This is a genomic window from Alphaproteobacteria bacterium, from assembly GCA_040220875.1.
GTDB lineage: Bacteria > Pseudomonadota > Alphaproteobacteria > JAVJVX01 > JAVJVX01 > JAVJVX01.
This window is the reverse complement of the sequence record JAVJVX010000003.1, coordinates 57,672-115,342: the sequence shown is the minus strand read 5'-3', so window position 1 is coordinate 115,342 and position 57,671 is coordinate 57,672. Positions and strand designations below refer to the sequence as shown.

Genomic DNA, 57,671 nt, shown 5'->3' with positions numbered 1-57,671 from the left:
GGCGCGTTCTGTCCGAGAAGAGGGTGTCGGTGTAATAACTTCCCGCAGCGCGCTTGATCGCCTCGCCGAGGGTGGGATAAGGCGCGATCATCGAGGCCAGCGCGCCCACCTTGATCTTCTGGCTGACCGCAAGCACCAGCGGCTGGATGAGCTCGCCCGCATGGGGCGCGACAATTCCGGCCCCGACGACGCGACCCCCCGGGCCGGTCACGATCTTGACCAGCCCCTCCGTCTCCCGTTCCGCCCGGGCGCGATCGTTTTCCTCCAGCGACCATGTCAGAGTCCGAACCTTGCCATAACGTTTCCGTGCGGCCGATTCGGAAAGGCCGACATGGGCAAGTTCCGGGGCCGTATAGGTCACCCAGGGAACAGCATCGTCATCCGTCTTGGCCGGCAGGCGGAAGAGTATGTTCCGGATCACGATCCCCGCGTGATAACCGGCAATGTGCGTAAACTGAAATTGCCCCGCCACATCGCCCACAGCGAACACGCGCCTATTGCTGACAGAGCGCAGCCGTCGGTCCACGGTGATACCGCGCCGGTCATAACTGACCCGTCCGGCTTCGAGGTCGAGCGTTTCCGTGTTCGGTTGCCGGCCGGCCGCGACCAGCAGATGACTGCCCTGAACCCGCTCCTGACCCGTTTCTGTCTCGAGCACGACGACGGGGCCGGCATCTCCTTGCTCGACGCGAACGATTTCAGCCCCCTCGACCAGGGAAACACCCTCGGCCATGACCCGGCGGCGCACGACGTCCACCAGCTCCGGATCGTCCTTGGGCATGATCCGGTCGCGCTCGAGCACGGTGACCCGCGCTCCCAGCCGGCGATGGGCCTGGGCCATCTCCATCCCGATGGGGCCACCGCCGACGATCAGCAGGTGATCGGGACGGGATGTCAGGTCGAAAATCGTCTCGTTCGTCAGAAACGGCACCTCGTCGAGGCCCGGAATGGGGGGCACACCGGCCCGCGAACCGGTGGCGACAACGATCCATTTGGCGGACACCCGGATCTTGCCAGCCTCGACCTCGCGCGGTCCCACGAACCGGGCGGCCGCGCGGATCACTTGCACGCCCAGGCCCGTAAACCGCTCTTCCGAGTCCATCGGCGCGATGGCGGCGATCACGCTTTTGACATGGCGGTTCACGCCGGCGAAATCAATTTCCGGTTCCGTGGCTGCGATCCCGAATGCAGCGCTGGCGCGGAACGTTTGAGCGGCCGCGCCGGCTGCGATCAGGGATTTCGAGGGCACGCAGCCCGTATTGAGGCAGTCACCTCCCATATCGCCCTTCTCGATCAGGACAACGCGGGCGCCCATTTGTACGGCGCCCGCTGCAACAGACAGGCCGCCCGACCCCGCCCCGATCACACAAATATCCGTCTGTATATGTTGAGCCATGGTGACGTCGCTCGCTTCATTATCGTTCAAGCTCGTTTTCGCCCAGCAAGCTGACAGCTTGGCACGGCTGAATCCACCGCCGCCTCTTCACACTAGACCGGCGTGATTTCAATTTTGCTTGAGTGCCCGGGGATCCGAGCCGACCCCTAGCGCTGGAGGGGCAGCTGTATGGGGTATTTGTCGGTGTCGTCCGGATCGATCTGGAAGAACGACTCCCGCTTGTCGGGGGAGATGGTGGTGCCGGGCTCTGAATCACGCCAGGTAAAGCGGCAGGTCTCGCAATTATGGACCGTCCAGACGATTGCGCCATCCTCGCGCCCCTCGTACTCGATCCGGGTGGATTCCGATTCGCATCTCGGACAGCGGATCACTGGCCCTCTCCCGCCTGGAGCTGCTGAATCTTCTGTGCCAACCGGTCGATCTCTTCGCCTGTCGGGGGCGAGACGATCCGCGGCGCCTCGGCCCCCACATCGGGCGGAAGCGGCGTGGTCGCATCGATGATCAGGTGGTGCCCCTTGCCCTGAACGCGCGCCGCCGGATCGATCGGCACCATGGCCATGTTGTCCAGCACCATGACATCTTCGGCCCGGGTACGCACGGAAAGGGCCCACATGACCTGGTTCAAATCGAAGGGGTCGATTTCCGCATCCACGAGAATCAGGTTCTTAAGATACATGAGGCCATGCGGCGTACCGAGCGCCCGCAAAGCCACCGATTTTGCAAAACCCGCAAAGCGATTTTTCACTGCGATGATGCCAGTGAGCCCATGCTGGTAGAGGGCATTGACCGCGGCAACTTCCGGAAAATCGCTCTTCAGCTTGGCGTAGATGGGGGCCGAGGTATTGAGGCCGATCAGCGTATCGTGCTCCGTCCACCCGCGCCCGATGTAGATATTCTCGAAAATCGGATCGTCGCGGTGCGAAATTGCCGTGACGCGGAAGGCCGGCACCTTGCGCACACCACTATAGCTGCCGGGAAACTCGCCGAACGGCCCTTCCAGCAGGCGCTCGCCCTGTATCAGCTCGGCTTCGATTACGATCTCGCTGTGCGCCAGGATATCCATCCCGTTGCCCGACTCGGTCAGGCTGATGGGCGCACCCATCATTTCGGAGGCATAAGCGAATTCGGACTCGTCATACCCCACGGGGGTGGCCGCGAACATCGCCATGGCCGGATGATTCCCCAGCATGATCGCGATCCGGAACGGAATGTTATCGCGTTCGGCCGCCATGATTTGCCGGCCCATATCGTGGCTGGGCACCGAAAGAAGGGTGATCAGATCGGGACCGTGAACCTGGATCCGGTAGATGCCGACATTCTGTTTTTCAAAATTCTCGGGCTCGTGCGGGTCGCGGCTGACGACATTGGCCTTGCCGATATAAAAGCCGCCGTCATATTCGTTGACCCGGTACAGCGGCAGGACGTCATAGAGATTGATGTCCTTCTCGATCCGGTTCTGATGAACGGGCGCCTCCCTGGCCGAAAGGCGCCGAAGGTCGGCCTTGGACGTGCCCCAGCGCCCCACGATATCGAAAAACAGCTCGCGAATGGGGGTGCCCTTGGGATGGCCTAGCAGCAGGGCGAGGTTGGAAAAACTGCCATGCACGCCGACCGCCAGGCGCTTGCCCGGATAGCCCCGGATCCTGTCAAACAGGATGGCCGGCCCATACATATTGTCGCGGCCGGCCGCGACAACGACATTGCGGACATCGGGCTCGGGCAGAACCGACTCGGGCCAGGTGATCGCCTGGCCGTGCGCCTTGAGAAGCGCAAGGAAATCCCGCAAGGATTCAATCCTGTCCGGTGACATGGCCGGTTCGATCGCCTGCACGCTCATAAGATCAGTCCTGTCTTGGCGTTGTTTTCCATAGCCGTTTCCGCCGGGCGCGGGTAATTCTGCCTCAGTGCCCGCCTCCCTCGACCGGGAGTTGCACCGTGATCCATTTCCATTCGGTCATGGCCTCGATATCGGTTTCCGTCCCCTCGCGCCCGAGGCCGGACTGGCCCATGCCGCCAAAGGGCACGTGCGGCTCGTCCTGCAGCGAGGCTGCGTTCACATGGACCATACCCGCGTGAATGCCCTGCGCCAGGATGAAGGCATTATTGACGTTGTTGGTAAAGATCGCAGCGCTCAAGCCGTATGACGTATCGTTGGCGATCTTGAGCGCTTCTTCCGGGCCGTCCACGATATAGATCGCGGTCACGGGACCGAAGGTTTCCTCGGCATAAACCACCATGTCGGGCGTAACGCCGGTGAGCACTGTGGGCTCGCACACATTGCCGGCCCAGTTGCCGCCCACGGTCATCCGGGCGCCCTTGGCGACCGCGTCGTCAATGTGGGTCTTGACCCGCTCGCGCTGGCGGTCGGAGATGATCGGGCCCACCGCCGTATCGGGCTGGCGCAGATCGCCGATCTTCATGCCCTTCGCGACCTCGGTGAAACGGGTGATGAATTCGTCAGCGATGGCGCGCTCGACGATCATGCGGCTCGTGCCCATGCAGGCCTGGCCCTGGAAGAAGAAGATGCCGGCGGCCGCCGCAGGAACGGCCACGTCGAGATCGGCGTCCTTGAGGATGATCGCGGGGCTCTTGCCACCCAGTTCCAGCGTCACCGGTTTGAGGTCGCGGCCGCAAATTTCGGCAATATGGCGGCCGACGCGGGTCGAACCGCAGAACAGGACCGATTTGACCAGCGGATGAGACGTAAGGCTGTCGCCAATATCGAAGGGGTTGCCGGTCACAACATTGAAGCTTCCGGCGGGGAACCCGGCGTCGTGGAGGATGCGCGCGAACCAGCTCGCTACCAGCGGCGCTTCCTCGGAGGGCATGAGGACGAAAGTGTTGCCGCAGGCGAGCGCGACCGAGGCCTGCTTGGCCGCCTTCACCAACGGCACATTGAAGGGCGTGATGCCCGCGACCACGCCGACCGGCTCGCGCACCGACATGCTGAAGCAGCCTGGCCGGTCGGAAGGAATCGTCTTACCCGTCAGGCGACGGGGCACGCCGGCAGCGGCACGAAACATGCGCACCGACATATCCACCTCGAACATGCATTTGGTGATCGGCGAACCCACCTCGTCGATGAGGATGTCGATGACCTCCTCCTTGCGCCGCTCCATCAGCTCGGCCGCGCGGAACAGCCAGACCTCTCGGTCCTTGGCCAGGGTCTTGCCGTAGGAGGCAAACGCCTCGTGTGCCGCGCGGACGGCCCGGTCCACATCCTCGATCGTGCCCTCGGCCGCCTCGGAATAGACGCGGTTGTCGATCGGGCTGTGATCCTCGAAATAGCGTCCGCTGGACGGGGGCACGGATTTGCCGCCAATCCATAAATCGGTCCGGGTGATTTTTCCGGCCTTGTCCTTTTCCATCACGCTCATTCGGTATTCCCTCCCTTCGGGTCCGCGCGGGCCGGAGCCGCCTTCCACCGCCGCATGGTCTCACATCAGCCCGCCAGCATACATGGCTTGGTGGCGAAATATTGGGCGCCGGGCCCGGGTCGGCAATTTTTCCGGGGTTATTCGCCGTCCCCAGCGATATGCCGGGCCACCGCAGCCACCTCGGCATCGGTCAGCTCCGTCGGCCGGAACCCCGGCATCCCCTGCAGGCCGTTACGCACGATCTCGACCACATAATCGGCCGGCAGGTCCGTCCGCTCCTGGAGGACCGCGAAATCCTCGCCCCGGGTTACCCCCAGAACAATGGTCGCGGGATGGCCGGGACCCGCGGCATGGCAACTGGCGCAGTGGTCGGCGAAAACCTTTTCTCCCGACGGGGCGTCTTCCGCGTCCGCCGGCAGCGCGGCCAGGCCGAGGGTGAGGCCGAGGGTGAGGCCGAGCGCCATTGCCAGGACGCGCCGGGCGCCACGCCGGTCAAGGAACATCAGTCTGGTCATGCGTCGCTATCTCCGGAGCCGGCCCCTTTGCGCGGGTGTGCGTCCCGCATCCGCTTGGGCCATATCCCCATCTTGCCGGGCGAGAGAATGCCGTTGGGATCAAGCGCATCCTTGATCGTTTCATGGAAGTCCCAGAGCGCCCCGTCGTTCCAGTCGTATGTGGCGGCGATATCGTCCATGAATTCCAGATGCGTGCGATATTCCCCATACCCTTCCGCCGCCGCCTCGCGGACCAGAACGGAGAACAGCTCCCGGGCGCGGGATTTTTCGTCATCATCCATCGTGTCATAGACGATCATGAAGATATGGTGCATCTCGCGCCAGCCGACGGCGAATTCCCCCACATAATCGAAGCCGAATTCCCGCGCCCGGTCCCGGATCATGTGAAACTGCTTCATCGCGTCGTCGCCCGTTGTCGGCGAGACGGGCGAGAAATCCAGATGCGCGCCGCCACCCGTCCAGTTCACGATTCCGAATTCCGTCATATTGGGCACGCCGCGCATCAGCTCGGCCCGGTAGACGAACGCGCCATCCCCCTTGCGATCCTCTTCGAGATACATTTTCGCCCCCGGTATCGACAGGAGCGCGTCCCTGACCACGGAAAGTCCGGCCTCCATGACCGGCGGCGGCCCGTATACGGCGCCGTAGAAGTTCCAGATGCCGATATCGAGATCCTCGATCATGCGCCGCAGGTTGCTTTCGGGCATGGGGCCGTCGCCATCGTAATACTGCGACCGGGTCACCTGGACCGATGCTTCCCAGATAGCGTGTGCCGTCACCGCCCCGTTGGGAATGATGGAATTGACCTTGAGAGGACGAAGCCGCTCGGTGATCGCATGCAGGTCGTCCTCGTTCTGGTAGGTGATCATGAACGGCGTCACACCCGGCGGCTCGGGCATCAGCCAGACGCCCATTTTGGTGACGACACCAAAATTGGACTGCGTGAAAAGGCCGTCCACGAAGGGGCCGAAGCCGTATTTGAATAATTGCCAGGTATTGTTGCCCGGCAGCGCCCCCATGCCGGTCCGCACCACCTCGCCATTTGCCAGCACGACCTCCATGCCGCAACTCATGGTGAAGTGTTCGCCATAGGGTGTGTAGCCCACCCCGTGCTCGAGCGCGTTGCCCACGACACTGCCCCAGCCCGGCGCCGCGCAATCGATCCAGAGCTTGTGGCCCCTGTCCTGCAGATAGCGATACAGCTCGAAATAGGTGACCCCCGGCTCAAGCAGCGCATAGCCGTATTGCTCGTTGACCTCGAGGATCCGGTTCATCCGCTTCAGATCGAGAACCACGTAACCGTTCTCGCGCGGCGCGGCCCCGCCATAGGCGAGGTTGCGCCCGGCCCCCACGGTCCAGAGTGGAATGCCGTAATCGTTGGCCACCTTGAGGATCTGCTGAATCTGCTCGACGCTGTCCGGCGCCACCGCGGCCGAGGCAAGGAAGAAGCTGGCCGGGCGGGGCGAATACTGGTCACGATAGCTGTTGAGCCCCTCTGTGGGCTCCACAATTACCCAGCGCGCGCCCACGATCTTTCGGAATGCGTCGAGTGCCGCCTTGAACTCGCTCGCACTCAGTCCCTGAGGCAGAATATCGCTCACCTGGTTCTCCCTAACTGTTCATCGTCTTGGCCGCAGGCTGAAACAGCCACGACACCAGGTGCACGCGCGATCGGTAAGCCGTGTTCCCGGGCGCGCCGGCAATCTCGCGGCGCACGCTTGGCGCAGGGCCCGTTTCCCCGCTGGCAATGGCACGGATCGCCTCCGCCGCCGCGTGCGGCCAGCTCTCCTCCCTGCCCGAGGACGGGGCCAGGGACGGGGCCAGGGACGCAGCCAGAGCCCGCACGGCGTCGGCCGGACCGGAAATTTCATGGCTCTGCCCGCCCGCGCGGCCCGGTCTATGGCGCGCCTGGAAGACCGGCACGAGCCCCGCGTCGCGGGCGAGATGCCGGAGGAGGACGAAATCGGAGTCCTGCGTCATGCCGAGAAGTGGCGTGTCGCCGCCGCGCAACTGATCGCCAAGCGCGGACCAGAATCGTCCGAGATCGCCCTCGAAGTCATGGCACCTCGCCGCCGCAAGCCCGCAGACCCGACGAGCCGCACGGCCGAATTCAACCGCCGGCGCATAGCGCGTATCGAAAATCATGACGGCATGGGGCACGCGGCCCGGCCGGGCCAGATCCGGCAGCCCGGCCGCGAAGGCGCCGATCGGCAGCGCGGCCACCGCCCCGCCCGCAGCCGCGCTCGCGAGAATCTGGCGCCGGCTGAAAAGGGTTGGCGCCATCGAATTTTTCGGGTCTTGCCTGGTCATGATCTTTTACTCCGCCGCCAGATACGCCGCGATCGCGTCAAGTTCTTCCGCCAACAGATCCGCTTTGCGATAGGGCGGCATCGCGCCCTGCCCCATCCGGACCACCTGGCGGATATAATCTCTCGTCAGATCGTCGCGCCGTGCGAGATCGGCAAACTCCGCCCTGCGGCTGGCAATCAGGGCCACGGTCCCCGGGTAACCCTCGGCCGGACGGTGGCAAGGCAGGCAGGCCGCCTCGAAATGGCTCTGCCCCTTTTCGCGGAGCGCCAGGGCCCCGGATTCCTTGTCTGCCGCCGCGCCTCTGTCCCCTTCAGTGTCTTTCTCGCCGCAGCCCGCGAGGAGCACGAGCAGCGCGGCCACCAGTCCGGCCCGGAATCCGACCATCAGCTCCCCTCACCCGGCGTAACGCCGTATTTCTCGCCATCCCGGTAACGCCTGGGCCACACGCCCTGCTTGCCGGGCGCGAGGATCCCGTTGGGGTCTATCGCGTCCTTGAGACGCTCGTGCAGCTTCCAGAGCGCATGGTCATTGTAGGAATACGTTTTGGCGACTTGGTCCATGAAGGAGATATGCGTGCGGTACTCGCCATATCCCGCCTCGGCCGACTCGTTCACAAGAATGCCGAATAATTCCCGCGCCCGTTCGCGGGTTGCGGGGTCCTCCCGATTGAAAACCAGAGCGAATACGTGACGCAGTTCGCGCCACCCGGCGACGAAGGCGCCCAGGTAGTCGAAGTCGTACTCGTTGGCACGGTCGCGGACCATCGTGTACTGCTTGAGCGCATCCTCGCCATTCAGCGGCGTGATCGGTGAGAAGTCGATATGCCCGCCCGAGGGCTCCCAGTTGACGAAGCCGAATTCCCGCAGATTGGGCACACCCGACATGGTCATGGCCCGATACTCGAACGCCGCGTCGCCTGCCCGGTCTTCCTGTGTCCAGACCTTCGCGCCCTTGATGCCCGAAAAGGCGTCGCGAATGACGGACCAGTTCGCGTCCATGATCGGTGGCGGCCCGTAAAGGGCGGCGTAAAGATTCCATTCGCCTATCTTCTGGTCTTCCTTGATCTGCCGCCTTGCGCTTTGCGGCAGGACGCCCGAGCCATCGTAATATTGCGATTTGGTGGTCTTGATCGCCGCTTCGAGAAACACGCTGGCGAATGTCGCCGCATTGGGCACCACCATGTTGATCCTGAGCGGCCTGAGGACATCGACCGCGGCCGCGATATCCTCTTCCCGCTCGAAGCTGATCATATAGGGCCGGTAGCCCGGCGGTTCCGGCATGAGCCACACGCCAAGCTTGGTCACGATGCCCAGGTTGGACTGGGTGAATACACCATCCACATAAGGTCCGAAGCCGTATTTGAACAACTGCCAGGAATTGTTGCCGGGCAGAGCCCCCATGCCCGTCCGGATCACCTTCGCGTTGGGCAGCACGACCTCCATGCCGCATTGCATCAGGAAATGGTCGGCATAGGGCGTGTATCCGACCCCGCGTTCGAGCGTGTTGCCAACGACACTGCCCCAACCCGGACTCGGCACGTCAAGCCACAGCTTGATGTCGTTTTTGCGCAGATGCTCATAGAGATCGAAATAGCTGACGCCGGGCTCAACCAGCGCGTAGCCGGACTCCTCGTTGACCTCGAGGATCCGGTTCATGCGCTTGAGGTCCAGCGTTACGGTGCCAGGCATGCGCGGCGCGGCAGCGCCATAGGCGAGATTGCGGCCCGTCGAAATCGGCCAGAGGGGTAGACGATAGGTATTGGCGACCTCGAGGATCCGCTGGATCTGCTCAACCCCATCCGGGGCGACCGCGGCGGAGGGCATATGATAATCGGGATCGACCACCGCGTAGGTGTCACGATACCCGTCAAGATCGTATTTCTCGTCGCGGTAGACCCATTTTTCGCCGACGATCGCGGTGATTTCCCTGAGTGCCGCCGCGAAATCCTCGGGACTGACACCGGCAGGTAAGGGTGGCGTGAAACTCTCGTCGGTCACCAGACCTCTCTCCCTCAATGTTGTTGCGCGGCCCTTGTTCGGACTGATCGCCGCGCTTTCGGTCGTTGCGGCCGGAGCCAAGGTAACGCGGCCGGCCGAAAAGAAAACCTACCCGCTGAAAAGCGATTCCACCAGCCCGCACCAAGGCCCGCCGGCTGCGGGTTCCGCCAAACGGTTCCGGCACGGGCTTGTTCCAGGATGTTTACGACCGACCGGGCCCTGGCGGATGCCCCTCGCCGGGTATCTACCCTGCCGTCGTGCCGGCAGGATAGCGAGACCGCCGCGGCAGGGAGCCCCCCGAAACGAGTGGCCGAACCGGCCCGGCACCGGAAGCCTGCGCGCGCGGCGCTGGGCACGCCGGGGGCAGGACTTTACGGAGGATTAATTTTACAGCGGATTTAAGGGTTTCGGGGACAGGCGGTTTTCGTGGTAAAAGTCCCTGAGAAAATCTGGCCCGGCCGGAGCGGCCCGTCCAGCGCTCCCGCGCGGCCGGCGGGCCCGGGAACGGTCCGAAGACTCAGGAGGGGAATGAACGAATGACCGACGTGACCGAAAGCCGCCATCGCTGGGCCGAGAAATTTCCGTTCCTCGGGACCAATCCGATCGATACCAGACAATGCTATTCAGCCGAGCATTTCGAGCTTGAAAAAGAGAAGATATTCAAGAAGGTCTGGTGGCAGGTCGCCCGGGTCGAGGAATTGCCGAAGAAAGGCAGTTACAAGGTTCGCCGGCTGGACTTCGCCGATACATCGGTGGTGCTGATCCGCGGCAAGGACGACAAGATTCGCGCCTTCCATAATGCCTGTTCGCATCGCGGCAACAAGCCGGTCAAGGAAACCTCCGATTGGGACACCTACGGCCGGGCAAGGGGGCTTGCCATCACCTGCCGCTTCCATGGCTGGGTCTATAATGCCAAGGGCGAATTGATGCTGGCGCCGGAACAGGACAAGTTTTTCGGCATCGACCCCGCGACCTGCGGCCTCACGCCGATCGCCTGTGACATCTGGAACGGGTTCATCTTCATCAATCTCGACCCGTCCCCCTCCCAGTCGCTCGGCGATTACCTGGGCGACATGGGCGATCACCTGTCCAATTACGACTACGGCAGCCTGCCTTACGTCTTCAAGTACCGGGCCTTCCTGAACGCCAACTGGAAAATCTGCTGCGACGCCTTTCAGGAAGCCTACCACGCCGCCACCATTCACGCCGGGACGTTCCCCGATATCTTCTATACGGCGGTCGAGAACGTGAATATCGCGGGTCCTCACCGGACGTCCGCCGTCTGCCTTAACCTCGAAACCATGAAACCGACCGCGGTCTCGACCATCACGAGCGAGATTTCGGAAAACTCCATCACCCAGCAGCGCGGCAAGAAGATGCTGCCCGAGCACGTCAACCCGACGAACCGGCCCGATTACGCGTTCGAAATGCCGGTGATTTTCCCGTTCTTCATGGTGGCGATCGGGGAAGGCGTGTACTTCACCCACATTTTCTACCCCATCGACAAGGACACCTGTGTCTGGGAAGGCGCGCAGTACATCCGCCAGCCCGCCAATTATCGCGAACGCTTTGCGGCCGAGCACGGCCAGGTGCTGCAGCGCGATGCCTGGCTCGAGGATACGGAGACCATGGAAGATACCCACGCAGCCGTGCGCTCCGGGGCCAAGCCGATCTTCAACCTCCAGGACGAGGAAGTGCTGGTCCGCCACCAGTATCACGCCGTCAAGCGCTATATCGAGGCCAAGCAGGATTTCTCGGGCCGCTTCTCCTGGGGAGACATGTAATGTCGGGTGCCCTACCGCAAAAATTCTCGGATCTCGAGCCGCTGGTCGATGAGGGGTGGTCACTGGCCACAATGAACCAGCGGATGGAAAAGCGGCGAACCAGCACGAGCGAAGAGCTTCAATCCTTTTACGACCGCATCATGCCGCGGGTCATGGATATCGTCGAATATATGGACCAGTTCGAGTATCCCGAGGCGCCCGAGGATGCCCACCGGCTTTTCTACCTGCTGCTGACCCTGGCCGAGATCGCCCCGCATGTGGAACAGTTCGGCGGGTCCCCCAGGGTTCCCTACTCGTTTGACGAAAAGCGGTTCGTCGTCGCCCATGGCGACGTGCCGGGCCACTGGGGGTAGAGGAGCGCCGGATTTGAACTCGGACGTCAGCCTGGAAGCGCGCATCCGCCGCCTCGAGGATGTCGAGGCGATCAAGCGGCTCATCGCTACCTACGCGATCGGCGCCGACCGCCAGAACGACCCGGCCGTCCTGCGCCAGATCTACGCCGACGACGCGATCTGGGAAGCCGAGGGCATGATGAAGTTCGAAGGGGCGGACGTGCTGTCGCGCGAGCTTCATGAATTCGGCAAGGCGCGCATTCCCTGGTCGCTGCATTACAATACCTCGCCCCTGGTAGAGGTGGCCGAAGACGGGCGGACAGCCACGATGTTCTGGTATGTCTGGGAGGTTGCCAACGTCACCCCCGAAGGCGGCGGGACGCCGGCGCCCAGCGTTGTCGGCGGCTGGTATGAAAGCTGGCTCAGGAAATTCGACGACGGGTGGAAATTCACCCATATCAAGCTGTTTCCTAAGCTCTTCAGCCCGCGCAACGCGCCGGCCTGGAACCTCGATCCGGCCGACTGAACCAGCCTGACGAGGCTTAGCCCCCGATCAGCGTGCGGAAGCGTTCGAGATTGGAGTCCGGCACGTGAGCGGCAGGGCGCGCGTAGCACCGCCCCAGCCAATCCAGGATGCGCGGAAAATCCCTGAAGTCATAGGGAACGAACGCCCCCACCACGCAATTGGCCGCGACATTGAGATCGACCAGCGTAAACCGATCCTCGATCAGGTACTCGCGGTCGGCGAGGCTGTTCTCGAGCACGGCGAGGGAGCGGGCCAGCTCGCCCATGATGGCGTCGAACTTGGTCTGTTCGCCATCGTCGCGCGCATAGAGCGCCACCATGACCGGTGATTCGATCTCGTTCACGGCCCAAAGGGTCCATTGGTAGAGGGCCCCCTCGCCCACGACATCGCGCGGCCAGAGAGAATCCTTGCCGTAGGCGCGGGCGAGATAGAGATTGATTGCCAGAGATTCGAAAATCCGGACTTCGGTGGGTCCGCTCGCATCCACCAGATAGGGCACCTTGCCGTTGGGATTGATCGCGAGAAACGCGGGCTCCCGCGTTTCCCCGGTGCGGTCGCTGATCGGGACCTGCTCGTAAGCGACGCCCAGCTCATTCAGCGCCCACATGCAGCGCGCGGCACGGGACTTGGTGATCCCGTAGAGCCGGATCTTTGGCTCGTCGGCCATGACCTGCCCCGCTAAGCCGCGACCTTGAGGCCGGCCTGGACCTGGGGCCGTGATGCAAGACGCGCGCGCCAGGCCGCGACCCGGGGATAGGCCGACATGTCGAAGCGCTCCACCACCGGAGAGGCGAGCTGCGCATAGCAGATGATGTCGGCGATGGAATACTCGCCCGCCAGGTAGTCGCCCGCCCCGAGTGCGAGCTCCATCGCACCAAGGATGGTGCGGATTTCGTTCTCGTAGAACGCTTCTATGGCGGTGGTATCGGCCTCGATCACATGGGCGCCGATGAACAGCACCGTCGAGGACGGCGCCAGATCGCTCGCCCCGGTCATCAGCCACTCGATCGCGCGCGCCCGGGCCGGCTGCGACGTCGGCAACAGCGCGCCCTCGCGCTCGGCCAGATACAGGAGTATGGCGGCCGACCCATAGATCGTCACCGGCGTTCCCGAGGCGTTATCCACGAGCACCGGGATCTTGGTCATCGGATTGAGCTTGCGGTACTCCTCGCTATGCTGCGCCCCGGAAAAGATATCGATCGGAACAACCTCGTAATCGAGGCCGAGTTCTTCGAGCATGATGGCGGGCTTCCACCCGCTCGGCGTGGGCGCGGCATAGAGTTTCATCGGGAACGCTCTCCAGTAATGTGATCAGGCCGGACGGCACTTAAACAGAGCCGGAGGCCGCTCGCAAGACGGGCTTCGCGGCGCCGGATCCGGATGCAGCGCTGGCACGGAATGTTTGAGCGGCCGCGCCTAGCCCTTGGCGGCCGCGGCCGGGGGTTGCGGGCGAGCGCGCATGATGACGCCATAAAGTGCCGAGCCCGCCACCATCGCGAGCACAAAGGCGATGACATCGCCTTCAAGAAATCCGCCCGAAAACCCGCCCAGACCAAGAGCGGCGATGGCCGGCCCCGGGCAGAAGCCCGAAATTCCCCAGCCGATGCCGAAGGCGATGGCGCCGCCGGTCAGGCGCGCATCGATCTGGCTGGCCGTCGGGATCTGGAACCGCTCGGCCAGCATCGGATGGGCACGGCCTGTGACGAGACGGAATCCGACGGTATAGACCACCAGCCCGGCCGCCATGACCAGCGCCAGGCTGGGGTCCCAATTTCCCGCAAGGTCGAAGAAATCCACCACCTTGCCCGGATTCGTCATACCGCCGATGGCGACGCCGAGACCGAAAATCAGCCCGACGACGAAAGCTGCGAGTGCCTGGCGCATCAGAATCCTCCCAGAACATGACGGATGACGTAGGTCGTGACCATGGCGGTGCCGAGAAACAGCACCGTTGCCACGAGCGAGCGCATTGACAGGCGCCCGATTCCACAAATGCCGTGACCGCTGGTGCAGCCGGAGCCGACACGCGTGCTGAAGCCCACGATGAAGCCCGAGACGATGATCCAGGGCAGGGTCGCGTCGATGCGGTAGGGGGAAAGATCGCCGCCCGCGAGGCGGAAGATCAGCGCGCCGGCGACCAGTCCGATCACGAACATGAGGCGCCAGAACCGATCTGACCGGGCCCCGCCATCGGGCGAGACAAGGCCGCCCAGAATGCCACTGACGCCGGCGATGCGCCCGTTAAGGGCCATCAGCAGGGTCGCGGCCAGCCCGATCAGCGCGCCGCCGACCAGCGCCGATATGGGGGTAAAGTTCTCCATGCGTATCCTCCGTCGTCTGGTTGTCAGATGGAATAGGCCGTGTCCGGCTGTTTTGAGAGTTCCCCGAGGCTTTGCACCGCCTCGTGGGTCGAGAGATAGACCCGCCCCGGAGCCAACAGCTTGAGCAAATCACTGCGCTCTAGCCGATCCATGACGGGCCCCTTTACCTCGGCCAGGTGCAACGTCACACCGGCGACCCGCAGATTTTCGATGAGCCGCTCCAGGGATTCCAGCGCGCTCGCATCGATCAGATTGACCGCGCTGCAGATAAGCACGACATGTCGGACGGCGGGCCGGTCGGAAATTTCCTCAAGCACCGTATCCTCGAGTTGTCCCGCATTGGCGAAATAGAGGTTCTCGTCAAGGCGGATCGCCAGCACCGCCGGATCCGTTTCGACCCGATGGCGGCGCACGTTGCGATAGTGCTCCGTACCAGGCACACGGCCCACGATCGCCACATGGGGCCGGCTGGTACGCCAGAGAAAAAGCCCGAGCGAAGTCATGATGCCGACCACGATGCCGAGCTCGACCCCCAGGAGCAGAACACCCAGAAAGGTCGCGACCAGCGACAACGTATCGCCCCGGTCGTAGCGGAACGTCTCGCGGAGCGTACTGAAATCCACTAGCGTAAAGACGGCGATGATCACAATCGCCGCCAGAACCGCATCGGGCAGGTAATAGAAAAGCGGTGTGAAGAAGATGGCCGCCAGCGCCACCAGGGCGGAAGAGATAAAGGTCGAGAGCTGCGTGTTGGCGCCCGCGTTGAAATTGACGACCGAGCGGCCGAAGCCGCCGGCCACGGGGCAGCCGCTGGAGAGCCCCGCGCCCAGATTGGCGATGCCGAGGCCGATCAGTTCTCGGTTGGGCTGTATTTTCTGCCGGCGGCGACTGGCGAGCGCCTTGGCGACCGAAACGCTCTCTGTATAGGCGATCAGCGCGACCAGGATCGCGGGAACGACGAGCGCGCCCAAGACATCCGTGCCGGGCCAGGGCAGCGAGAGCGCCGGGAGGCCCTCCGGAATCCGGCCCACGATCGAGACTCCCGCCCCCTCCGCCAGACCGAAATGCCACACGATCATCGCCCCCAGCGCCACCACGGCAAGCGGCCCGCCTCTTTTCAGCAAGGTGGGCACGCCCGAGAAAAGCGCCGGCAACTGGCGCCGGACGAGGCCGACATTCAGGCCGAGGCCGCGCTGGAAGATCACCAGCAGAACGAGGGCGCCAAGGCCGAGGCCAAGCGTCGCCGGGTTGGTCTCGGGCAGGGCGCGGACGAGATGGTAGATGGCGGCCACGATATTATCGGCACGCGGCACGCTCACGCCGAAGAGGTGCTTCAACTGGCTGACGGCAATCAGGATTGCGGCCGCGCTGATGAACCCGGACAGGACGGGGTGGCCGAGGAAATTCACCAGAAAGCCGAGCCGCGCCAGGCCCATCGCGAGCAGGACCGCGCCCGTGAGCATGGCCAGCATGGCGGCGGCCACCACTTTCTGCCCCATGTCCGCCAGACCCAGCCCGCCGATGATCGAGGCGACCATGATCGAGGCAACGGCGACCGGCCCGACGGAAAGGGTGCGGCTGGTTCCGAACAGTCCATAGAGCACAGGCGGCAGTACGGCCATGTAGAGGCCGATTTGCGGCGGCAGTCCCGCCAGCATCGCGTAGGCCATGCTTTGCGGCACCAGCAGGATCGCAGTGATGATCCCGGCGAGGACATCGCCCGACAGGTCTGCCCTTTCATAGCGCCGGCCCCAGCCCAGTGCGGGCACAACGGATTCGATCCAGGCAAGGGCCGCCCTAGTCATTGTCCGGTCCCCGCTGCGCCTTGCCGGCGCGTTCCGCAAACCCGTCGGGCGTGCAGAACAAGTCATAAAGCACCTCGATGAGGGGCAGCACGCGGCGATCCTCGAGCGCATAGTAGATCGCGGTGCCCTGCCGGCGGGTGGTCACGAGCCCCTCGGCGCGAAGCCGCGCCAGATGCTGGGAAAGCGCCGGCTGACGCAGATCCAGCGCTTCGGAAAGTTCACTCACCGACATCTCGCCCTGGACAAGTCGGCACAGCACCATCAGTCGATGCTCCTGGCCGAGTGCCCGCAAAAACGCGGCCGCGCCTTTGGCCTTGTCCTGCATTCCGGCAAACGCAGGATCAAAAGCCGGGTCGCGATCATGCACGGGGATTTTTTCTATATTCATAATTGCGAATATACGAATATTCGGCTAGAACAGCAAGATCAAAACACCGGACCCGAGGCTGGAGGCCCCCATGATTTTCCGGCAGATTTTTGAAAGCGTCTCTTCCACCTATACCTACCTGCTGGCCAGCCGGCCCGGCGGCGAGGCGCTTCTGATCGACCCGGTGATCGAGAAAACGGATCACTATCTGCGGCTTATCCGCGAGCTCGACCTCAAGCTGGTGATGGCGGTGGACACTCACGTCCATGCCGACCACGTGACGGCGCTAGGCGCCCTGCGCGACCAGACCCGGTGCCTCACGGTCATGGGCAAGAAGGCCCAGGTCGATATGGTCTCCATGCGGGTCACGGAGGGCGATCAGATCAGGGTCGACGACCTGGCGCTGGGGGTCCTGTACACGCCCGGACACACCAACGATTCCTACAGCTTCGTGATGCCGGACCGTGTGTTTACGGGCGATACGCTGCTCATCCGGGGCACCGGGCGAACCGATTTTCAGAACGGCGATCCCTATGATGCCTACGATTCGCTGTTCAACAAGCTCCTCAAGCTGCCGGACGAGACGCTCGTCTATCCCGCCCATGACTACAAGGGCGATACCGTGAGCTCCATCGGCGAGGAGCGCGCCTTCAATCCGCGCCTTCAGGTCGGCTCCGCCGAGGAATATGCCGAGATCATGAACGGGCTGAATCTGCCCAACCCCAAGATGATGGATGTGGCGGTGCCGGCCAATCTGAGCATCGGCATGAAGGAGTTTGCGCCGGATGTGGCCGCGCGCACGATCACGGCGGATCAGGCCCTCAACCTGTATGCCAAGCCCGACGTGGTGTTTGTCGATTTGCGCGAGCCGGCGGAACGCGATCGTGACGGGGCAATCCCCGGCTCGGTGCACGTGCCCTACACCAAGCTCAAGGACAGTCTGGGGCCGGGTGGTCTCTTCGACGCGCTCGCCGGACAGATGGACAGGAAACTGGTGCTCTTCTGCGCCTTTGGCGAAAGGTCGGCAATGGCGCTCGAGGAATTGGATACGGCCGGTACGCTGGGCGAGAAGAAGGCCAACGCGATGCATATGATGGGCGGCCTCGATGCTTGGGTCCGCGCGGGCGGGCAATACATCCTGCAATCGGCCGGTCAGGACATCTAGCCCGAATCAAGGCCGGCAGCCGGGCCAAAGCCGCCCGTCGGGTCATTGCGCCGGCGGGAAGGCGACCCGGCCTTGCCAGTGACCGGGCTTTCCCATAAACAGGGGCTGAACGCCAGCAGGCAGGAGATCGGTATCGTGACTTTGAAGCGCATTCGCCTGGAACTCGCCCGGATGGAAGGCTTCCCCGAGGGCAGCCACAACCACGGCTACGAATTCGTGGCACCCCTCCAGGAGGACGGCCATCTCGACATGGATGGCTGGCGCGAATACCGCCAGGTCTGCTCGGTGCACCGTTTCTGGGGCGACGAGGAACCCGAGACGGGCATCCTGCTGCATACGCCCGGGGGCAAATGGGTGTTTTCCTACGAAATCGGTGAAGAAGACGACGAGCCGATCTTCCGCTTCGACCGCCACGCGTTTGTCACCGGCGAATACGTCTCGATTACCGAGCATGACGGCGTGACCCGGCCGTTCCGCGTCGTTTCGGTCAACCCCGCCTGATTCTCCCGCTTTCAGCATTGTGCCACGCTGACCTGCCCGGCTCGACCCGGCGGAGGCCCGGCCATGAGTGAACGATTGCGCGTCCTGCACGGGACCATGATCCTGACCGCAACGCTGATTGCGTCCTCCTTTCCAGTCTCGGAAGCCATCGCCACCGCGCTCGCGCCGCAGGTCATCACCTTCCTGCGCTTCGCGGTCGCGGCCGTCGCCATACTGCTGGTGATTCTGGTGGGCCGGACCCTGCTTGACTGGCCCACACCCGGAGAGTGGCTGCGCTACGCCGCCTGCAGCGCCCCGGTCACGTTTTTCTTCGTGATCATGATGAGCAGCCTGCAGAGCACGTCGGCCCTGCACACGGGCGTCCTTTATACCCTGGTGCCGGGCCTGTCGGCCGTCTACGCCTATTTCCTCGTGGGCGAGAAAATCGGGCCGCACCGTGTCGCGGCCCTGGGTGTCTGCACGCTGGGCGCCGTCTGGGTGATTTTCCGGGGCGACGTGGGACGAATGCTGACGCTGGAAATGAATGCGGGCGATGCGTTGTTCCTGGCGGGGTGCCTCGTCATGGGGCTCTATGCGCCGTTTCTGCGCCGGTTCAACACCGGTAAACCCGCAAGGGTCGTCACGTTCTGGATCCTCGTGACCGGAGTGATCTGGCTTCTGCCCGTCTCGTTCGGCCCCATGCTGGCGACCGACTGGGCACGTGTCGATGCGGGCGTGATCGCCAGCGTCGTATATCTCGCCCTCTTCGTCACCGGGCTCACGTTTTTCCTCTACCAGTTCTGCACCCAGCGTCTCGGCCCGACCCGGGTGGTCGCCTATTCCTTTGCCACCCCGGTCCTCGTGGTGGGGATCGATCTGCTTTTCGGCAAACCCCTGCCGCCTCTGATCGTGTGGCCGGGGATCGTGATCGTCCTCGCCGCGATCGCCGTGGTCCAGACCGGCGCAAGGCCGCCCCCCGTGGCGACGGCGGGCAAGCCGGCGGCGAAACACAAGCGTTAGGGTGGCGCGGCTATTCGGCCGCGGACGTGGCCGGGTCCCAGGGCAGCGCCATCACCTCGCCCTCGCCCGTGCGCACCTCAACCGGTGCACGGGAGAGAGAGGCGACAATCCACATCTCCTCGTCCCCCGTGTTCGCAATGTCATGCACCACATTGCTCGGTACGACGATCGTCGTCTCGGGACCGAAATCGGTGCTCTGGCCGGCAATCGTGCACCGGCCATGGCCCTTGAGGACGACGATCACCTCTTCGGCCTCGTGGCGGTGCACGGGTGTGGCGCTATGGGGCGCGATGGTCTGCATCCACGTTTCCATTTCCCTGAGCCCGTCGATGGAGCCGGCGAGGGTCTGGTGGCGGATACCCGGAATCTCAACGGTTTCGCGCGTGCTGTTGGCGTAGATCGGCATGGATGTCTCCCGCTCGCTGCGCTTCTGAAATAATCGCAAGGGCGTCGTTCCGGCGCCACTGGAGACGGCATTATAGCGTCTGGCCGGCGACACGCCAGACAGTGCCCCCTGGTCCGTCCTCGAGCACGATGCCTTTTTCGGCCAAAGCATCGCGAATCCGGTCGGCCTCGGCGAAATCCCGAATTCTCCGGGCTTCCTCGCGGGCCGCGACGAGGGCCTCGATTTCGACCGGATCGATGCCAACCGCGCCCGCCTGATGGAACCACGTTTCGGGATCGGCCTGGAGCAGACCCAGCAAGGCCCCCGCGGCCAGCAGATCCGCCTTGGCCTGACGCAAAATGGCCGCGTCCTCGCCGTCGTTCAGGCATTGGCGCGCGTGGCGAGCCAGCTCGTGCAATTCCGCCAGGGCCCGGGGCGTATTCAGATCGTCGGCCAGCGCTGCCCAGAAGGCATCGGGCACTGGTGCCGTCCTGGGATCGGCCAGGCCCGGAACGTCTTTCAGATCGCGGAGCACGCCGTACAGTCGGTCGAGCGTCTTGCGCGACTGTTCCAGTCCTTCCGCCGTCCAGTCGAGCGGCTGGCGGTAATGGCCGCGCAGAAGAGCCAGGCGGATCGCCTCGCCCGGAGCCTCGGCCAGCAGGTCGTGGACGAGCCGGACATTGCCGAGCGACTTGGACATTTTCTCGGACTCGACATTGAGGAAGCCGTTATGCACCCAGTAGCGAGCGTATAGCGCGCCGTCATGGACGCACGTGCCCTGGGCGATCTCATTCTCGTGATGCGGGAAAATCAGGTCATGCCCGCCACCGTGGATATCGATGGTCTCGCCCAGATGCGCCTCGATCATGGCGGAGCATTCGATGTGCCAGCCTGGCCGCCCGCGTCCCCAGGGGCTGTCCCATCCGGGCTGGGTCCCGTCCGACGGTTTCCAGAGCACGAAATCCGCCGGGTCCTTCTTGTAAGGTGCCACCTCGACCCGGGCGCCGGCGATCATCTCCTCGCGGTCACGCCGGGAAAGCCGGCCGTAAGCGCCAAAGGATGTCACATCGAACAGGACGTGACCGTCGGCCTCATAGGCGTGGCCCTGGTCCAGCAACCTCTCGATCATGGTGATGATCGTCGGGATATGGTCCGTCGCCCGGGGCTCAAGATCGGGCGCATCGACGCCAAGCGCCGCCATGTCGGTGCGGTAGATGTCGGTGAATTTCCGGGTGATGGCGGTGGTTTCGATTCCGGCCTCGGCCGCCGCCTTGATGATCTTGTCATCCACGTCCGTGATATTGCGGGCGTAGACCAGCGTGTAGTGCCGGCGCAAGACCCGCGCCAATACGTCGAACACCACGGCCGGCCGGGCATTGCCGATATGGGCATAGTTGTAGACGGTCGGCCCGCAGACATACATGGTCACCCGCCCCGGGTCACCCGGCACGAATTTTTCCTTTTTGCCGGTCAGCGTATTGTGCAGCCAGATATCCATGAAGACCGCGTCCCGTGGGCGTGCGAGCGCCCATCGCCCGGAGCCGGAAAGTGGCGTCTCACCCCGCCCCTGTCAAGAAAGCCGCCCTTCGCCAGGCCAGCCCCCGGGCGCCGGGCGCCGGCGCGCGCTTGACCTGCCGTCCGGCCGCCCCGATCATCCCTGCCGGACGCCAATCGCCAAGAGGGGGAACAGCGTGGGTTTTCAGTGGGACGATCCCTTTCAGCTCGAAGACCAACTGGATGATGTGGAGCGCATGGTGCGCGACAGCGCCCGCCGCTTCGCCGAAGCGGAGTTGATGCCCCGCGTGGTCGCGGCAAACCGGGACGAAAGACCCGATCCAGACATCATCCCCCTCATGGGCAAGGCCGGGCTGCTGGGCGCCATGCTGCCCGAGGCCTATGGCGGCGCCAATATCGGCCATGTTGCCTATGGGTTGGCGGCGCGCGAGATCGAGCGTGTGGACAGCGGCTATCGCTCGGCTTTGAGCGTGCAGTCGTCGCTGGTGATGGAAGCAATCTACCGCTTTGGCAACGAGGCGCAGAAATCCCGTTACCTGCCGCGCCTGGCCTCGGGCGAATTGGTGGGCGCCTTTGGCCTGACCGAGCCCGATTTCGGGTCGGACGCGGGCGGGCTGGTCACAACGGCGGCGGAGACCGCGACCGGCTTCGTGCTCAACGGCACAAAGACCTGGATTTCGAACGCGCCCTTCGCCGACGTGCTGGTGGTCTGGGCCAAGCTGGACGGCAGGATCAGGGGGTTTCTTGTCGAACGGGGCGATCAGGGCCTCTCCACACCGCCCATCGAGGGCAAGTTTTCCCTGCGCACGTCGTCGGTGGGCCAGATCATTCTCTCCGGCACGGAGATTCCAGGGGACAGGATTCTTGAAGGGGCCGAAGGGTTGCGGGGGCCCTTCACCTGCCTGAACAGGGCCCGGTTCGGCATCGTCTGGGGAGCGCTGGGCGCGGCCGAAGCCTGCTGGCATATCGCCCGCGACTACACGATGGAACGCAAGCAGTTCGGCCGTCCGCTGGCAGCCAATCAGTTGATCCAGATCAAGCTGGCCGACATGCAGACCGAAATCGCGCTCGGCCTGCAGGGCGCGCTCCGCGCCGGGCGGCTGCTGGATTCGGGCGGAGAGGCGACCGAGCTCATTTCCCTGCTCAAGCGCAATTCGGCCGGCAAGGCGCTGGCCATCGCGCGTCAGGCAAGGGACATGCTGGGCGGCAATGGTGTGGCGGGCGAGTATCATGTCATTCGACACGTCATGAATCTCGAGTCCGTGAACACCTACGAAGGCACACACGACATTCACGGACTCGTGCTCGGCCGCGCCCAGACCGGCATCCAGGCCTTTTGCTGAGCGCGTGCCGCAGACAGACAGTTTCGGGCGTCTCGGGTAAACTCGGCCCCGGCACCCGCAACCCGTGAAAAAGGAGAGAAATCATGCCTGCAGTGAAAATTCACCATTATCTCGCCAGCCTCGGTGGCGCGGCTCTGCTTGCCCTCTCCCTGCCGGCGATGGCGGATATGCATGGCGGGCACGCCAATGAGTCATTTCGTCAGAAAGCGCCCGAAAATGCCGAAGTCTATATCGTGAGCCCGAAGGACGGTGAAACGGTTTCCAATCCCGTCCGGGTCGTGTTCGGTCTGCGCGGGATGGGCGTGGCACCTGCCGGCGTCGAGATGGAGCACACAGGTCATCATCATCTTCTGGTGGATGCACCCGTGCCGACGGGCGACGATCTGGAAATGCCGCTCCCGGCGGACGACCGCCATATCCATTTCGGCGGTGGCCAGACCGAGACGGAGATCACGCTCGCACCGGGCCGCCATACCCTGCAGCTCCTTCTGGGGGACCATAACCATATCCCCCATGATCCGGTGATCGCATCCGACGTGATCACCATTGAGGTGCGGGAGTAGCGGCCGGGCCAGGTTGACCCGGGCCCGGCCGTCCCTCGCGCTTACGGCCAGTCGATCACCTTCTGCCAGCCAAAGATCAGCGTCCAGTCGGTCTCAAGCTGCGGACCGTTCAGATTGCGATAGGCGGGCAGAAGAATCTCGACCGCCGCCCGGTGTCCCTGCAACACCCCTGACTGGCCCAGAAGGTTGAGCCCGAGACCGACATCGAGCACCCGGCCGCCCTGGTTGTCGGGATCGGCCGTCTGGACCGGCGCGGTGATCAACGGGTCCTGACCGTCGATCCGGCCCTGAACCTGGCCTGCCAGACGGATGGAACCGCTGATCCAGGGCGCCGGGCTGACGCTGGCCCAGGTCGTGAGCTCATGCACATCACCCAGCGAATAGCCCTCATCGCGGCCGAGGCGGAGCGTTGCCATGTACTGGCCGCCGAATGCGAGAGGCAGCCCGGCCAGACTACTCTCGCCCCTGTAAGTCAGCCCTGGCCGCGCATCGAACGTGCCGGACCCCAACTGCATCGGATAGGGCAGGCGCAGCGTCGGACGCGTGTTCAGCGGCGTCAGCACCTGATCCGTCTCGTCATTGGAGCCAGTTGGCAGGCTCAGCCCCAGGTTCAATTGGAGATCGTGGAATCCCCGATCCCAAAGGCCGACAAGAGCGCTGACCCGCGTGTCTCCAAATCCGTCCGAGCTGGTCGTGAACTCGCCGAGACGCGTTGTCCCCGGCATGCCACCCTGGAACGTGATGTGATCCATTTCCTTTTCGAGATAATTGGCCATCACCATCATCGTCACGCGCTCACTGACGCCAACCATCAGGCCAAGCATGTGCATGTCCATGGTCATTTGCGTCGGCACGACACGGAGCGTCGCGGGCCCGGCATGAGGGTTGGCGAAGCCGGTGACGATCTGTTCGGGTGTCAGTTCGTCGCGGCCATTACGGTTCCCCTCCATTTCCATGTGCATGTAGCGGTAGCTGATCATCCACTCGCCAGGGCGGTGGCGATGATCGCCCATCATGCCGATAGGCGCGTGATCGCTGGCAGGGCTGACAGCTCCGTCGGAGCCGATGGAAAGAGCGACCGGCGCAGACCCGCCTTCGCCGTTACTGTCGTGTTCCGGCAGATCGCCGGAATGCGCTGCCACACGAAACGTGCTGGCAACGAACATCAGTGCCGCCAGAAGGGCAGCAATACTTGCTTTGGTCATTGAATTCTCGCTTTTTTGCCAGGATGAGCGAGGCCCGCGTCTGAGTCTGCGCGGGCCGGTTCGGAGTGGCTAAAAGCGGGCGGGCGGGGCCCGGGCTTGCGTCGCCGGACGGACCCCGCCCGACACATCGTCCCGCACCGGCGGCAGCAGGATCGACGCGCGGCCCACATGGTCGAGCACGACCTCGCCATCGGGCGCGAGCGCCGCCTGACCCACCGTGCCGGCCCAGTTGCAGACCGGGCACGGCGGCACCTTCCCCTCGGAGTGGTCCGGGTCTTCGGAATTCGCGTCCGGCAGCCGCTTGATGCCGAAGGGCGTACAGATTTCCAGGAAGGGAGCGATATCTCCGGGCTCATCCGACAGACGGTCCGCACCGCCCGACCGGGCCGGGGACTCCAGGCTCGGCGGCATAGCCGCATGAGCCGTCGCGAGCCATAGCTGCATCGCCATCGCCAGAAGCGCGAGCCCCTGGCCGGCACGGAACAGGCCCCTATATGCGCGGATATTTCCCCGGCCTCGGTTCATACCAGCCGAAGTTAATGACCGGCCCGGTTTTCACCAGCGGTTTTCTGCGGACATTTCGCCGCAGGCCGAGCGCCGGGTCAGGCGGCCTTCCCGGGACGATTCCTGAGGCGCCGGATACCCAGGGCAGACAGGATATGGCGTTCCCAGAATGGCTCGCTCAGCCCGTATTTCAGCTTGAACAGAAAGTATTTTTCAAAAGCGATCTTGGCCCAGTGCACCCATCGTCCGCCCGACGCCCAGTTGAGATTGCGCGGCGCCAGCTGGGGCGCGGCCGCAAAGGCCAGGCCCTTGTCACCAAAATCGGCGAGGCAGATGGCATGCCAGGTCGCTTCGCTCTCGGGGTCCTCGCCGCGCAGCAGCCGGCCGATATTGTGAGCCGTCGCGGTGACCATGGATTCGATCATGTAGCCCGTCTTGGGCACCCCCACCGGCACAGGCGTCTTGCCCACGGGCGCAATCGCGACGCACACACCGACAGCGAATATGTTGGGAAAGGCCGGATTGCGCTGGTGTTTGTCGACGATCACGAAGCCGCGCGGATTGACCAGCCCTTCGATCCCCGCGATGGCCCGGATGCCACGAAACGCCGGCAGCATCATGGAAAAGGAAAAAGGCAGTTCCTCCTGCCCCGAGACCGCGCCTTCGGCGTCGACACGCTCGATCGTCATGGTCTTCGCTGCGACTTTCGTAACCCTGGCGCTGGTGATCCATTTGATATCATGGCTGCGGAACTCGGACTCCATCAGTCCCTTAGAATCGCCGACGCCATCGAGGCCCATATGTCCGATATAGGGTTCGGAGGTGACAAAGGTGATGGGGACCCGGTCGCGAATTTTCCGCCGGCGCAGGTCGGTATCCATGATCCGGGCGAATTCGTAGGCCGGGCCAAAACAGGACGCCCCCTGCACCGCGCCAACGATGACCGGCCCCGGCTCCCGGACGAAATCGCGCCACGCGCGCTCGGCCCGAACCGCGTGATCCACGTGGCAGACCGATTGCGTGAACCCGTCATGTGGCCCGAGCCCCTCGATCTCGTCGAACGCGAGGTCGGGGCCCGTCGCAAGGATCAGAAAATCGTAGTCGAGCGTGCTGCCGTCCCCCAGCTCGAGACGGTTCTCCGCGGCATGCACGCGGGCCGCCCCGGCCTCGGTGGACTCGATCCCGCGCCGGGCCAACAGTGGCGCGAGGGCCAGCTCGATCTCGGCCTGCTGGCGCCAGCCCACCGCCACCCAGGGGTTCGAGGGCACGAAGTGGAAATGCGGCGTATTCGACACGACGGTCAGCCGATCCGACGGCCTCATCTGTTCCTTCATTTCGAAGGCCATGGGCAGGCCTCCCAGGCCGGCACCGACGATCACGATATGGGCCATGGCATCTTTCCTTCTGTTGCCGGCGGATGGGCCGCGTCCTGCCTAAAGTTGGTTGAGAGGGATCTTCAAATACGAGACCCCGTTTTCCTCGAGTGGCGGAAAATGCCCCGCACGCATGTTGACCTGAACCGATGGCAGGATCAAGCGTCTTGTCGCGCTCGGTGCGCATCCCGACGAATTCCTCTTCGCTGACACCATCATGGATATGCACGTTTTCCCGCCGCTCGGAATCAACGGTGGTCTCCCAGACGAATTCGTCACGTCCGGGCGCCTTGTAATCGTGGCACAGGAAGATTCGCGTCCGGCCCGGCAGGGCCAGAATGGTGCGAATGGAGCGATAGAGGGTCGCCGCATCGCCGCCCGGGAAATCGGCGCGGGCCGTTCCGTAATCGGGCATGAAAAGCGTGTCGCCCACAAAAGCCGTATCACCGATCACATACGTGATGCAGGCGGGCGTATGGCCGGGTGTGTGCATCACACGCCCTTCGAGCGAACCGATGTGGAATACCTCGCCATCCGTGAAAAGATGATCGAACTGGGAGCCATCCTTCCTGAAATCGGGCTCGGCATTGAAAACCTTGGCGAAGATCCCCTGCACTTCCGTGATATGTGCGCCGATGGCGATCCGGCCGCCCAGCTTCTCTTTCAGATACGGCGCCGCGGTCAGATGGTCGGCATGCGCGTGGGTTTCAAGTATCCATTTGATATTCAACTCTTTCTCGTTGACGTATCGGATCACTTTATCGGCCGAATCGGTCGCGGTCCGTCCCGATTTAGGATCGTAGTCGAGTACGGAATCAATGATGGCGGCGTTGTTGCCGCCCGGCTCCGAGACGACATAGGTCACGGTGAACGTGGCCGGATCGAAGAAGGCTTCGACAGTCGGATTAAGGCTCATGATACCTCGCGAGACGCAATTTCTGTAAACAGGCCACGTTCGTTGCGACGTTAGCCCTGAGTCCGGTGGCGGCCATGATTCAACTCAAACACCGCGCCTCGGCCCGCCTTGTCTACAGCGCGGGCGGTGCCACGCCGTGCTGACGGCAGGCGGCGGTGAGTGTGTTCAAAAGCAGGCAGGCAATGGTCATCGGGCCGACCCCGCCAGGGACCGGCGTGATGGCTCCGGCCACGCGAGAGACCTCTTCGAAGGCGACGTCCCCGACCAGCCGGCCTTTCTCGCCGGCTTCGGCCGGCGGGAGGCGGTTGATGCCGACATCGATGACGACCGCGCCGGGCTTGATCCAGTCGCCCCTGATCATCTCTGCCCGACCGACGGCGGCGACCAGAATATCGGCGCGACGGCACAGCCCCGGGAGATCAGCCGTGCGCGAATGGGCCACCGTCACGGTCGCATTGGCGCCCAGCAGGAGTGCCGCCATCGGCTTCCCGACAATATTGGAGCGCCCCACGATGACGGCGTGCTTGCCGGAGAGATCCTGGCCAAGCACGTCCTCGATCAGCATCAGCGACCCCATCGGCGTACACGGCACCAGCGCGGCGCCGCCTGTCCACAGGCGTCCGGTATTGACCACGTGGAATCCGTCCACATCCTTGTCGGGGCTAATAGCGTCGATCACGGCGAGCGCACGGATCTGGGGCGGGAGCGGCAGTTGCACCAGGATGCCGTGCACCGCCGGATCGCGGTTCAGCCGATCGATAAGTGCCAGGAGATCGGCCTCGTCGATATCCGCCGGCAGGTCATGGCGGAAGGAACGCAGACCGACTTCGACCGTCTGCTTTTCCTTGCTGCCAACATAGACATGGCTGGCCGGATCGTCGCCCACCAGCACCACGGCGAGACCCGGGATGAGGCCGTGGCTGTCCTTGAGACGCGCAGCCCCGGCCGCCAGCTTCGCGCGCAGCCCGGCCGCATAGGCCTTCCCGTCGATAATACGTGGCGAAGATGCGCCCTCTGCCATGGATCGTTCCCTCCGGCCGGCGAACTCAGGCGTGCACAGCGGTTTTGACCAACTCGGCCAGATCGGACTCGGGTCGGGCGCCATAATGGCTGATGATCTCGGCCGCGCAGAGTGCCCCCAACCGGCCGCAGGTGATCAGTTTCTCGCCCCGTGTCAGGCCAAAAAGAAAACCGGCGGCGTAAAGATCGCCGGCCCCGGTCGTATCCACTACCCGGGCCACAGGGGCGGCATCGACCACATGCACCTCGCCATCCGCCAGGATGACGGCCCCCTTCTCACTGCGGGTCAGGACCGCGATGGCGCATTTGCCGCGCACGGCCTGCAACGCGTCATCGAAGGAGTCCGCTTCGTAGAGCGAGGTGATTTCCGCCTCGTTGGCGAACAGGATATCGATATGGTCATCGACCAGGTTCTTGAAATCCGCCCGGTGACGATCGACGCAGAATGGATCGGACAGGGTCAGCGCCACCTGCCGGCCGGCACCGTGGGCGATCTCGGCCGCCTTCACGAAGGCCTCCTTTGCCCTGGGCGGATCCCACAAGTAGCCCTCGAGATATGTGATCCGGGCGCCACGGACAAAAGCCTCGTCGACGTCGTCCGGACCCAGTTCGCTGGAAGCCCCCAGAAATGTCTGCATCGTGCGCTGCGCGTCGGAGGTTACGAGGATCAGGCAGCGCGCCGTGGGCTGGCCGGTGGTCGCCGCCGGGACGGGAAACTCCACGCCAAGGGCCCGGATATCGTGGCCAAAGATCTTGCCCAGCTCGTCGTCATGTACCTTGCCGATAAAACCGCCCTTGCCACCGAGCGCGGCGATGCCGGCGATGGTGTTCGCGGCCGAGCCGCCCGACGTCTCGACACCTGCTCCCATTTCGCGATAGAGCGCCTCGCCCTCGCTGGCGGAGATGAGCTTCATCGTCCCCTTCACGAGATCGTGCTTGATGAGGAACGGGTCTTCGGCGTGGCTCAACACGTCAACGATGGCGTTACCGATACCCACGACGTCAAGCAATTGATCCGCCATGATTTCTCCTGCTTTTTGTGACCGATCGGCTGGCCGGCAGCCCGGCCCGGCGAGTTATATCGCACCCGCCGGGCGGCGTACACACCTCCGGGCCGTCCGGGCGGGAAGAGCAGGGCGGCGATGGTGTCATATTTACCGGTCGGGAAATTCGCCTAAACTGGCGCGGGCCCATCTCACGCGCCGGAGGCAGCCGGGGCCGCAAGGGCCGGCTCAAAGAGGACAAGACACGATATGTTTGGCCGTATTCGGGAAAAGATAAGCCGGGCGATTGCCGATTACCTTGACAAGGCATCGCCCAACTTTGAGCCAGCGGCGACATCCTCCCCGCAGCTTCTGCGCGAAAATCTCCGGCCGGGCGATGTGCTGCTCGTTGAGGGCGATAGGCGCATCAGCATGATCATCAAATACCTGACCCAGTCTACCTGGTCCCACGCTGCCTTCTATATCGGCGACGCCCTGGGCGGATCGCCCGACGGGACCGAGCCAATGACATTGATCGAGGCGGACCTGCAGAACGGCGTCGTCGCCGTGCCTCTCTCGAAATACGAGGATTTTCATACCCGTATCTGCAGGCCGGTCGGGCTGACAGATGAGGACCGCAAGGTGCTCATCGACTTCATGGTCTCAAGCCTCGGCCTGCAATACGACTTGAAAAACGTAACCGACCTGCTGCGCTATCTGTTCCCGCTGCCCCCCGTGCCGGTACGTTTTCGGCGGCGCATGCTGGCGCTGGGCAGCGGCGACCCGACGCGCGCCATCTGCTCCACCTTGATCGCGCAGGCCTTTCAGGCAATCCGCTACCCGGTCCTGCCCCTGATCCGGACCGAGCGGCGTTATTCGAAGCGATGGCAGGAATATATGGAGCGCGAAATCCTGCACATCCGCCACCACAGCCTGTACACGCCGCGCGACTTCGATATTTCGCCGTATTTCGCCGTCATCAAGCCGAACCTTGAACACGGCTTCAATTACAAGGGGCTCAATTGGGCAGAGGAATATCCGCCCGAGATCACGCAGCTTTAGGTAGCGGCCGAATTGACTCTCATTCCTTCCGGGCCAGACGGCTCTGATACATCGCCTCGATCTGCTCGCCGTAGTGCTCCAGCACCTTCGGCCGCCTGATTTTAAGGGTTGGCGTCATCAGGCCGTTCTCAACCGTCCACGGCTCTTGCGCGATGGCAGCCCGATAGATCCTCGCATAGCCGGGAAAGGCGTGGAGCGCCGCATCCAGCCGGCCGAGCAGGAAGCGCTCCACCCGCTCGTCGCGGCCATCGCCGGGATCAACAGGCAGCCCTTCTCTCTCGGCGACGCGCTGCCACTGCTCGCCATTTAGCACGACGAGCGCCGCGAGATGAGGGCGCCCCTCGCCCAGCACCAGGACCTGATCGATCAACGGGTCCGTGGCGATGGCGTGTTCCATATCGCCGGGCGGGACTTTCTCGCCGTTGTCGAGGACGATGATCTCCTTCATCCGCCCCGTGATATAGATATACCCGTCATGGATCCGCACCCTGTCCCCGGTCCGAAGCCAGCCGTCACCTGTCATCATGTCCGCTGTCGCGTCCGCACGCTGCCAGTAACCCAGCATGACGTTGGGCCCCGATACTTCGAGCTCGTCATTCTCGCCGAGCCGCACCTCCACCCCTTCAAGCGGCGGCCCCACGCTTTCCGGAATGTTGCGGCTCAGCTTGTTGACAGAGACGATGGGCCCGGCCTCCGTCAGGCCATAACCCTGCAGGACATTGACGCCAAGTCCCAGAAACACGCGCGAAACGAAGGGCGGGAGCGCGGCGCCCCCGCTTACCGCGAAGCGCAGCCGACCGCCGAGGCGCGCGCGGATTTTCGCCGCCACCAGCCGGTCCAGAAGCGGCCACAGAAGATGACCCGGACGCCAGCCAGCCCGGCCCTGACGCCGCTCGAAGCGGCTGTAGCCGATTTCAACGGCCCTGTTGAACAGCCATTTGCGGAAACCGGGGCCCTCATCGAGCTGAGCCATGATCCGCTCATGGACCCGTTCGAAAATGCGCGGCACCGAAATCATCGCCGTCGGACGGATGATCGTGAGGTCCTCGGCCAGATCGGGGATGGAGCGCGTGTAGGCGACGAGCGAACCGCTCATGATCGGGGTGTAATATCCGACGGTGCGCTCGAAGGTATGGGACAGCGGCAGAAAGGAGATCAGGACATCGTCAGGATAGATCGAGATGCTTTGCAGACCGGCCCAGGCATTCTCGAGAATATTGCGATGGGAGAGCATGACGCCCTTCGGCGCGCCCGTCGTGCCCGACGTATAGACGATCGTTGCCAGATCATCAGGCTCGCGCGCGCGGATATGGTCCGTGCCCTTGTCCGGCAGCCAGCGATCGAGAGAGGTCAGGCGCGGATCGGCGCGCTGGCTCACCCCCCCTTTCGTGACCACACGCACAAGCCCGGCCAGCTCGTCACGCGCCGCGCCGTCCTTGTTGCCGCCGATATCCGCCCAACGCGACTCGTCGTCGAGATAGAGAAGCTTCGCGCCCGAATCCTTGAGGATATAGCGGATATTCTCGCCCCGGTCCTCGACATAGAGGGGCACGGTGACAAGGCCGGCGCCGAGGGCCGCCTGGTCGAACAGCACCCAGTTGCGCCCGTTGGGGGCGAGGACCGCGACCCGGTCGCCGGGGACGAGGTCCTCGGCCGCGAAGGCGGCGCGCCAACGCGCCGCCTCGTCCGCCACCTCACCCCAACGCCATTCCACCCAGTCGGACCGGGCGGCATCGAACTCACGGTAAGCCGGCAGGTCCGGCGTACGCTCCGCGCGCCGGCGCAGCAGACCGTCCAGCGTGACCGCGTCCTGCGGCGGGATCAGGTGACTTGTGTCACTCACGGCCCGACGCCTCGCGCCGGCGCTCGGCGATATCGTGCAGCGGCCCGCCCCGAAACGGCGCGTAGCCAGCGCCGAAGATGAGCCCCGCATCCGCCATATCGGCATCCTCGACGATCCCCTCTTCCACGCAGGTCCGGCAGGTTTCGACGAGGGGGTTGAGCAGCCGATGGGCCATGTCGCCGGGCGGCGCCGGCGCCCGGCGGGACTTGCGGGGTTTGCCGTTCCTGTAGCTGTAGAAACCCTGGCCCGATTTGCGCCCCAGCCGGCCATCCTCGACGAGACGGCGCAACCGTGCCGGCACGGTGCCGCCAAAATGACCGGAAAGGACATCAGCGACGCTCAGGCAAACGTCGAGCCCCACCGTATCGGCAAGCTCGACCGGTCCCATGGGCATGCCGTAATCCAGCGCGGCCTGATCGATCGTCTCCGCCGCGTAACCCTCTTCCAGCAGGGTGACGGCTTCGAGGAGATAGGGCATCAGGGCGCGGTTGACGAGGAAGCCCGGCGCGCTTCGTGTCGGCAGGGGCAGCTTGTCCGCCCGGTGACAGAAAGCGAGCGCGCGGGCATAGGCCGCCTCGCCGCTTTGCCTCCCCCGGACCACCTCGACGAGCGGCATTCGCGCGACCGGATTGAAGAAATGCAGGCCGATCAGGCGCTCGGGGCGTGAGAGAACCTGGGCCAGTTCTTCCAGCGGCAGGCTTGAAGTGTTGGTGGCGAGGATGGCATCGGGCTTCATCCGGGGCTCGATCCGCTGGAACAGCGATGTCTTGAGGTCGAGCTTCTCGGGTACCGCCTCGATCACGAGATCGGCCTCCGAGACGCCGCGGCCCGCCGGATCGGGAATAAGCCGGTCGAGAGCGTCACGCACGCGCCAAGGTTCCCGCAACTGCCGGCGGAAAAGCTCGCCGGCCCGGCGCATTGCGGGCGCGATGAACTTGGCCTCGCGATCCTCCAGTGTCACCGTGCAACCGCGGCGCGCGGCCCAGGCCGCGATATCCCCGCCCATGGTTCCCGCGCCGATGACGTGCACGTGTGAAACCGGCCCGCCGTCGGATTTCGCCAGTCCTTTCAGGCGCTGGCGCAGAAAGAAAACCCGTATCAGGTTTTGCGCGACCGCTCCCGTCAGGAGATCGGGCACATCCCGGGCCTCGCCCCGTTGCATGGCCGATTTGCGCCCGCCGCTCCTGACCCAGAGATCGATCAGCGCGAAAGGCGCCGGATAATGATCGGACCGGACCCGTTTCTTCACACCCCGGCGCAGCAGCCAGCCGAGAAGCGGGCGCAGGGCGGCTGAATTCTGGAGGCAAATATTTAACGCACGCATTTTCGAGCGCCGCCGCCGGGGCCGGAACCGGCCGAGCGCGGCCGCGGCCGCGCCATCCGCGAGGTGCCGATCCTGGGTCACGGCATCAACCAGGCCGGACGCCCTCGCCTGTCGCGCCCGCCAGGTTCTGCCTGACAGCATCATTTCCATCGCCGTCAGTGGCGGCAGGAGGCGCGTGAGGCGTCCGGTCCCGCCGAACCCCGGATAGATACCCAGCATGACCTCGGGAAAAGCCAGCGCGCTATCCTCGCGCGCAATGCGGTAGCGGCAGGCGAGCGCCAGTTCGAGTCCGCCACCCATGCAATAGCCGTGGATCATGGCCACGGTGGGAAACGGCAGCCCCTCGAGCTTGTCAAAGACGGCGTGCGCCCGGCGCACCTTTTCTCGAAGCGCATCGGCCGATTCCGCCGCCTGGAATTCACGCACGTCGGCACCGGCGATAAAGCCGCCCGGCTTGGCCGAGGCGATCACGAGCCCCTGGGGTGGATCGGCCGCGATGCGGTCCAGCACATGCGCGAACTCGCCGAGGACGGCTTCGGAGAGCGTGTTGGTCTCCGAGCCCGCCTGGTCGAAATAGAGCCAGAAGACCCCGTCGCTGTCCCGCCACCCCGTCCAGTTGTTCGCCTGGGCGGTTTCCGGTGCGGCCGACTGCCGAAGCCGGGTATCGAGATGGGAAGGTCCAGTCACTGAAGCTCTCTCTTTCATTTCCTTCGGTTGAGCCTGCTCCGCCTTGGGCTAAACTCGTCGGCCAAACTCGTCGGCCAAACTTGTGGGCTAAACTAGGGACGCTCCACCAGCAGAGCGCCCCCCTGGCCGCCGCCAATGCACAACGTGGCGATCCCCCGCCGCCCGCCGAGACGCCTGAGGACGTGCAACAGATGCAGGGTGATGCGCGCTCCGCTCGTCCCCACCGGGTGACCAAGGCTGATGGCCCCGCCATCAACATTGAGGCGTTCCGGATCGATCTCGCCGAGCGCGCCCTCGAGACCAAGTTGGTCGCGGCAATAAGCGTCGTCCTTCCAGACTTTGAGGCAGGCAAGCACCTGGGCCGCGAAAGCCTCGTTCAGCTCCCAGGCGTCGATATCCCCCACGCCAAGACGATAGCGCTGCATCAGCGCGGCCGAGGCATGCGCCGGCCCCAGTCCCATCTGGGCGGGGTCAAGCGCCGACCACTGGCTGCCGGAGATCCGGCCGAGGGGCTCGAGCCCGTAGCGATTGACAGCCGACTCGCTGGCGAGGATCAGCCAGGCGGCCCCGTCCGTGATCTGGGACGAGTTGCCAGCCGTCACCTTGCCCCAGGGCGGCTCGAAAACGGGGCGCAGCCGGCCAAGCCGCTCGACCGTTGAATCGGGACGCACCCCATCGTCATGGTCGTAGAGATTGCCCCGGTCATCGAAAATCGGCTCCATCTCGACGAGGAACCCTTCCGCCGTCGCGCGCGAAAGGCGCTGGTGGCTCCGTACGGCATAGGCGTCCGCCGCCTCGCGGGAAATATTGAACCGGTCGGCCAGCACCTCGGCCGTCTGGCCCATGTTCATCTGCACGGTCGGGTCAGTCAGTCCCCGCTCGAGCGAGATAACCGGTTTCAGGAAATGCGGCCGGAAGCGGGCCAGTACCTTGAGCCGAGCCGTGGCCGACTTCGCCTGGGCGAGATCGGCCAGCCAATCCACCATGTGGCGGTTAAATTGAAGGGGCGTATGGCTGAGCGATTCGGTGCCGCCGGCCAGGATCAGGTCGGCCCGACCGTCGGCGATATAGCGCCAGGCCGTTTCCACCGATTGCATGCCCGAGCCGCAATTGCGTTGCACCGTCCAGCCCGGCATGCGGTGGCCAAGGCCAAGACGGAGCGCAGCCACACGCCCGGGGTTCATCTCTTCCGAGACGGGCGCCGCGCAGCCCAGGATCACCTCGTCAAACGCCGTCCCCTCGAAGGGCTGGCGCAGAAGCAGCGGCCGGCCGGCCGCAACCGCGAGATCAACCGGCGTAAACGGGCCCGGTCGGCCGCGCGCGCGCAAAAACGGCGTGCGCGTCCCGTCTACGACGTAGACGGTGCGGCCGGTGACGTCGTTGGTGCTGGTGTAGGCGATGGCGTGTCTCCCGGATAATTCCTTGGATAGGACGAACGCGGACTGATCTCCTCGGGCGCAAAGTCGTCGACCGCAATTACCTCGAACGCCAAGGCCCGCGCCCGACGCAGCCGGTCCGCCTCGTCGGCCGACAGAACGAATGCCGCCACGGCTGCATCGATGTCGGACAGGCGCGCGTTTTTCATCTTGCGCTCGAGCGGCTCGGCGTCAATGGCCGCGATCATGGCGGCCTCGAGCTGGCCGAGCGGCTGGCTTTCATCTCCGATGAAAATGTCTTCCGTCAGCCGGTCGCGCGTGTCGGACGGGGCGAGAAGAATTTCAGCGATCTTCTGGCCAAGCCGGTCATCGGGCGCCTTGACCCGCCGGCCCAGCGGGAAGGTGAGGAAGCGCAGCAGCCAGCCCACGGGCCGGAGCGGAAAATTCGCGAAGATCTCGTCAAACCTCTGCTGGATCCGGTGGAACGCCGCCTGCGCGGTATATTGGACGAGCGGCCGGTCGTCCTCGGGCCTGCCGTCATCCTCGAAGCGTTTGAGCGTGCAGCTCACGAGGTAAAGGTCGCTCAGGACATCCCCTATGCGGGCCGAGAGTTTCTCCCGCCGCCGGAGCCCGCCGCCGAGCGTCGCCATCAGGATTTCGGCCATGGTCGCGAAGGTCACGGACCAGCGGCTGATCTGGCGGTAATAGGGCCTGAGATCCCCGGCCGCCGGCGAGCCGGCGAGGCGGCCAAAGGTGAGATTGTGAAAAAAGGTGCGTGCCACGTTCGAGATATCGAACCAGATGTGGCGATACAACACCTCATCGAATTTCTCGAGCCCGGCCGCCTCGTCGGGATCGCTTGCCGCCAGCATTTCCGTCAGCACATAGGGATGGCAGCGGAAAATCCCCTGGCCCGCGATGATCAGGCTGCGGGTCAGGATATTCGCGCCTTCGACTGTGATGCTGACCGGCATCGCGTGATAGGCATTTGCGAGATAGTTGCGCGGCCCCTCGCAAATGGCCTTGCCGCCATGGACGTCCATGGCATCATCGACCGCGCGACGCATGGCGTCCGTGGCGTGGAACTTCATGATGGCCGACAGGATCGCCGGCTTCTCGCCCTGATCGATCGCCGTTGTCGTGACCTGGCGGCCCGCCTCGAGCATATAGGCGGAGGCGGCGATCCGCGTGAGCGGCTCCTCGATCCCTTCGAACTTGCCGATCGGGATGCCGAATTGCCGGCGGACACGGGCATAGGCGCCGGTACTGCGCGCGGCGACCTTGGTCCCGCCAGTGGACAGCGAGGGCAGGGAAATTGCCCGGCCGGCCGCCAGCGCACTCATCAGCATGCGCCAGCCCTGGCCGACCCGGTCCTGGCCGCCGATCACCCAATCCATCGGGATAAACACATCCTGGCCCCGGTTCGGGCCGTTCTGGAAAGCCTGATGCGCGGGGTAATGCCGCCGGCCGATTTCCACACCCGGCGTCGTCGTCGGAACCAGCGCCAGCGTGATACCGAGATCGCCCCCCACGCCAAGCAGGCCGTCCGGGTCCTTGAGCCGGAAGGCGAGCCCAAGGAGCGTCGCCACCGGCCCCAGCGTGATATAGCGCTTATCCCAGCTGACGCGCATGCCAAGCGTGCGCTTTCCGTCGACCTCGCCCCAGCAAACGACCCCCTCGTCCGGCATATTGGCCGCGTCCGACCCGTTGAGCGGACCGGTCAGGGCGAAACAGGGCAGTTCCTCGCCCGAGGCCAGCCGCGGCAGGTAATAACTCTTCTGCTCATCCGTGCCGTAATGAATGAGAAGCTCGCCCGGGCCGAGGGAATTGGGCACCATCACCGTCACGGCGGTCGTGATCGAGCGCGTCGCGATCTTCATCACCACCGAAGAATGGCCGAAGGCGGAAAATCCGAGACCGCCATATTCCTCGGGGATGATCATGCCGAAGAACTTCTTCTGTTTGAGGAAGTCCCATATCTCGGGCGGCAGATCCTTCAGTTCGAAATTGATCTGCCAGTCGTCGAGCATGGCGCAGAGTTCTTCCACCGGCCCGTTCATGAAGGCCCGCTCGTCGTCGGAGAGCCGCGCCGCCGGCAGGTCGCGCAGCAGGCGCCAGTCAGGCCGGCCCGAGAAAAGCTCGCGGTCCCACCAGACCGAGCCCGCCTCGATCGCCTCGCGTTCGGTCTCGGAAACCGGCGGCATGACGGATTTGAACCAATGGAGAAGCGGGCGGCTGACGAGGTTGCGCCGTGCGGAGCGAAGTGGACGGGTGAAGTTGGCCATGAGCGGATCTACCCTTCTTTTATTTATGGTAATCCTGCGTCCCGGCGCTTCACAGGGGGAAACCGCCCGGCACGCAACTGTTACCATCGTTCTACGCCGCCCCTGAGAGGTTGGGTCAGTTGGCGAAAGTTTCAACGGCCCGAATAAATTATTATTTTATCGGGACTTAAGGCCGCTCACCACTAACCGAGGAACGCTGCCAGCGCCGTGCCGATGAAATTGGCCAGGGCATAACCCAGCACGCCGCACAGGACGGCCGGCGTAACCAGCGGCCGCCAGCCCCGGGCACCCGCCATGGCCGCGGCGGTCGCCGGCCCCATCACGGCGGCATTGGACGCGATGACCAGTTCCGCCACTGTCAGCCGGAACAGCCGGCCAAGCAGGATGATCAGGCAGAGATGGGTCGTGAGGATAATGGCGACGAACGCCATGATCTGGGGCGCATGGGTGAGGAGGGCCGAGAGATCCGCGCCGGCCCCGATAGTCCCGAACAGCAGATACATCATCAGCGTGCCCAGCTCGTAGGCGCCCGGCAGCCGGCTGGGCAGCCGGGGCACGAGCGTCGCCAGCGCCACGGTCAAGGCGGTCGCGACGAGCAGAATATAGGACGGCGCAAGGCCGACCGATGCGGCCAGCACCCGGCTCAGCAGAACGATGGCGCCACTCAGAGCCAGCGCCATGGCCACGCCCGTCGGGCTGAAGGGGACCGCAGGCGCGGATGTGGACACGCCGTCCTGTCCCTCGCTGCGCAACTCCCGATCACCCAGAAAACGCCGCAGGATGGCGAGGGACGGCAACACCATGAGCACGATCAGATAGAGCGTCCCGCCCAGATTGTCGGCCGCCAGGCTGGCAGCCAGCACCGCATCGTCACCGAGGGCCAGCATGCTGGCGACGGCGGCGAAATTGACCGAGCCCCCGATATAGGTGGCCGCAAAGATCCCGGCGAGCTTGGCCGTCTCCGGCCCCAGCGGGACCAGCCAAATGCCGAGGAGGACCCCGGCCAGGGTGGCTAGCGCCGCCAGGAGGAAGGCCAGCAGGGTGGGCCCCGATTCCCGGACGATCAGCGCCAGGTTTGCCTGTACCAGCAAGAGCGGAATCGCCAGGGGCACGAGATAGGTCCAGACATGGTCGTAGACCGGCGCCGCCATGGGCAGGACATTCAGATTGGACAGAACCAGACCCGCGACGAGAATCAGCACGACGCCGGACAACCGGCCGCCCAGACGCGTGCGGTCAAACCAGAATCCCGCCGCTGCCAGGGCAAGGAGGCTCGTCCAGAGTGCGAGGGTATCGTCGGCAGCAATCATTGCGGAACGGCCGAACTGCGCCTAGGACGCTCTTTCGCCCGTCATGTGCACGACGCGTTGCGGGAAGGGGATGGTGATGCCGGCGTTGTCCAGCGCCTCTTTCAGCGCCTTGGTCAGGGAGAATTTGAGCGGCCAGTACTCCGCATTCTCGCACCAGACCCGGACAATGATATTGACCGAGCTGTCCGCCAGCTCGCCCACGACATAGAGGGGTTCGGGATCCTTGAGGCAGCGCGGGTCCCGGTCCACCACGGACCGGATCGTGTCGAGCGCGAGATCGATATTGTCGGCATAATCGATACCCAGCGTGATATCGACGCGCCGCGTCGGATAAAAGCTGAAGTTCTGGATGGCCGCGCCCCAGATTTTGCCATTGGGCACAAGAATCTGAACATTGTCCGGCGTGCTGAGCTCGGTCATGAAGAGGTCAAGGGATTTGACCGTCCCCGCGATTCCGTCCAGATCGACATAATCTCCCACGCGGAATGGCCGGAACAGCAACAGCATGACCCCCGCCGCCAGGTTGGACAGGGTTCCCTGCAAGGCGAGCCCGATGGCGAGGCCGGCCGCGCCGAGGACCGCCAGAAGACTGGTCGTCTGGACGCCGAACTGACCGAGCACTGCAACGAACGTGACCGCGAGGATGATCCACTTGACCAGGCTGGCGAGGAACCGGCGCAGCGTGACATCCATCCGCGGATATCTGCCCAGGGCCCGATCCAGTCCCCGCCGGGCCCAGTTGGCGATGGCCCAGCCGACGACCAGGATGACGAGTCCGCCCAGCAGGCCGGGCCCATACTGGCTCAACCCGTCGCCGAGTGCGCCGACCAGCCCTTCAAGACTGGTCTGAATCTCGCTTGTGTCCATCCTGGCGATCCCTTTCTCTTCCGGCCTGCCTCTTGCTCAGGCGAAGGCCTCTTCCCAGGTGCCCCGGGTCGCGGCCTTGGAGTATTCCGTCGCACGGTTCTCGAAGAAATTCGTATGCTCGATTCCATTGAGCATCTCGTCCATCCAGGGCAACGGGTTTTGGTTGAACCCGAAACGGGGCGCGAGTTCGAGCTGGGTGAGCCTGCGGTCGGCGATATAGCGGATATAGGCCTTCACTTCCTCGGGACCGAGGCCCTCGACCCCACCCATTTCGAAAGCGAGATCGATGAAGGCATCTTCGTGACTGACGACCGTCTCGCACGCGCCGAGCAGCGCCTTTTCCAGCGCGGGGGTGCGGATGGAGGGATTTTCGTTCACGAAGGTACGATACAGCCTGATGATTGAATTGGTGTGCAGCGATTCGTCCCGCGCCGACCAGGTGACGATCTGCCCCATGCCCTTCATCTTGTTGAACCGCGGGAAGTTGAGCAGGATCGCGAAGCTGGCAAAAAGCTGAAGGCCTTCGGTGAACCCGCCGAACACGGCGAGCGTCTTGGCGATGTCCTCGGGCGTGTCGACGCCCCATTCCTGCATGAAGTCGTACTTGTCCTTCATCTGGGCATATTTGAGGAACGCCTCGTATTCCAGTTCCGGCATCCCGATCGTGTCCAGAAGATGGCTGTAGGCGGCAATATGTACGGTTTCGATATTGGAGAATGCCGCCAGCATCATCTGCACCTCGGTCGGTTTGAAGACGCGGGCATAGTGCTTCATGTAGCAGTTGTTCACTTCGACGTCGGCCTGCACGAAAAAGCGGAAAATCTGGGTGAGAAGGTTGCGCTCCGCCTCACTCAGCTTCCGGCGCCAGTCCTTCACGTCATCCGCGAGCGGCACCTCCTCCGGCAACCAGTGAATCCGCTGCTGGGTGAGCCAGGCGTCATAGGCCCAAGGATACTGGAACGGCTTGTAGACGACGCGTTCGGTCAGAAGCGACATGGTTTGGCTCCAATGGCGCCGGCCGTTACTGGCAGGCGAGGCATTCTTCATAATTGACGGGTTCCGCCGGGCTGACGGCCTCGGGGGCCGAGTCCGGCGCCCGGGCGACTTCGGACGATTCAGCCCGCTGAATGGAAAGCGACCGGCAATAGTAGAGTGACTTCAACCCGCGCTTCCAGGCCTGGAAATGGATCTGGTGCAGATCGCGCTTGTGCACGTCGGCCGGCAGAAACAGGTTGAGCGAGGAGGCCTGGTCGATGAAGGGCGTGCGGTCGGCCTGATGCTCGATTACCCAGCGCTGGTCCAGCTCGAACGCCGTCTTGAAAACCGCCTTTTCGTCATCGGTCAGGAAATCAAGGTGCTGGACCGAGCCGCCGTTCACCGTGATGGTGGACCAGACTTCATCCGTATTGCGCCCCTTTTCCTCCAACAGCTTCGTCAAATGGCGGTTGCGCACATTGAAGGAGCCCGAGAGTGTCTTGTGAGTGAAGCTGTTGGCCGCAATGGGCTCGATCCCCGGGCTGGCGCCGCCGCAAATGATGGAAATCGAGGCCGTGGGCGCGATCGCCGTCTTATTGGAAAACCGCTCATTCATGCCGTAATCGGCCGCGTCGGGGCATGGTCCGCGCTCGATCGCCAACGCCTGGGAGGCGGCATCCACGCCGTCCTTGATGTGCTTGAAGATCCGGCGGTTCCATGACTTCGCGATGGCCGATTCAAAGGGGACCATCTTGGATTGCAGAAAGGAGTGGAACCCCATGACGCCAAGCCCGACGCTACGTTCGCGCATGGCGGAGTATTTCGCCTTGGCCATCTCGTCCGGCGCGCGGTCGATAAAATCTTGCAACACGTTGTCGAGGAATCGCATCACATCCTCGATAAAGGCAGGGTGATCGGCCCATTCGTCATAGGTCTCGATATTGAGCGAGGAGAGGCAGCAAACCGCCGTGCGGTCATTGCCGAGATGGTCGATCCCGGTTGGCAGTGTGATCTCGCTGCACAGGTTGGACGTCTTGACGGTCAGGCCGGCCAGCTTGTGGTGCTCGGGCATGGCGCGGTTCACGGCATCGGAATAAATGATGTAGGGCTCACCCGTTTCGACCCGCGCCGTCAAAAGCCGCACCCAAAGCGCCCGGGCCGACACGGTATCCGCCACGTGGCCGTCGAGCGGGCTGATCAGCGCCCACGCCTCGTCCGCCTCGACAGCACGCATGAACGCATCCGACACCAGCACACCGTGATGAAGATTGGGGGCCTTCCGATTGGGATCGCCCCCCGTCGGCCGGCGAATTTCGATGAATTCTTCGATTTCGGGGTGATGAATGGGCAGGTAGACGGCGGCGCTGCCCCGGCGAAGCGAGCCCTGGCTGATTGCCAGCGTCAGACTGTCCATCACGCGAATGAAGGGGATGATGCCCGACGTCTTGCCATTGCCGCCGACTTTTTCCCCGATCGAGCGCAGATTGCCCCAGTAGCTGCCGATGCCGCCGCCCTTGGCGGCAAGCCAGACGTTCTCGTTCCACAGGCCGAGAATGCCGTCGAGGCTGTCGGACGCCTCGTTCAGGAAGCAGGAGATTGGCAGCCCCCGCTCCGTCCCCCCATTGCTGAGGACGGGGGTGGCGGGCATGAACCAAAGGCGGCTGATGTAGTCGTAAAGACGTTTCGCGTGTGCGTCATCGTCGCCGTAATAGCCGGCTACGCGGGCAAACAGGTCCTGGGGCTTCTCGCCGGGCAGGAGGTAGCGATCTTCCAGCACTGCCTTGCCGAACACCGTCAGGCGCGAGTCGCGCGTATGCTCCACCTCCACGCGTGCGCCATCGGCGTACTGCACCGCCCGGCCCAGATCCATGCCCGACCTGAAACGGTCCTCTGTCGCCGCCGCCCGATCGTCGCCGGCCGAGGCCTCCGGGCCGCCTTGAGCGATGCTGTCCCTGATGCCGTCCATGATGTGCCGCTCCGACTGTAAGAAAGGCGCGACGGGCCGTGCCCTTCGCTCAAAACCTCGTCCGGGCCCTCTTCAGGCCGGATATATCGTGTGGAGGTGTCCCAACCCCTGTCGCCGCCCGACCCCCTGATCTCCCCAGCATTTGGGGAACAGACTCGGCAGACAACAAGATATGGTAGGGCGAGCGGACCGGCCCGTCAACGGAGACGGGCCTCGGCGGGGCCGATTTCGACACGGAAATTTATCCCCACCCTCGCTCCCCGCCAAAGCGCGCGGAGGTGGAGGCGATAGCGGGGGCCGGACCCGTTCATTCTCCGTCATCCCGAAATTATCCCGGCCCGGTGCCGCCCTTATCCACCGCGCGTCAGAGATTTTCCCCCAAGTTACACACAGATTTTTTCGCACCGTTTGGGCTTGGCAAGCCGCCCTCGAAGTTGTCTCTATTGGAAGACACAGGCAAGAAGGGAGAAAGCGGGTGCATCTGGTTTCATTCGAGAAGGATGGCGAGGCCGGGTTCGGTGCGGTCACCGATGCGGGCATCGTTGATCTTCGCGAGCGCGTCTCGCCCGGTGTGACGACGTTGAAGGGCGTGCTGGAGCATGACGCGCTCGAGCGGGCGGCGGCGCTGGCCGAGGACATCGAAGCCACGCTTTCCCTCGACGAGGTCACGCTCCTCCCGCCATTGCCCGATTCGGGGAAAATCATTTGCGTCGGTCTCAATTACCTCGGCCACGTCAAGGAAATGGGCATGGACGTGCCATCCTACCCCTCGCTTTTTCCACGCTATCCCGGGTCGCTGGTTGGACATGGTGACGCACTCGTCCGCCCCGTCGTGTCCGAGCGCTACGATTTCGAAGGCGAGCTTGCGGTCGTCATCGGCCGGCGGACAGGCAAGACCTCGGCCGAGACGGCCCTCGACAGTGTCGCCGGCTACACGATCCTGTTGGACGGCTCGATCCGGGACTGGCAGCGCCATACCTCGCAATACATGCCGGGCAAGAACTTTCGCCGGACAGGCGCGATGGGGCCGTGGCTCGTAACCCGCGACGTCATAGCCGACCCCCGTCAACTTACCCTCGAAACGCGGCTGAACGGCGAGGTGGTCCAGAATGGCAGTGTAGGCGATCTGGTTTTTCCGATCCCCGACCTGATCGCGTACATCACCACATTCATGGACCTTCTGCCGGGCGACGTGATCAGCACCGGCACGCCTTCAGGCGTCGGCGTGGGACGCGAACCGCCTCTCTTCATGAAGGCGGGAGACCAGGTCGAGGTATCAGTCTCAGAAATCGGCACGCTCGCGAATACGGTCATTGACGAAAACTAGGACGAAAACTAGGACGAAAACTGGAACGAAAACTGGCGCGCCCCGATATTCGCCCGGTCCCCGGCCGGGGTCGGGCGAGACGGCGACAAACCCGGGAGCCCACAGGTGAAGAACCGCATTCTCGGCAAAGGCCTTCCTTTCAGTTCGCGCCACCGCGTGGTGCCGAAAATCCGCCATGCGCCCGGCGCCAGTCCGGGGACACTGATCGCCGACCCGCTTGCCGGCCGGACAGAAATCGAGGTCATCGCCTTTGGCCCTGGCGGGCTGCGCGAGGAAACCGTTGCCGGCCCGGAAGGGATAGAGGATGTGGCCAGCGAAATGGCCGTGGTCTGGATCAATGTCAACGGACTTGCCGATCTCGACCTGATCCGGGCCATATCGGACAAATTCTCGTTCCACAGCCTCGCCATCGAGGATGTCGTCAACACGTATCAGCGCCCGAAGGCCGACGATTTCGACAATCACATCTTCACCGTGATGCGGCGCTTCGAAGTGCAGCAAAATCAGTTGCTGGCGGAGCAGATTTCGGCATTCCTGATCGGCCGCTATCTGATCACCTTCCAGGAACGACCCGGCGACTGTTTCGATTCGGTGCGCGAGCGCATTCGTTCGGACAAGGGGCGAATTCGGAAGTCGGGGGCCGATTACCTCATGTATGCGCTGATCGACGCCGTGATCGACAGTTATTACCCCCTGATCGAGTATTACGGCGAGGAGTTGCAGGGCATCGAGGAGGATGTTCTGAAAACGCCGGACGTGCGCCATGTCAACACGCTCCACCGGATCAAGCGTGACCTGATGCTGATCCGCCGGGCGCTGATGCCCGAACGGGAGGCGATCGGCGCGCTGTTACGGGACGATTCGCGGCTGATCGCCGAACCAACACGCGTTTACCTGCGCGACTGCTATGACCACGCGATCCAGTGCATGGACAGTATCGAGGTCCTGCGCGAAATCGCTTCCGGCCTCGTCGAGCTGTACCTGTCGAGCCAGAGCAGCCGTATGAACGAGGTGATGAAGGTGCTGACCATCATCGCCACGATCTTCATCCCGCTGGGCTTTATCGCGGGACTTTACGGCATGAATTTCGACAGCGCGGCCTCGCCCTACAACATGCCGGAACTGAGATGGCCATGGGGCTATCCGATCGCTCTCGGCTTCATGGCGCTGGTCGCGGCCTGCATGGTTTTCTACTTCTGGCGGAAGGGCTGGATCGGGCGCGAGCGCGGCAGTCCGGACCGGCCGTCGCCGGACGAGTGAGCCCGGCCGGCATGCTTGTCGAGATCGAGGCCCTTGGCCAGGACGGTGACGGAATCGCGCCAACCGATAAGGGCCCGGTTTTCGTGCCCTACACCGCGCCCGGCGACCGGGCGCGCATATCCCTGATTGAAACCCGGGCCGGCGCGGCGCGGCGCGGCGTTCTTCGCGAAGTGCTGAGCCCGGCGGCCGGACGGCAAACGTCACCCTGCGTCCATTTCACCCGTTGTGGTGGCTGCCGCGTGCAGCACCTCGCGCCCGAACTTTACCGGCGCTGGAAATACGGGCTGCTCGAGGCGGCGCTGGACCGCGCGCGCGCCCTGCCCGAGGAGCGGCGCGCGATGATCGGGGTACCGCCCGGCACCCGACGCCGCGCACGGCTGCACGTGCGACACCTGCCGGATGGTATCAGGCTCGGGTTCCACGAGGCGCTCAGCCGACGCATCGTCGATCTTGACGAATGCACGATCCTGCATCCCGATCTGCTTGATCTCCTGCCGCCGCTGCGGTCCGTCCTTGCCACCATTCTGGCGCGGGGACACCAACTCGATATCTCCCTGACGCGTCTCGATGACGGGGTCGATCTGGTGCTGCATGGCCTGGCCCGACCCAAGCTCGATGTGATCGAGCGGCTTACCGATTTTGCCCACCGGACAGGGCTGGCCCGACTTTCCGCCGGGCCGCCCGACGGCCCGGTCGAACCGGTTGCCAATCTGGCACCGGGGCACCTCACGATCGGCCCGGCCCGGATCGTCCCGCCCCCAGCCCCTTTCCTGCAGGCGACGCGGGAAGGCGAAGAAGCCCTGGCCGCTGCCGTGCTGGCCGCGCTCGCCGGCTGCCCGACCGGCGCAAAAGTGGCCGATCTTTTTTGTGGCATCGGGACGTTCTCCCTGCGCCTCGCGGCACGCCACCCGGTGCTGGCGCTGGACGGCGACAGCGCGGCCATTGCCGCGCTCGATGCCGCCGGCCGGCAGGCCGGTCTTGCCTATGAGCTGACAGCCAAGACGCGGGATCTCGGCCAGCGTCCGCTCGAGGGGGACGAGCTGGCCGGACTCGGCGCCGTCGTGTTCGACCCGCCACGCGCCGGCGCCCCGGCCCAGGCCGCCGCGCTCGCCCGAAGCCGGGTGCCGGTGGTGGTCGCCGTCTCGTGCAATCCGAAGACCTTCGCGCGCGATGCGCGGATTCTGATGGATGGCGGTTACCGGTTCGCGCATGTGCAGCCGATCGACCAGTTCCTCTGGACCGCACATCTCGAGATTATCGGCGTGTTCCTCAACGAGCGCTGAGGGACACCCGGGCCGCATTGCCGCTTTGGGATCGTCATGATTTCCTGTTAGGTTAAGCGCCGTAACGCAACCATTCGTGACAGGACTGGCATGGCCCGCAAACACCCGCTTACCCAGAAGGATTTCCGGTATATTTACGACACTTTCAAGGCACCGGTAGCCCGGCTGGATTGCGGCAGGAAATGCGCGCCGCTCAATGGCGGCAGCCCGGTCTGCTGCAGCACGGATCACGCGGTGCCGGTGGTGGTGAAACCCGAGTGGAAGCTTCTGCAGAAGCGCACCGATCTCTGGCACGGCTACAAGCCGAAGGACAAGGCGGGCCGGGACATCGTTAAGGAAGCCGGCACGTCCTGCAAGGCGATCGAGTGCAAGGGCGCTGCCTTTTGTGAACGGGACAACCGCACACTGGCTTGCCGCGCCTTCCCCTTTTTTCCGTATGTTTCACGCGAAAAGGAAGTGATCGGACTCGCCACCTATTGGGATTTCGAGGATCGCTGCTGGGTGATCAGCAATCTGCGCCAGGTGACGGCCAGCTTCGTCAGCGAATGCCTCGACGCCCATCTTTATCTTTTCGAGCGTGACCCCGAAGAATTCGAGACCTACAAGGATTATTCGGCCACGATGCGCAAGGCCTTTTCGCGCAAGAAGCGGCCCATCATCATCCTGACCCGCGAGGGACAGTTCCTCAAGGAACTTCCGAAAAAGGGCGGGGTCAAGCCCGCCAGGGACAAGGACGTCAAGCCGCTCGGTCCCTACAAGTCGGAAAAAGCCTGGAAGAAGGCGGTCCGGGAGGCGGAAGAGGAATTCGGCCCCGCCGCCTAGACATTTCGCCGCCGGTTGCCCTGGCCGATGGATCGCGCCCGCGAGTTCCAGTAGGCTGGCCGCGTTCAGATTTTCCGACCGCAGATGACCTCATTGATTTCCGATGCAGCCGGTTTGCCGGCCCCGTCCCGTCACTGGGCCCTGTTTCTCGATTTCGACGGCACAATCGCCGAAATCGCGGAGGCGCCCCATCTCGTGGCGCTTGACCCGGAAATGATTCCCATACTCCGGGGTGTGGTCGCCGAACTGGCGGGTGCCGTCGCCGTTATCACCGGCCGTACCATCGCCGATCTCGACAGCTTCATGGCACCCCTGACCATGGCGGCGGCGGGCATCCACGGGCTCGAACGGCGCCTGCCGGGCGAAAATGCCGTGACCCGCCTGGACCCGCCCCGGATCGACGCCGTCAAGTCGCGCCTCGCGGCGTTCGCCGCCGCGCGTCCCGGTGTGGTTTTTGAGGACAAGGGGCCAGCGGCGACGCTCCATTACCGGCAGGCGCCGGCGGCCGAGAACGACATTCTCGCACTCGTGGCCTCTCTCTGTCAGGGTCTCGACGGTTATCATGTGATGCATGGGAAATGCGTCGTCGAGATAAAGTCGGATATGGCCGACAAGGGCTCGGCCATCGAGGCGCTGATGCAGTACGCGCCCTTCCGGGGCCGGCGGCCGGTGTTCATCGGAGACGACATAACCGACGAGGATGGCTTTCGAGTGGTGAACACCATGGGCGGGTTCGGCGTCAAGGTGGGCAACGGAAACAGTGCCGCCGGATACGCGGTCAAAGACGTTCAGACAGTTCACGAATGGCTCAGGATGATGCCGGGTCTTTTAGCGGAATAGGCAGGGGTGGAACGAAATGAATTCTCTGGGCCTCGGCATCATCGGCAATTGCGCCTTTAGCGCGCTGATCGACGACTGCGCCCGCGTGCAGTGGATGTGTCTCCCAAGATTTGACGGCGATCCGGTCTTTCACGGCCTCCTGAATGGTGACGATATCGCGCCCGAGGATCAGGACGGAATCTTCTCGATCGTGCTCGAGGATTTCGATCATGCCGAGCAGGCATACGCGGAAAACACGGCCGTGCTCAAGACCGTTCTGTACGACCGCCACGGGCAAAGCCTTGAAATCACGGACGTGGCGCCTCGTTTCCCGGCCCGGGGGCGCATGTTTCGCCCTCTCGTCCTGCTTCGCCGCGTGCGGCCATTACGCGGCCGACCGCGGATTCGCGTCCACCTGCGCCCGCAGTTCGAATACGGCACGGCCCGGGCCACAATCACCCACGGCAGCAACCATATTCGGTATGTCAATTCGGGCACTGTGCTGCGCCTGACCACCAACGCGCCCGTGACCTATGTGCTGGACGAAAAATTCTTCTTTCTCGACCAGCCCTTCAGCCTGGTCCTGGGGCCGGACGAGACACTGACGGAGGGGGTCGAGGAAACGGCGCGCGATTTCGAGGAACGCACGGTCGATTACTGGCGCACATGGTGTCGCCGGCTTGCCATTCCCTATGAATGGCAGGCCGCCGTGATCCGGGCAGCCATCACGCTCAAGCTTTGCACCTTTGAAGAAACGGGCGCCATCGTGGCGGCGATGACCACCAGTGTTCCGGAGGCCGAGAATTCCGGTCGGAATTGGGACTACCGCTATTGCTGGCTCCGGGATGCGTTCTTCGTGATCCGGGCACTCAACAGCCTGTCCGAAATGGAGACCATGGAGAACTACCTGCGCTACCTGACAAATATCGTCGGCAGCTCGGAAAACGGCCATCTTCAGCCGGTTTATGGAATTGGACTTGAATCAAGGCTCGACGAGCGAATTGTTCCTAATCTGCAAGGGTATCGCGGCCAGGGACCGGTCCGGGCCGGGAATCAGGCTTATGAACATTTCCAGTATGATGTGTATGGCAATGTCATTCTCGGCGCCGCGCAGTCGTTCTTCGATTCGCGCCTGTTTCGCAAGGGGAGCGTCGACGACTTCCACTTGCTGGAAGAAGCGGGAGAACAGGCATTCCGGCTTTTCGACCAGCCCGATGCGGGCATGTGGGAATTTCGCACCATGGCGCGGGTTCACACCTCGTCAAGTGTGATGTGCTGGGCGGCCTGCGACCGGCTCAGCCTCATCGCCAGGCAACTCGGCGTGACGGACCGTGCGAACCTTTGGGCCGAGCGAGCCGACAAAATCAAGACCGTGGTCATGGAGCGGGCATGGAACGAAGACCTTTCGTCCTTCGTCACCAGTTTTGAAGGCTCGGACCTGGATGCCGGGCTACTTCTCATGACCGAAGTCGGCTTCCTGAAACCGAGCCATCCCAAATTTCTGGCCACGGTGGAGCGAATCGAAAAAACCCTGCTCAAGGGCAAGCATATGTTCCGCTACGCCGCCAGGGACGATTTCGGCCTGCCGGAAACCGCCTTCAATATCTGCACCTTCTGGTATATCGACGCCCTGGCGCGGCTGGAGCGATTCGACGAGGCGCGCGAGATTTTCGAAAGCATGTTGAGCTGCCGTAACCATCTCGGCCTTCTGTCCGAGGACGTGCATCCGGATACAGGCGAGCTTTGGGGCAACTTTCCGCAGACCTACTCGATGGTGGGCGTCATCAACGGTGCGGTGCGACTCAGCCGACGATGGGAGAGCGTGTTGTGAAACGCCTTGTCGTCGTCTCCAACCGGGTCGGTCCGATCCGGGACAGTGCACGCGCCGGCGGGCTGGCGGTGGCGCTGGTAGACGCGCTCAAGGATCGCGGCGGCCTGTGGTTCGGCTGGACCGGCAAGATCAGCGAAAAAGGCACGCACGGGCCGGTGCATCAGAAAGCCGAAGGCAACGTGCGTCTGGCGACCATCGATCTGACCAGGGCCGATTACGACGAGTACTATTCCGGCTACGCCAACAGCACACTCTGGCCCGTCTTTCACCTGCGCCTCGATCTCGCGAATTTCGATCACCGGTTCGAGGACGGCTACCGGCGTGTCAATCGCCGCTTCGCCGCCCAACTCGCCCCGCTCCTGAAGCCCGACGACGTCATCTGGGTCCATGACTATCATCTGATCCCCCTGGGTGCCGAATTGCGCGCTATGGGCTGGCAGGGCCCGATCGGATTTTTCCTGCACATCCCGTTTCCCGCTTCCGAAATTCTGAAGGCGCTGCCCCATCACGACTGGCTGGCGCGCGCATTGTCCGCCTACGACCTGGTGGGTCTCCAGACCCGTGCCGATCGCAATGCCCTCGTGCGCTATCTTGAAGAGGAGGACATGGGCGAGCATATCGAGGACGGCCGCCTGCGGGCCTTCGGGCGAAAATTGTCGGTCCAGGCCTTTCCCATCGGCATCGATGCCGGAACCTTCGCACGCTTTGCGACTTCGGCCGACGCCAGGCGCCAGATCGGACGCCTCAGGGACCTCCTCGGCAAGCGCTTGCAGATTATCGGGGTGGACCGGCTGGACTATTCCAAGGGGGTTCCCAATCGTTTTCGTGCTTTCGGGCGCATGCTCGAGGATTATCCTGATAACCGGGGCCAGATCAGTTTTTTGCAGATCCTGCCGCCATCGCGCGAAAACGTCGACGCCTATGCCGAGATCAAGGCCGATTTGGAAGCGCTCTCTGGCGAGATCAACGGACGCTTTGGCGACTATGACTGGACTCCGATCCGGTATATCAACCGGGCCTTTGCGCGCCGTTCGCTCGCCGGATTCTACCGGGCCAGCCGAATAGGGCTCGTGACCCCGCTGCGCGACGGCATGAACCTGGTCGCCAAGGAATATATCGCCGCGCAGGACCCGGCCAACCCAGGCGTCCTGATTCTTTCCCAATTCGCCGGTGCGGCCGAGCAGCTTCGCGACGCCCTGATCGTCAATCCCTATGCCGAGGAAGATATGGCGGAAGCGCTGCAGCGGGCCGTTCATATGCCACACAAGGAACGCACGCGACGCTGGGAAAGCCTGTACCATGTTGTCGAAAGCGAAGATGTGGTGAAGTGGCGCGAGGATTTTCTCGCCGCGCTCGAGGCTGCCCATAACAAGGCGCGACGGCCCTGATGCGCGCCCCCGCCGTCATCGCCGACCTGGGCGGCACCAATATCCGATTTGCCTTGGCCGAGGACGGCCAGCCCGTCCAGATCCGGAGATTCCGGATCGCCGATTTTGCGTCCTTTGGCGATGCGCTCGCCCATTATCTGGATCGGGTCGGGCTGGCCGACAAGGGATCGCGCACGCCGGCCGCGGTCGCCATCGCCGCCGCCGGGCCGGTCAGGGGCCGGGAAATCGCCGTGACCAATAACGACTGGATCGTGCGGGAAGCCGATATCAAGCAGCTTGCGCCCGGCGCGGTCGTTCACCTGCTCAACGATTTCGAGGCGGTCGCCGACGCCATCCCCGGCCTGACGGCGGCGGATGTCGCACCGGTTTCCGCTGTCCTGGCGCTCCTGCCACCGGCCGCGCCAGCGATTGCGGTTGGCCCCGGAACCGGGCTCGGCATTTCCGCCGTGATCCCCGACGGCGAAGGGGGCTGGCGGAGTTACGCGGGTGAGGGCGGCCACATGACCCTGGCTGCCACCGACGAAGCCCAGGCCCATGTGCTCGCAATCCTGCGCCAGCAATTCGGACGCGTTTCCCTCGAGCGCGTCCTTTCGGGACCTGGCCTTGTGAATCTCTGGGCGGCGCTGGGCGCGGCCGAGACGCAGCGTTTCGATCCGTATCTTTCGGCCGGCGAAGTGTTCGATCTGGCGCGGCGCGGCGATTTGCGCGCGTGCGCGGCGGTCGACCTCTTCACCGAATTCCTCGGCGCCATCGCCGGCGATCTCGCGCTGGTTTTCGGCGCCACCGGTGGCGTGTTCCTCGCCGGGGGCATATTGCCCCGCTGGGGCGAGACCTTCGCGGCCGAGCGGTTCCTCGCCGCCTTTTACGACAAGGGCCCGATGACCGACTACGTCCGGGCGATCCCGGTCGCGCGTCTGACCCTCCCCGACCCGGCCCTGGCCGGCCTCGCGCGCAGGGTCTGAGCGTCGTCGTCCGCGCAAAAGACGACGGGCCCGACCAGCGGGCCCGTCCGACGGCGATGATGCGGGCGAGATCGCCCGCCACCGGTTCTCAAAGATCGTACTGCTTGCGCACGATGTCGCCGATGCCCATGCGATCCAGGACCGGCATGGGGCAGAGAAGCCCCACCTTGACCACGCCGGGCAGGCGGCCGATTTCGATCGAGCCGGTAATGGTCGCCCGGTTCTGGACTTCCTCGAAAGAAAGCCCGGTTGCCTTGGCCGCGCGCTCGAGCCCGTTCTTTGTGGCTGCGTTGAGATCCTTGCCGCTGCCGATGAATTGCACCGGTCCGCTTTCCTCGAGTTCCCCGACGCCGTATTTCTGCGCAAGCGCCTCGGCATGCCGGCGCATTTCCTTGGTGACCGGCCGCAGCAAGTGCGGCAGGTCCTCATAGACCGGCAGCAGGATCGGCCCGTCAATGGTCACGCCCTTGAGGAGATCCACGCGGCATTCGACCTCAGAGGCTGAATCGGTCGCGTGGCCCGCGACCTCGCCATTGCCCTGCATGGCGTGCATATCGCCCATATAGACCCCGGCTTGCGGCACCTTGACGGGGCAGATCAGCACCGCCCCTTCGCGCACCTGGGCGCAATCCATATGGCCATCGGTCTTGTGCCGGTTGAGCTCTTCCTCGTCCTTGACCCCGAATTCGTGATCGGCACCGATCAGGAACTGGCCGAAATCTCCGGCGTTGTGGGAATCGGGCATGTTGGCCGATGGCGTCGTCCCGATATTGCCAAGAAACGGCATGACCCGGGTGATGACCCCCGGCATCTCGCCCGCGCCATAGAGCAGGATCGGGTGAGCAGCCACGTTGGCCGGGGAGTGATGCAGCGCCTTGGCGTTGTTCGCCACCTTGGCCGCGACCTCGGGCGGCACGGTGATGGCCACGTCATGCTCCTTGTCCATCACTACCGTGTAGCCGTGAGCAAACCGGAACACGGAAGCCTCCGCCCCGCACTCCTTGCAGTGAATCGATTCCGGCCCGATTCCCTCGACATAACTTTCCGGGTTCTCCGCGCCGCAATTCGGACAAATCTTGGCGACGAAAGGGTCCTGCTTGTAGCGCCCTTCGAGAAACGAATCGACACCCGACGAGGATGCTTCCGACACGTTGCGGCAGCGCTCCAGCGTCAGCGCAACCGAGTCGCCCACCTCGGCCCCTTCGACCGCCACGGGCTGCGTCACCTCATGCCCGCCCTGAAAGGCCGGCGTAATCATCGGTGACCAGCAACCCGGCGGCGTGCCGGTAACGATGCGCCCGCCGCTCTTGACCGGTCCCAGCATCGTCTCGCTCGGCCCGACGCGGCCACGGGTAAAGGTGGTCACATAAACCTCGTCCTGGCCGCCGCCGCCGCCGAGGGATCCCAGATCGGCAACTTGCTCACTCATGGGCACATCCTTTCTCGTCTCGTGGTCCGGGTCGCCGGCAACCGGGCCCGGCGTTCTCCCGTATCGCTCGCCTGGTGAAATCCTAGCGGACGGCGGCGGTCCAATGCTAGGCCCGCGAGGCGGCGTGCCAACCGGAAAATCGCAGATTCGGCCTTTTGCCGTGCGGGGATGGCTTTTTTTGTGCCATGCCGCACCGGGACCGGTTTCGCGGGACCGTCACATTTTTCGCGTAAGGAGGGGGGAGAGCGGCGTGACAAGAGGACACGGCCATGACCACGGATTCTCGCCTGAACGGCAAGAAAGGCCTTATCGTCGGCATTGCCAACCGCGACAGCATCGCCTTCGGCTGCGCGCGGGCCTTTCAGACCGCGGGCGCGCGGCTCGCGATCACTTATCTCAACGAAAAGGCGGCGGCCCATGTGGTTCCGCTGGCGCAGGAACTGGGGGCCGAGATCGTGCTGCCGCTGGACCTGCGGGACGCTCACACCCTGGCGCAGGTTTTTGCGGAAATCTCACGCGTATGGGGCGAGTTGGATTTTCTTCTCCATTCCGTCGCCTTCGCCCCGAAAGACGATCTGCACCGGCCGCTTTGGCAGGCATCGCGCGAAGGTTTCCTCACCGCCATGGACACATCGTGCCATTCCTTTCTTCGCCTCGCCGGCTGCGCCGTGCCACTGATGGGGGGTGGCGGCAGCCTGATAACCGTCAGCTATCTCGGCGCGGAAAGGGTCGTTCCCCATTACAACCTGATGGGGCCGGTCAAGGCCGCGCTGGAAGCGGTGGTGCGTTATGCGGCAGCCGAGCTGGGGCCGCGCGGAATCAGGGTCAACGCCCTGTCGCCCGGCCCCATCCCCACCCGCGCCGCCGGCGGGCTCGAGGATTTCGACGCATTGCTCGCCGAGGCGCGGGAAAAGGCGCCGACACACCATACGGTTACGCTCGATGAAATCGGCGCCTATGCAAGCTTCCTTATCGGCGACGGCGCGACCAACGTCACGGGCGGTATCCACTATATCGATGGCGGCCAGCACATTATGGCCTGACGGACTTATTCCGGCCGCGGCTTCTCGGGATCGGGCTTCCGGCTAGTCGGCAACCGGCTCCGAAATCTCAACGATCCCGCCGTCGCGGACCGCGTGGAAAAAACAATTGGGCCGGTTGGTGTGGCAGGCGGGACCGGTCTGGTCGACCAGAAGCAGGATCGTGTCGTCGTCGCAGTCGAAGCGGAACTCCACGAGGCGCTGCGTGTGGCCGGACGTCTCGCCCTTGCGCCAAAGATTCTGGCGCGAGCGCGAGTAATAGCAGACCCGCCCCGTCGCCAAGGTTTCGCGGATAGCCTCGGCCGACATCCAGGCCATCATCAGCACCTTGCCGGTATCGAATTGCTGGGCAATCGCGGGGACAAGCCCCGCCTCGTTGAAGCGAAGCCGGCCGATCACCTCGCGCGCCACGGCCTCAGAAGCACTTTCCGTCATTATCCGATTCCCGCAAAATTGCCGTCGTTCCGGCCCTTTCTTCCCTTATTGCGCCTTTGGCGGACCGCGTCAAACGCCAGGCAATTTCCCTCTCGACCCTTTCTCCCGGGCCAGTATGCTCGCCCCACGCTAGCCCGGCCAACATCGGACGAGATCCGCCGTGGACGAAACACCTTCCGAGGACGAGAAATCCGAGCGCGCCTTCGCCGTACTCATGGCCGGCTTCGCCGTGGTGCTCGTGCTGACAAACATTATCGGCATCAAGCTGTTTCTGGCCTTTCCCGACACCCTGCCCCATGGCCTCTTTGGCGAGGCCATGGTCCTTACCGCCGGGCTGATCACCTACCCGCTCACCTTTCTCCTGACCGACATCGTCTGCGAAATCTGGGGGCAGCGGCGCGCCAATCTGATGGTTGCGACCGGCTTCGCGATGAGCCTGCTAGCCCTTTTTCTGATCCAGTTGTCCCTGGCATTGCCAGCCGCCCCGGCCTGGTCGGACGCCAGTCCCTACTATGCCACGGCCGAGGAAATGCAGCGCGCCTTCGAGTCCGTTTTCACCCTGCCAACGATCCTGATCATGGCCTCGATGACCGCGTATCTCGTCGCTCAGCTCGCCGATGTCAGGCTGTTTCATTTCTGGAAACGGGTCACTCGGGGTCGCCATCTCTGGCTGCGCAACAACGCCTCGACCATGAGCTCGCAACTGATCGATACCATCGTGGTGAACAGTCTTTTTCTCGGTTTCGGGCTGGGGCTGGATTGGGGCCTGGTCGGACGCATCATCGTTGCCTCGTATCTTTGCAAAGTGATCCTCGCCCTTCTGGACACGCCGCTGATCTATCTGGGTGTGGCGCTGTTGCGCCGACATCTCTCGCCCGTGCCGGGCCCCGCCGCACCGGTGAGCCCTGAACACACGCCGTCGTAGGAAAGGATTCGGGGAAAGTCTTCATTTCTTGGCAACTATCGGTTGTTATAAGGGGCCGGAAACCTCCCCAATGAGGGCTCGGACCGCCCGAGATGACCCAGATATCGCCCACCAGCCCCACCCTGTCGGAACGCGCCGCCCGGGCCGAAACGCGAGGCGCGCCTGCGCTGCCCCCCGTCCGCCGTTACCTTTATCGCGGCCTCGGCACGGCGCTGGTCGGTCTCGGCACGCTGGGCATCTTCCTGCCGCTCCTGCCGACGACGATTTTCTGGATTCTGGCGGCCTTCTGCTACGCGCGGGGGGCGCCCGATCTTCAGCGCCGGCTCTTCGCCCACAAGCGTTTCGGCGAGCCGATCGAACTTTTCGTCAGCTACCGGGTTATCGAGCGCTCTTCGAAAATGGCGGCCATCGGAGGCATTTCCCTGTCGTTCGCCCTGACGGCCCTGCTGGCGGGAATGCCGGATCGCGTCCTCTATGGGCTGGGCTTCCTTCTCGCGCTCATTTCCCTCTACCTCGCGACCCGGCCGGAGACCGTCCCGCCCGGCGGCCGACGCTAGATAATCTCGTCCTCGTCAAACATCGGATCGGACTGCAGATCGGCAAGCGCCTGCTCGACACCCGCTTCCGCCCGGGGTCCGTGAACCACCCGTGCGATATGGAAAAGCCCGTCGCCCTGATTGACAATCGGCAGGTTGGTGCGCCCGATGATCAATCCGCCCTCGCCCGCCTGGACCTCGCTTTCCGTCTCGCCGAACGGATCGGAGATGACGCCGATGACCGCCTCCGCCTCGACTCCCGCCCCGATCGGTTGAAAGGTCCGCAAGATTCCGCCCCGGGGCGCGCGGACCCAGTAGCTCGACGTGCAAAGGGCCGGCGGTCGCCGGGCCGCACTGACGACGCGGGACGGCAGCATGCCCAGCTTCACCATGACCCGAAGCACGCCCTTCACACCCTGCCGGACCGCCACCTCGTCAAAGCGCAGCCCCTCGCCCGCCTCGTATAGGAGGATATCGACGCCTTCCGCCAGCGCCGCCTGACGAAGAGACCCTTCGCGGAGCCCGGCGGTCACCACGACGGGCGCGCCAAAGGCGTTGGCCAGGTCGAGTGCGGTCGGATTGGACGGGGACAACCGGATCTGAGGCAGATTCACCCGATGCAGGGCGGCCGAGTGAAGATCAATCCCGAAATCCGAACGAAGGACGATCTCGCGCATGAAGAGGTCGGCAAGCTGGGCAGCGAGCGAGCCCCGGGCA

General features: G+C 64.0%; 53 protein-coding genes and 1 pseudogene (2 of these 54 cut by a window edge). 20 read left to right on the top strand and 34 right to left on the bottom strand.

Going from position 1 to position 57,671, the window contains the following annotated elements; genetic code table 11:
- From RLQ26_00585 to RLQ26_00545, 9 genes are all read right to left on the bottom strand, one after another.
- Positions 1–1,426, bottom strand: the 5' portion of a protein-coding gene (locus RLQ26_00585; protein MEQ9087221.1) for an FAD-dependent oxidoreductase. It extends 32 nt beyond the left edge of the window; the window shows 1,426 of its 1,458 coding nt (coding positions 1–1,426); its start codon is at positions 1,424–1,426; the stop codon falls past the left edge of the window.
- A gap of 116 nt (positions 1,427–1,542) precedes the next feature.
- Complete coding sequence (locus RLQ26_00580) at positions 1,543–1,767, bottom strand: non-oxidative hydroxyarylic acid decarboxylases subunit D (GenBank protein MEQ9087220.1); 225 nt, start codon at positions 1,765–1,767, stop codon at positions 1,543–1,545.
- Positions 1,764–3,233: a UbiD family decarboxylase gene (locus tag RLQ26_00575; GenBank protein MEQ9087219.1), complete on the bottom strand. Its 1,470-nt coding sequence runs from the start codon at positions 3,231–3,233 to the stop codon at positions 1,764–1,766. The genes RLQ26_00580 and RLQ26_00575 overlap by 4 nt, the downstream gene beginning before the upstream one ends.
- Before the next feature lie 64 nt (positions 3,234–3,297).
- Positions 3,298–4,773 carry an aldehyde dehydrogenase family protein gene (locus RLQ26_00570; protein ID MEQ9087218.1) on the bottom strand — a complete coding sequence of 492 codons (1,476 nt, stop codon included), beginning with the start codon at positions 4,771–4,773 and terminating at the stop codon, positions 3,298–3,300.
- Between the two features lie 137 nt (positions 4,774–4,910).
- Positions 4,911–5,288 (bottom strand): cytochrome c, encoded by a 378-nt coding sequence (locus RLQ26_00565; GenBank protein ID MEQ9087217.1) that lies wholly within the window; start codon positions 5,286–5,288, stop codon positions 4,911–4,913.
- Positions 5,285–6,889 carry an FAD-binding oxidoreductase gene (locus RLQ26_00560; protein ID MEQ9087216.1) on the bottom strand — a complete coding sequence of 535 codons (1,605 nt, stop codon included), beginning with the start codon at positions 6,887–6,889 and terminating at the stop codon, positions 5,285–5,287. Before RLQ26_00560 ends, RLQ26_00565 begins: the two co-directional genes overlap by 4 nt.
- 10 nt (positions 6,890–6,899) lie before the next feature.
- Positions 6,900–7,598, bottom strand: coding sequence for a hypothetical protein (locus RLQ26_00555; GenBank protein MEQ9087215.1), 699 nt, complete (start codon positions 7,596–7,598; stop codon positions 6,900–6,902).
- Positions 7,599–7,604: 6 nt separating this feature from the next.
- Positions 7,605–7,982, bottom strand: a complete 378-nt coding sequence (locus tag RLQ26_00550; protein MEQ9087214.1) for a cytochrome c — start codon at positions 7,980–7,982, stop codon at positions 7,605–7,607.
- Positions 7,982–9,595: an FAD-binding oxidoreductase gene (locus RLQ26_00545; protein MEQ9087213.1), complete on the bottom strand. Its 1,614-nt coding sequence runs from the start codon at positions 9,593–9,595 to the stop codon at positions 7,982–7,984. Before RLQ26_00545 ends, RLQ26_00550 begins: the two co-directional genes overlap by 1 nt.
- Before the next feature lie 536 nt (positions 9,596–10,131).
- Between RLQ26_00545 and RLQ26_00540 the strand changes: the two genes are divergently transcribed.
- From RLQ26_00540 to RLQ26_00530, 3 genes are read left to right on the top strand one after another with little or no spacing between them, the layout of a single operon-like run.
- The gene (locus tag RLQ26_00540; GenBank protein ID MEQ9087212.1) at positions 10,132–11,379 is read left to right on the top strand and encodes an aromatic ring-hydroxylating dioxygenase subunit alpha; all 1,248 of its coding nucleotides are present in this window, start codon (positions 10,132–10,134) and stop codon (positions 11,377–11,379) included.
- Positions 11,379–11,732: a hypothetical protein gene (locus RLQ26_00535; protein ID MEQ9087211.1), complete on the top strand. Its 354-nt coding sequence runs from the start codon at positions 11,379–11,381 to the stop codon at positions 11,730–11,732. The genes RLQ26_00540 and RLQ26_00535 overlap by 1 nt, the downstream gene beginning before the upstream one ends.
- 13 nt (positions 11,733–11,745) lie before the next feature.
- Entirely contained in the window at positions 11,746–12,237 is a 492-nt protein-coding gene (locus RLQ26_00530; GenBank protein MEQ9087210.1) for a nuclear transport factor 2 family protein, read from the top strand.
- Between the two features lie 16 nt (positions 12,238–12,253).
- Here RLQ26_00530 and RLQ26_00525 read toward each other — a convergent pair whose 3' ends face one another.
- The 6 genes from RLQ26_00525 to RLQ26_00500 all read right to left on the bottom strand — a co-directional run bounded on the left by RLQ26_00525 (position 12,254) and on the right by RLQ26_00500 (position 16,730).
- Positions 12,254–12,904: a glutathione S-transferase family protein gene (locus tag RLQ26_00525; protein ID MEQ9087209.1), complete on the bottom strand. Its 651-nt coding sequence runs from the start codon at positions 12,902–12,904 to the stop codon at positions 12,254–12,256.
- Between the two features lie 11 nt (positions 12,905–12,915).
- Positions 12,916–13,524, bottom strand: a complete 609-nt coding sequence (locus tag RLQ26_00520) for a glutathione S-transferase family protein (GenBank protein ID MEQ9087208.1) — start codon at positions 13,522–13,524, stop codon at positions 12,916–12,918.
- Between the two features lie 129 nt (positions 13,525–13,653).
- Positions 13,654–14,121: a YeeE/YedE family protein gene (locus RLQ26_00515; GenBank protein ID MEQ9087207.1), complete on the bottom strand. Its 468-nt coding sequence runs from the start codon at positions 14,119–14,121 to the stop codon at positions 13,654–13,656.
- Positions 14,121–14,558 (bottom strand): YeeE/YedE family protein, encoded by a 438-nt coding sequence (locus RLQ26_00510; GenBank protein ID MEQ9087206.1) that lies wholly within the window; start codon positions 14,556–14,558, stop codon positions 14,121–14,123. Before RLQ26_00510 ends, RLQ26_00515 begins: the two co-directional genes overlap by 1 nt.
- 23 nt (positions 14,559–14,581) lie before the next feature.
- Entirely contained in the window at positions 14,582–16,363 is a 1,782-nt protein-coding gene (sulP, locus tag RLQ26_00505) for a sulfate permease (protein MEQ9087205.1), read from the bottom strand.
- The gene (locus RLQ26_00500; protein MEQ9087204.1) at positions 16,356–16,730 is read right to left on the bottom strand and encodes a metalloregulator ArsR/SmtB family transcription factor; all 375 of its coding nucleotides are present in this window, start codon (positions 16,728–16,730) and stop codon (positions 16,356–16,358) included. The genes sulP and RLQ26_00500 overlap by 8 nt, the downstream gene beginning before the upstream one ends.
- Positions 16,731–16,821: 91 nt before the next feature.
- Between RLQ26_00500 and RLQ26_00495 the strand changes: the two genes are divergently transcribed.
- The 3 genes from RLQ26_00495 (at position 16,822) to RLQ26_00485 (ending at position 19,395) form a co-directional block, all read left to right on the top strand.
- Positions 16,822–17,895 carry an MBL fold metallo-hydrolase gene (locus RLQ26_00495; protein MEQ9087203.1) on the top strand — a complete coding sequence of 358 codons (1,074 nt, stop codon included), beginning with the start codon at positions 16,822–16,824 and terminating at the stop codon, positions 17,893–17,895.
- A 135-nt stretch (positions 17,896–18,030) separates the two neighbouring features.
- Positions 18,031–18,396 carry a hypothetical protein gene (locus RLQ26_00490; protein MEQ9087202.1) on the top strand — a complete coding sequence of 122 codons (366 nt, stop codon included), beginning with the start codon at positions 18,031–18,033 and terminating at the stop codon, positions 18,394–18,396.
- Between the two features lie 63 nt (positions 18,397–18,459).
- Complete coding sequence (locus RLQ26_00485) at positions 18,460–19,395, top strand: DMT family transporter (GenBank protein ID MEQ9087201.1); 936 nt, start codon at positions 18,460–18,462, stop codon at positions 19,393–19,395.
- 10 nt (positions 19,396–19,405) lie between these two features.
- Here RLQ26_00485 and RLQ26_00480 read toward each other — a convergent pair whose 3' ends face one another.
- Together RLQ26_00480 and cysS are read right to left on the bottom strand one after the other, a co-directional pair.
- A complete protein-coding gene (locus RLQ26_00480) occupies positions 19,406–19,801 on the bottom strand; it encodes a cupin domain-containing protein (protein MEQ9087200.1) in 396 nt (131 codons plus the stop codon).
- A 70-nt stretch (positions 19,802–19,871) separates the two neighbouring features.
- Entirely contained in the window at positions 19,872–21,278 is a 1,407-nt protein-coding gene (cysS, locus tag RLQ26_00475) for a cysteine--tRNA ligase (GenBank protein ID MEQ9087199.1), read from the bottom strand.
- Positions 21,279–21,531: 253 nt separating this feature from the next.
- Here cysS and RLQ26_00470 point away from each other — a divergent pair, with 253 nt between their 5' ends.
- The gene (locus RLQ26_00470; protein ID MEQ9087198.1) at positions 21,532–22,638 is read left to right on the top strand and encodes an acyl-CoA dehydrogenase family protein; all 1,107 of its coding nucleotides are present in this window, start codon (positions 21,532–21,534) and stop codon (positions 22,636–22,638) included.
- Positions 22,639–22,796: 158 nt separating this feature from the next.
- Positions 22,797–23,201, top strand: coding sequence for a DUF4399 domain-containing protein (locus RLQ26_00465; protein ID MEQ9087197.1), 405 nt, complete (start codon positions 22,797–22,799; stop codon positions 23,199–23,201).
- A gap of 41 nt (positions 23,202–23,242) precedes the next feature.
- Here the strand turns inward: RLQ26_00465 and RLQ26_00460 are convergent, their stop codons facing one another.
- The 6 genes and pseudogenes from RLQ26_00460 to RLQ26_00435 form a co-directional block, all read right to left on the bottom strand.
- Positions 23,243–24,406, bottom strand: coding sequence for a transporter (locus tag RLQ26_00460; protein MEQ9087196.1), 1,164 nt, complete (start codon positions 24,404–24,406; stop codon positions 23,243–23,245).
- Positions 24,407–24,475: 69 nt separating this feature from the next.
- The gene (locus tag RLQ26_00455) at positions 24,476–24,850 is read right to left on the bottom strand and encodes a hypothetical protein (protein MEQ9087195.1); all 375 of its coding nucleotides are present in this window, start codon (positions 24,848–24,850) and stop codon (positions 24,476–24,478) included.
- A 158-nt stretch (positions 24,851–25,008) separates the two neighbouring features.
- Positions 25,009–26,301 carry an FAD/NAD(P)-binding oxidoreductase gene (locus tag RLQ26_00450; protein ID MEQ9087194.1) on the bottom strand — a complete coding sequence of 431 codons (1,293 nt, stop codon included), beginning with the start codon at positions 26,299–26,301 and terminating at the stop codon, positions 25,009–25,011.
- Positions 26,302–26,343: 42 nt separating this feature from the next.
- Positions 26,344–27,199: pseudogene (locus tag RLQ26_00445) on the bottom strand (MBL fold metallo-hydrolase).
- Between the two features lie 112 nt (positions 27,200–27,311).
- On the bottom strand, positions 27,312–28,220 hold the full coding sequence (folD, locus tag RLQ26_00440; GenBank protein MEQ9087193.1) for a bifunctional methylenetetrahydrofolate dehydrogenase/methenyltetrahydrofolate cyclohydrolase FolD: 909 nt from the start codon (positions 28,218–28,220) through the stop codon (positions 27,312–27,314).
- A 25-nt stretch (positions 28,221–28,245) separates the two neighbouring features.
- A complete protein-coding gene (locus RLQ26_00435; protein ID MEQ9087192.1) occupies positions 28,246–29,241 on the bottom strand; it encodes an adenosine kinase in 996 nt (331 codons plus the stop codon).
- Between the two features lie 231 nt (positions 29,242–29,472).
- Between RLQ26_00435 and RLQ26_00430 the strand changes: the two genes are divergently transcribed.
- A complete protein-coding gene (locus RLQ26_00430) occupies positions 29,473–30,264 on the top strand; it encodes a lipo-like protein (protein MEQ9087191.1) in 792 nt (263 codons plus the stop codon).
- Positions 30,265–30,283: 19 nt separating this feature from the next.
- On the opposite strand, the gene RLQ26_00425 is transcribed toward RLQ26_00430, so the two are convergent.
- From RLQ26_00425 to RLQ26_00390, 8 genes are all read right to left on the bottom strand, one after another.
- Complete coding sequence (locus RLQ26_00425; GenBank protein ID MEQ9087190.1) at positions 30,284–32,107, bottom strand: long-chain fatty acid--CoA ligase; 1,824 nt, start codon at positions 32,105–32,107, stop codon at positions 30,284–30,286.
- Positions 32,100–34,118: a 3-hydroxyacyl-CoA dehydrogenase NAD-binding domain-containing protein gene (locus RLQ26_00420; protein ID MEQ9087189.1), complete on the bottom strand. Its 2,019-nt coding sequence runs from the start codon at positions 34,116–34,118 to the stop codon at positions 32,100–32,102. Before RLQ26_00420 ends, RLQ26_00425 begins: the two co-directional genes overlap by 8 nt.
- 92 nt (positions 34,119–34,210) lie before the next feature.
- Entirely contained in the window at positions 34,211–35,446 is a 1,236-nt protein-coding gene (locus RLQ26_00415) for an acetyl-CoA C-acetyltransferase (GenBank protein MEQ9087188.1), read from the bottom strand.
- Positions 35,447–35,466: 20 nt separating this feature from the next.
- Positions 35,467–37,779: an acyl-CoA dehydrogenase gene (locus RLQ26_00410; GenBank protein MEQ9087187.1), complete on the bottom strand. Its 2,313-nt coding sequence runs from the start codon at positions 37,777–37,779 to the stop codon at positions 35,467–35,469.
- Positions 37,780–37,961: 182 nt separating this feature from the next.
- Positions 37,962–39,089 carry a DUF819 family protein gene (locus RLQ26_00405; GenBank protein MEQ9087186.1) on the bottom strand — a complete coding sequence of 376 codons (1,128 nt, stop codon included), beginning with the start codon at positions 39,087–39,089 and terminating at the stop codon, positions 37,962–37,964.
- A gap of 21 nt (positions 39,090–39,110) precedes the next feature.
- Positions 39,111–39,956: a mechanosensitive ion channel gene (locus RLQ26_00400; GenBank protein MEQ9087185.1), complete on the bottom strand. Its 846-nt coding sequence runs from the start codon at positions 39,954–39,956 to the stop codon at positions 39,111–39,113.
- 36 nt (positions 39,957–39,992) lie between these two features.
- The gene (locus tag RLQ26_00395; protein ID MEQ9087184.1) at positions 39,993–40,952 is read right to left on the bottom strand and encodes a ribonucleotide-diphosphate reductase subunit beta; all 960 of its coding nucleotides are present in this window, start codon (positions 40,950–40,952) and stop codon (positions 39,993–39,995) included.
- Between the two features lie 25 nt (positions 40,953–40,977).
- A complete protein-coding gene (locus RLQ26_00390; GenBank protein MEQ9087183.1) occupies positions 40,978–42,801 on the bottom strand; it encodes a ribonucleoside-diphosphate reductase subunit alpha in 1,824 nt (607 codons plus the stop codon).
- Positions 42,802–43,372: 571 nt separating this feature from the next.
- Between RLQ26_00390 and RLQ26_00385 the strand changes: the two genes are divergently transcribed.
- The 8 genes from RLQ26_00385 to RLQ26_00350 all read left to right on the top strand — a co-directional run bounded on the left by RLQ26_00385 (position 43,373) and on the right by RLQ26_00350 (position 52,589).
- Positions 43,373–44,224, top strand: a complete 852-nt coding sequence (locus RLQ26_00385) for a fumarylacetoacetate hydrolase family protein (GenBank protein ID MEQ9087182.1) — start codon at positions 43,373–43,375, stop codon at positions 44,222–44,224.
- A 105-nt stretch (positions 44,225–44,329) separates the two neighbouring features.
- Entirely contained in the window at positions 44,330–45,484 is a 1,155-nt protein-coding gene (gene corA / locus RLQ26_00380) for a magnesium/cobalt transporter CorA (GenBank protein ID MEQ9087181.1), read from the top strand.
- Between the two features lie 11 nt (positions 45,485–45,495).
- On the top strand, positions 45,496–46,767 hold the full coding sequence (locus RLQ26_00375; protein ID MEQ9087180.1) for a class I SAM-dependent RNA methyltransferase: 1,272 nt from the start codon (positions 45,496–45,498) through the stop codon (positions 46,765–46,767).
- 90 nt (positions 46,768–46,857) lie between these two features.
- Complete coding sequence (locus tag RLQ26_00370) at positions 46,858–47,589, top strand: hypothetical protein (protein ID MEQ9087179.1); 732 nt, start codon at positions 46,858–46,860, stop codon at positions 47,587–47,589.
- Between the two features lie 84 nt (positions 47,590–47,673).
- Positions 47,674–48,429, top strand: coding sequence for a trehalose-phosphatase (gene otsB, locus RLQ26_00365; GenBank protein MEQ9087178.1), 756 nt, complete (start codon positions 47,674–47,676; stop codon positions 48,427–48,429).
- 16 nt (positions 48,430–48,445) lie between these two features.
- Positions 48,446–50,239 carry a glycoside hydrolase family 15 protein gene (locus RLQ26_00360; protein MEQ9087177.1) on the top strand — a complete coding sequence of 598 codons (1,794 nt, stop codon included), beginning with the start codon at positions 48,446–48,448 and terminating at the stop codon, positions 50,237–50,239.
- Positions 50,236–51,627, top strand: a complete 1,392-nt coding sequence (otsA, locus tag RLQ26_00355) for an alpha,alpha-trehalose-phosphate synthase (UDP-forming) (protein ID MEQ9087176.1) — start codon at positions 50,236–50,238, stop codon at positions 51,625–51,627. The genes RLQ26_00360 and otsA overlap by 4 nt, the downstream gene beginning before the upstream one ends.
- Positions 51,627–52,589: a glucokinase gene (locus RLQ26_00350; protein MEQ9087175.1), complete on the top strand. Its 963-nt coding sequence runs from the start codon at positions 51,627–51,629 to the stop codon at positions 52,587–52,589. The genes otsA and RLQ26_00350 overlap by 1 nt, the downstream gene beginning before the upstream one ends.
- Positions 52,590–52,677: 88 nt before the next feature.
- On the opposite strand, the gene RLQ26_00345 is transcribed toward RLQ26_00350, so the two are convergent.
- A complete protein-coding gene (locus RLQ26_00345; GenBank protein MEQ9087174.1) occupies positions 52,678–54,018 on the bottom strand; it encodes an acetamidase/formamidase family protein in 1,341 nt (446 codons plus the stop codon).
- A gap of 269 nt (positions 54,019–54,287) precedes the next feature.
- On the opposite strand from RLQ26_00345, the gene fabI reads away from it, so the two are divergent.
- Positions 54,288–55,061, top strand: a complete 774-nt coding sequence (fabI, locus tag RLQ26_00340; GenBank protein ID MEQ9087173.1) for an enoyl-ACP reductase FabI — start codon at positions 54,288–54,290, stop codon at positions 55,059–55,061.
- A gap of 42 nt (positions 55,062–55,103) precedes the next feature.
- Here the strand turns inward: fabI and hisI are convergent, their stop codons facing one another.
- Positions 55,104–55,493 carry a phosphoribosyl-AMP cyclohydrolase gene (gene hisI, locus RLQ26_00335; GenBank protein MEQ9087172.1) on the bottom strand — a complete coding sequence of 130 codons (390 nt, stop codon included), beginning with the start codon at positions 55,491–55,493 and terminating at the stop codon, positions 55,104–55,106.
- A 160-nt stretch (positions 55,494–55,653) separates the two neighbouring features.
- On the opposite strand from hisI, the gene RLQ26_00330 reads away from it, so the two are divergent.
- On the top strand, positions 55,654–56,418 hold the full coding sequence (locus RLQ26_00330; protein MEQ9087171.1) for a queuosine precursor transporter: 765 nt from the start codon (positions 55,654–55,656) through the stop codon (positions 56,416–56,418).
- Between the two features lie 92 nt (positions 56,419–56,510).
- Positions 56,511–56,975, top strand: a complete 465-nt coding sequence (locus RLQ26_00325; protein ID MEQ9087170.1) for a YbaN family protein — start codon at positions 56,511–56,513, stop codon at positions 56,973–56,975.
- On the opposite strand, the gene RLQ26_00320 is transcribed toward RLQ26_00325, so the two are convergent.
- Positions 56,972–57,671, bottom strand: partial view of a succinylglutamate desuccinylase/aspartoacylase family protein gene (locus RLQ26_00320; protein ID MEQ9087169.1) — the 3' portion only. Its footprint extends 338 nt past the window's final position; only the last 700 of its 1,038 coding nucleotides appear in the window; its start codon lies beyond the right edge, outside the window; its stop codon occupies positions 56,972–56,974. The two genes, RLQ26_00325 and RLQ26_00320, sit on opposite strands and share 4 nt — an antisense overlap.

Bases quoted from the DNA above. Each gene is read 5' to 3' on its own strand.
- fabI (MEQ9087173.1), top strand. From the start codon at position 54,288: ATGACCACGGATTCTCGCCTGAACGGCAAGAAAGGCCTTATCGTCGGC.
- RLQ26_00360 (MEQ9087177.1), top strand. From the start codon at position 48,446: ATGAATTCTCTGGGCCTCGGCATCATCGGCAATTGCGCCTTTAGCGCG.
- RLQ26_00470 (MEQ9087198.1), top strand. From the start codon at position 21,532: ATGGTGCGCGACAGCGCCCGCCGCTTCGCCGAAGCGGAGTTGATGCCC.
- RLQ26_00350 (MEQ9087175.1), top strand. From the start codon at position 51,627: ATGCGCGCCCCCGCCGTCATCGCCGACCTGGGCGGCACCAATATCCGA.
- RLQ26_00550 (MEQ9087214.1), bottom strand. From the start codon at position 7,982: ATGGTCGGATTCCGGGCCGGACTGGTGGCCGCGCTGCTCGTGCTCCTC.
- RLQ26_00535 (MEQ9087211.1), top strand. From the start codon at position 11,379: ATGTCGGGTGCCCTACCGCAAAAATTCTCGGATCTCGAGCCGCTGGTC.
- RLQ26_00570 (MEQ9087218.1), bottom strand. From the start codon at position 4,773: ATGAGCGTGATGGAAAAGGACAAGGCCGGAAAAATCACCCGGACCGAT.
- RLQ26_00345 (MEQ9087174.1), bottom strand. From the start codon at position 54,018: ATGAGTGAGCAAGTTGCCGATCTGGGATCCCTCGGCGGCGGCGGCGGC.
- RLQ26_00480 (MEQ9087200.1), bottom strand. From the start codon at position 19,801: ATGCCGATCTACGCCAACAGCACGCGCGAAACCGTTGAGATTCCGGGT.
- RLQ26_00435 (MEQ9087192.1), bottom strand. From the start codon at position 29,241: ATGGCGGATCAATTGCTTGACGTCGTGGGTATCGGTAACGCCATCGTT.
- hisI (MEQ9087172.1), bottom strand. From the start codon at position 55,493: ATGACGGAAAGTGCTTCTGAGGCCGTGGCGCGCGAGGTGATCGGCCGG.
- RLQ26_00430 (MEQ9087191.1), top strand. From the start codon at position 29,473: ATGTTTGGCCGTATTCGGGAAAAGATAAGCCGGGCGATTGCCGATTAC.
- RLQ26_00465 (MEQ9087197.1), top strand. From the start codon at position 22,797: ATGGCGGATATGCATGGCGGGCACGCCAATGAGTCATTTCGTCAGAAA.
- RLQ26_00400 (MEQ9087185.1), bottom strand. From the start codon at position 39,956: ATGGACACAAGCGAGATTCAGACCAGTCTTGAAGGGCTGGTCGGCGCA.
- sulP (MEQ9087205.1), bottom strand. From the start codon at position 16,363: ATGACTAGGGCGGCCCTTGCCTGGATCGAATCCGTTGTGCCCGCACTG.
- folD (MEQ9087193.1), bottom strand. From the start codon at position 28,220: ATGGCAGAGGGCGCATCTTCGCCACGTATTATCGACGGGAAGGCCTAT.
- RLQ26_00520 (MEQ9087208.1), bottom strand. From the start codon at position 13,524: ATGAAACTCTATGCCGCGCCCACGCCGAGCGGGTGGAAGCCCGCCATC.
- RLQ26_00450 (MEQ9087194.1), bottom strand. From the start codon at position 26,301: ATGGCCCATATCGTGATCGTCGGTGCCGGCCTGGGAGGCCTGCCCATG.
- RLQ26_00410 (MEQ9087187.1), bottom strand. From the start codon at position 37,779: ATGGCCAACTTCACCCGTCCACTTCGCTCCGCACGGCGCAACCTCGTC.
- RLQ26_00395 (MEQ9087184.1), bottom strand. From the start codon at position 40,952: ATGTCGCTTCTGACCGAACGCGTCGTCTACAAGCCGTTCCAGTATCCT.
- RLQ26_00405 (MEQ9087186.1), bottom strand. From the start codon at position 39,089: ATGATTGCTGCCGACGATACCCTCGCACTCTGGACGAGCCTCCTTGCC.
- RLQ26_00540 (MEQ9087212.1), top strand. From the start codon at position 10,132: ATGACCGACGTGACCGAAAGCCGCCATCGCTGGGCCGAGAAATTTCCG.
- RLQ26_00485 (MEQ9087201.1), top strand. From the start codon at position 18,460: ATGAGTGAACGATTGCGCGTCCTGCACGGGACCATGATCCTGACCGCA.
- otsB (MEQ9087178.1), top strand. From the start codon at position 47,674: ATGACCTCATTGATTTCCGATGCAGCCGGTTTGCCGGCCCCGTCCCGT.
- RLQ26_00455 (MEQ9087195.1), bottom strand. From the start codon at position 24,850: ATGCAGCTATGGCTCGCGACGGCTCATGCGGCTATGCCGCCGAGCCTG.
- RLQ26_00515 (MEQ9087207.1), bottom strand. From the start codon at position 14,121: ATGCGCCAGGCACTCGCAGCTTTCGTCGTCGGGCTGATTTTCGGTCTC.
- RLQ26_00510 (MEQ9087206.1), bottom strand. From the start codon at position 14,558: ATGGAGAACTTTACCCCCATATCGGCGCTGGTCGGCGGCGCGCTGATC.
- RLQ26_00325 (MEQ9087170.1), top strand. From the start codon at position 56,511: ATGACCCAGATATCGCCCACCAGCCCCACCCTGTCGGAACGCGCCGCC.
- RLQ26_00375 (MEQ9087180.1), top strand. From the start codon at position 45,496: ATGCTTGTCGAGATCGAGGCCCTTGGCCAGGACGGTGACGGAATCGCG.
- RLQ26_00525 (MEQ9087209.1), bottom strand. From the start codon at position 12,904: ATGGCCGACGAGCCAAAGATCCGGCTCTACGGGATCACCAAGTCCCGT.
- RLQ26_00555 (MEQ9087215.1), bottom strand. From the start codon at position 7,598: ATGACCAGGCAAGACCCGAAAAATTCGATGGCGCCAACCCTTTTCAGC.
- RLQ26_00575 (MEQ9087219.1), bottom strand. From the start codon at position 3,233: ATGAGCGTGCAGGCGATCGAACCGGCCATGTCACCGGACAGGATTGAA.
- RLQ26_00390 (MEQ9087183.1), bottom strand. From the start codon at position 42,801: ATGGATCTGGGCCGGGCGGTGCAGTACGCCGATGGCGCACGCGTGGAG.
- RLQ26_00495 (MEQ9087203.1), top strand. From the start codon at position 16,822: ATGATTTTCCGGCAGATTTTTGAAAGCGTCTCTTCCACCTATACCTAC.
- RLQ26_00460 (MEQ9087196.1), bottom strand. From the start codon at position 24,406: ATGACCAAAGCAAGTATTGCTGCCCTTCTGGCGGCACTGATGTTCGTT.
- RLQ26_00370 (MEQ9087179.1), top strand. From the start codon at position 46,858: ATGGCCCGCAAACACCCGCTTACCCAGAAGGATTTCCGGTATATTTAC.
- RLQ26_00565 (MEQ9087217.1), bottom strand. From the start codon at position 5,288: ATGACCAGACTGATGTTCCTTGACCGGCGTGGCGCCCGGCGCGTCCTG.
- cysS (MEQ9087199.1), bottom strand. From the start codon at position 21,278: ATGGATATCTGGCTGCACAATACGCTGACCGGCAAAAAGGAAAAATTC.